This is a genomic window from Rodentibacter sp. Ppn85 (assembly GCF_001999335.1).
GTDB lineage: Bacteria > Pseudomonadota > Gammaproteobacteria > Enterobacterales > Pasteurellaceae > Rodentibacter.
Genome location: NZ_MLHS01000037.1, coordinates 1 through 51,429 on the forward strand (window position 1 = coordinate 1; position 51,429 = coordinate 51,429).

The 51,429-nt window shown below is 39.9% G+C and carries 53 protein-coding genes, 2 tRNA genes, 1 pseudogene and 1 other annotated feature; of the genes and pseudogenes, 32 read left to right on the top strand and 24 right to left on the bottom strand.

Going from position 1 to position 51,429, the window contains the following annotated elements:
- The first annotated feature begins 231 nt into the window (after window positions 1-231).
- From BKL51_RS11955 to BKL51_RS06480, 10 genes are all read left to right on the top strand, one after another.
- Window positions 232-864, top strand: coding sequence for a type IV secretion protein Rhs (locus tag BKL51_RS11955; RefSeq protein ID WP_198930115.1), 633 nt, complete (start codon window positions 232-234; stop codon window positions 862-864).
- Window positions 845-1,594 carry a hypothetical protein gene (locus tag BKL51_RS06445; RefSeq protein WP_077465910.1) on the top strand — a complete coding sequence of 250 codons (750 nt, stop codon included), beginning with the start codon at window positions 845-847 and terminating at the stop codon, window positions 1,592-1,594. The genes BKL51_RS11955 and BKL51_RS06445 overlap by 20 nt, the downstream gene beginning before the upstream one ends.
- Complete coding sequence (locus BKL51_RS12080) at window positions 1,582-2,208, top strand: hypothetical protein (RefSeq protein ID WP_233127092.1); 627 nt, start codon at window positions 1,582-1,584, stop codon at window positions 2,206-2,208. The genes BKL51_RS06445 and BKL51_RS12080 overlap by 13 nt, the downstream gene beginning before the upstream one ends.
- 86 nt (window positions 2,209-2,294) lie before the next feature.
- Window positions 2,295-2,516, top strand: a complete 222-nt coding sequence (locus tag BKL51_RS12330; RefSeq protein ID WP_198930116.1) for a contractile injection system protein, VgrG/Pvc8 family — start codon at window positions 2,295-2,297, stop codon at window positions 2,514-2,516.
- 638 nt (window positions 2,517-3,154) lie between these two features.
- Window positions 3,155-3,484, top strand: a complete 330-nt coding sequence (locus tag BKL51_RS06455; protein ID WP_077465911.1) for a YbaB/EbfC family nucleoid-associated protein — start codon at window positions 3,155-3,157, stop codon at window positions 3,482-3,484.
- A gap of 63 nt (window positions 3,485-3,547) precedes the next feature.
- Window positions 3,548-4,150, top strand: coding sequence for a recombination mediator RecR (gene recR, locus BKL51_RS06460; protein ID WP_077465912.1), 603 nt, complete (start codon window positions 3,548-3,550; stop codon window positions 4,148-4,150).
- An 8-nt stretch (window positions 4,151-4,158) separates the two neighbouring features.
- Window positions 4,159-6,084 carry a DNA topoisomerase III gene (locus BKL51_RS06465; RefSeq protein ID WP_077465913.1) on the top strand — a complete coding sequence of 642 codons (1,926 nt, stop codon included), beginning with the start codon at window positions 4,159-4,161 and terminating at the stop codon, window positions 6,082-6,084.
- 144 nt (window positions 6,085-6,228) lie between these two features.
- Window positions 6,229-6,570 carry a preprotein translocase subunit SecG gene (secG, locus tag BKL51_RS06470; RefSeq protein ID WP_077465914.1) on the top strand — a complete coding sequence of 114 codons (342 nt, stop codon included), beginning with the start codon at window positions 6,229-6,231 and terminating at the stop codon, window positions 6,568-6,570.
- 22 nt (window positions 6,571-6,592) lie between these two features.
- Window positions 6,593-6,678: transfer RNA gene (locus tag BKL51_RS06475), tRNA-Leu, on the top strand.
- 105 nt (window positions 6,679-6,783) lie between these two features.
- Window positions 6,784-8,205, top strand: a complete 1,422-nt coding sequence (locus tag BKL51_RS06480; RefSeq protein WP_077465915.1) for a sucrose-specific PTS transporter subunit IIBC — start codon at window positions 6,784-6,786, stop codon at window positions 8,203-8,205.
- Between the two features lie 45 nt (window positions 8,206-8,250).
- Here the strand turns inward: BKL51_RS06480 and mtgA are convergent, their stop codons facing one another.
- The 7 genes from mtgA to BKL51_RS06515 all read right to left on the bottom strand — a co-directional run bounded on the left by mtgA (window position 8,251) and on the right by BKL51_RS06515 (window position 13,732).
- Complete coding sequence (mtgA, locus tag BKL51_RS06485) at window positions 8,251-8,994, bottom strand: monofunctional biosynthetic peptidoglycan transglycosylase (protein WP_077465916.1); 744 nt, start codon at window positions 8,992-8,994, stop codon at window positions 8,251-8,253.
- Window positions 8,981-9,286 carry a trp operon repressor gene (trpR, locus tag BKL51_RS06490; protein ID WP_077465917.1) on the bottom strand — a complete coding sequence of 102 codons (306 nt, stop codon included), beginning with the start codon at window positions 9,284-9,286 and terminating at the stop codon, window positions 8,981-8,983. Before trpR ends, mtgA begins: the two co-directional genes overlap by 14 nt.
- A 32-nt stretch (window positions 9,287-9,318) precedes the next feature.
- Window positions 9,319-11,499 (bottom strand): transglycosylase SLT domain-containing protein, encoded by a 2,181-nt coding sequence (locus BKL51_RS06495; protein WP_077465918.1) that lies wholly within the window; start codon window positions 11,497-11,499, stop codon window positions 9,319-9,321.
- Window positions 11,500-11,631: 132 nt separating this feature from the next.
- On the bottom strand, window positions 11,632-11,928 hold the full coding sequence (locus BKL51_RS06500) for a YciI family protein (RefSeq protein ID WP_077465919.1): 297 nt from the start codon (window positions 11,926-11,928) through the stop codon (window positions 11,632-11,634).
- 11 nt (window positions 11,929-11,939) lie between these two features.
- Window positions 11,940-12,422: an acyl-CoA thioester hydrolase YciA gene (gene yciA / locus BKL51_RS06505; RefSeq protein ID WP_077465920.1), complete on the bottom strand. Its 483-nt coding sequence runs from the start codon at window positions 12,420-12,422 to the stop codon at window positions 11,940-11,942.
- Complete coding sequence (locus BKL51_RS06510) at window positions 12,422-12,982, bottom strand: septation protein A (protein ID WP_077465921.1); 561 nt, start codon at window positions 12,980-12,982, stop codon at window positions 12,422-12,424. The genes yciA and BKL51_RS06510 overlap by 1 nt, the downstream gene beginning before the upstream one ends.
- On the bottom strand, window positions 12,983-13,732 hold the full coding sequence (locus tag BKL51_RS06515) for a hypothetical protein (protein ID WP_077465922.1): 750 nt from the start codon (window positions 13,730-13,732) through the stop codon (window positions 12,983-12,985).
- Between the two features lie 279 nt (window positions 13,733-14,011).
- On the opposite strand from BKL51_RS06515, the gene BKL51_RS06520 reads away from it, so the two are divergent.
- A complete protein-coding gene (locus BKL51_RS06520) occupies window positions 14,012-14,677 on the top strand; it encodes an OmpW family protein (RefSeq protein WP_077465923.1) in 666 nt (221 codons plus the stop codon).
- Window positions 14,678-14,735: 58 nt separating this feature from the next.
- Here BKL51_RS06520 and purN read toward each other — a convergent pair whose 3' ends face one another.
- The 3 genes from purN to BKL51_RS06535 all read right to left on the bottom strand — a co-directional run bounded on the left by purN (window position 14,736) and on the right by BKL51_RS06535 (window position 16,885).
- Window positions 14,736-15,374, bottom strand: coding sequence for a phosphoribosylglycinamide formyltransferase (gene purN, locus BKL51_RS06525; protein ID WP_077465924.1), 639 nt, complete (start codon window positions 15,372-15,374; stop codon window positions 14,736-14,738).
- A 56-nt stretch (window positions 15,375-15,430) separates the two neighbouring features.
- Entirely contained in the window at window positions 15,431-16,468 is a 1,038-nt protein-coding gene (purM, locus tag BKL51_RS06530; RefSeq protein WP_077465925.1) for a phosphoribosylformylglycinamidine cyclo-ligase, read from the bottom strand.
- A gap of 129 nt (window positions 16,469-16,597) precedes the next feature.
- Window positions 16,598-16,885 carry a YfcZ/YiiS family protein gene (locus BKL51_RS06535; protein WP_077465926.1) on the bottom strand — a complete coding sequence of 96 codons (288 nt, stop codon included), beginning with the start codon at window positions 16,883-16,885 and terminating at the stop codon, window positions 16,598-16,600.
- Between the two features lie 197 nt (window positions 16,886-17,082).
- Between BKL51_RS06535 and BKL51_RS06540 the strand changes: the two genes are divergently transcribed.
- From BKL51_RS06540 to mutH, 3 genes are all read left to right on the top strand, one after another.
- On the top strand, window positions 17,083-18,372 hold the full coding sequence (locus tag BKL51_RS06540) for an outer membrane protein transport protein (protein WP_077465927.1): 1,290 nt from the start codon (window positions 17,083-17,085) through the stop codon (window positions 18,370-18,372).
- Between the two features lie 69 nt (window positions 18,373-18,441).
- On the top strand, window positions 18,442-18,981 hold the full coding sequence (locus BKL51_RS06545) for a methylated-DNA--[protein]-cysteine S-methyltransferase (protein ID WP_077465928.1): 540 nt from the start codon (window positions 18,442-18,444) through the stop codon (window positions 18,979-18,981).
- Complete coding sequence (gene mutH, locus BKL51_RS06550) at window positions 18,978-19,640, top strand: DNA mismatch repair endonuclease MutH (RefSeq protein WP_077465929.1); 663 nt, start codon at window positions 18,978-18,980, stop codon at window positions 19,638-19,640. Before BKL51_RS06545 ends, mutH begins: the two co-directional genes overlap by 4 nt.
- 65 nt (window positions 19,641-19,705) lie before the next feature.
- On the opposite strand, the gene BKL51_RS06555 is transcribed toward mutH, so the two are convergent.
- From BKL51_RS06555 to znuC, 6 genes are all read right to left on the bottom strand, one after another.
- Window positions 19,706-20,323 carry a MarC family protein gene (locus BKL51_RS06555; RefSeq protein ID WP_077465930.1) on the bottom strand — a complete coding sequence of 206 codons (618 nt, stop codon included), beginning with the start codon at window positions 20,321-20,323 and terminating at the stop codon, window positions 19,706-19,708.
- Window positions 20,324-20,407: 84 nt separating this feature from the next.
- Window positions 20,408-21,697 carry a tRNA lysidine(34) synthetase TilS gene (tilS, locus tag BKL51_RS06560; protein ID WP_077465931.1) on the bottom strand — a complete coding sequence of 430 codons (1,290 nt, stop codon included), beginning with the start codon at window positions 21,695-21,697 and terminating at the stop codon, window positions 20,408-20,410.
- The gene (pdxY, locus tag BKL51_RS06565) at window positions 21,697-22,563 is read right to left on the bottom strand and encodes a pyridoxal kinase (protein WP_077465932.1); all 867 of its coding nucleotides are present in this window, start codon (window positions 22,561-22,563) and stop codon (window positions 21,697-21,699) included. The genes tilS and pdxY overlap by 1 nt, the downstream gene beginning before the upstream one ends.
- A 183-nt stretch (window positions 22,564-22,746) precedes the next feature.
- Window positions 22,747-23,694 (bottom strand): acetyl-CoA carboxylase carboxyl transferase subunit alpha, encoded by a 948-nt coding sequence (gene accA, locus BKL51_RS06570; protein WP_077465933.1) that lies wholly within the window; start codon window positions 23,692-23,694, stop codon window positions 22,747-22,749.
- Window positions 23,695-23,784: 90 nt separating this feature from the next.
- The gene (gene znuB, locus BKL51_RS06575; protein ID WP_077465934.1) at window positions 23,785-24,570 is read right to left on the bottom strand and encodes a zinc ABC transporter permease subunit ZnuB; all 786 of its coding nucleotides are present in this window, start codon (window positions 24,568-24,570) and stop codon (window positions 23,785-23,787) included.
- Window positions 24,570-25,373, bottom strand: a complete 804-nt coding sequence (gene znuC / locus BKL51_RS06580; RefSeq protein ID WP_077465935.1) for a zinc ABC transporter ATP-binding protein ZnuC — start codon at window positions 25,371-25,373, stop codon at window positions 24,570-24,572. The genes znuB and znuC overlap by 1 nt, the downstream gene beginning before the upstream one ends.
- A 176-nt stretch (window positions 25,374-25,549) precedes the next feature.
- On the opposite strand from znuC, the gene mepM reads away from it, so the two are divergent.
- From mepM to BKL51_RS06610, 6 genes are all read left to right on the top strand, one after another.
- Window positions 25,550-26,995 (top strand): murein DD-endopeptidase MepM, encoded by a 1,446-nt coding sequence (gene mepM, locus BKL51_RS06585; protein WP_077465936.1) that lies wholly within the window; start codon window positions 25,550-25,552, stop codon window positions 26,993-26,995.
- 174 nt (window positions 26,996-27,169) lie between these two features.
- Window positions 27,170-28,123 carry an ABC transporter permease gene (locus tag BKL51_RS06590; RefSeq protein WP_077465937.1) on the top strand — a complete coding sequence of 318 codons (954 nt, stop codon included), beginning with the start codon at window positions 27,170-27,172 and terminating at the stop codon, window positions 28,121-28,123.
- Window positions 28,116-29,069, top strand: a complete 954-nt coding sequence (locus BKL51_RS06595) for an iron chelate uptake ABC transporter family permease subunit (protein WP_077465938.1) — start codon at window positions 28,116-28,118, stop codon at window positions 29,067-29,069. The genes BKL51_RS06590 and BKL51_RS06595 overlap by 8 nt, the downstream gene beginning before the upstream one ends.
- Before the next feature lie 15 nt (window positions 29,070-29,084).
- On the top strand, window positions 29,085-29,846 hold the full coding sequence (locus BKL51_RS06600) for an ABC transporter ATP-binding protein (RefSeq protein ID WP_077465939.1): 762 nt from the start codon (window positions 29,085-29,087) through the stop codon (window positions 29,844-29,846).
- 108 nt (window positions 29,847-29,954) lie between these two features.
- The gene (locus BKL51_RS06605; protein WP_077465940.1) at window positions 29,955-30,866 is read left to right on the top strand and encodes a siderophore ABC transporter substrate-binding protein; all 912 of its coding nucleotides are present in this window, start codon (window positions 29,955-29,957) and stop codon (window positions 30,864-30,866) included.
- Window positions 30,867-30,978: 112 nt separating this feature from the next.
- Complete coding sequence (locus BKL51_RS06610) at window positions 30,979-31,932, top strand: sigma 54-interacting transcriptional regulator (RefSeq protein WP_077465941.1); 954 nt, start codon at window positions 30,979-30,981, stop codon at window positions 31,930-31,932.
- 25 nt (window positions 31,933-31,957) lie between these two features.
- Here the strand turns inward: BKL51_RS06610 and hflX are convergent, their stop codons facing one another.
- The 3 genes from hflX to rluC all read right to left on the bottom strand — a co-directional run bounded on the left by hflX (window position 31,958) and on the right by rluC (window position 34,659).
- Window positions 31,958-33,313, bottom strand: a complete 1,356-nt coding sequence (gene hflX, locus BKL51_RS06615) for a ribosome rescue GTPase HflX (protein ID WP_077465942.1) — start codon at window positions 33,311-33,313, stop codon at window positions 31,958-31,960.
- A gap of 8 nt (window positions 33,314-33,321) precedes the next feature.
- On the bottom strand, window positions 33,322-33,600 hold the full coding sequence (gene hfq / locus BKL51_RS06620; RefSeq protein WP_059365662.1) for an RNA chaperone Hfq: 279 nt from the start codon (window positions 33,598-33,600) through the stop codon (window positions 33,322-33,324).
- Between the two features lie 90 nt (window positions 33,601-33,690).
- A complete protein-coding gene (rluC, locus tag BKL51_RS06625; protein WP_077465943.1) occupies window positions 33,691-34,659 on the bottom strand; it encodes a 23S rRNA pseudouridine(955/2504/2580) synthase RluC in 969 nt (322 codons plus the stop codon).
- Between the two features lie 403 nt (window positions 34,660-35,062).
- Between rluC and rne the strand changes: the two genes are divergently transcribed.
- Both rne and BKL51_RS06635 read left to right on the top strand, forming a co-directional pair.
- Window positions 35,063-37,852, top strand: coding sequence for a ribonuclease E (rne, locus tag BKL51_RS06630; protein ID WP_077465958.1), 2,790 nt, complete (start codon window positions 35,063-35,065; stop codon window positions 37,850-37,852).
- Between the two features lie 136 nt (window positions 37,853-37,988).
- Window positions 37,989-38,078: transfer RNA gene (locus tag BKL51_RS06635), tRNA-Ser, on the top strand.
- 48 nt (window positions 38,079-38,126) lie between these two features.
- Here BKL51_RS06635 and priC read toward each other — a convergent pair.
- The 4 genes from priC to gloA form a co-directional block, all read right to left on the bottom strand.
- The gene (gene priC, locus BKL51_RS06640) at window positions 38,127-38,711 is read right to left on the bottom strand and encodes a primosomal replication protein PriC (RefSeq protein WP_077465944.1); all 585 of its coding nucleotides are present in this window, start codon (window positions 38,709-38,711) and stop codon (window positions 38,127-38,129) included.
- A gap of 35 nt (window positions 38,712-38,746) precedes the next feature.
- The gene (locus BKL51_RS06645) at window positions 38,747-40,099 is read right to left on the bottom strand and encodes a Na+/H+ antiporter family protein (RefSeq protein WP_077465945.1); all 1,353 of its coding nucleotides are present in this window, start codon (window positions 40,097-40,099) and stop codon (window positions 38,747-38,749) included.
- 87 nt (window positions 40,100-40,186) lie between these two features.
- Window positions 40,187-40,308 (bottom strand) — a sequence feature (His leader region).
- 123 nt (window positions 40,309-40,431) lie between these two features.
- Entirely contained in the window at window positions 40,432-41,082 is a 651-nt protein-coding gene (gene rnt, locus BKL51_RS06650) for a ribonuclease T (RefSeq protein ID WP_077465946.1), read from the bottom strand.
- 74 nt (window positions 41,083-41,156) lie between these two features.
- On the bottom strand, window positions 41,157-41,564 hold the full coding sequence (gene gloA / locus BKL51_RS06655; RefSeq protein ID WP_077465947.1) for a lactoylglutathione lyase: 408 nt from the start codon (window positions 41,562-41,564) through the stop codon (window positions 41,157-41,159).
- Between the two features lie 272 nt (window positions 41,565-41,836).
- Between gloA and pgtP the strand changes: the two are divergent.
- Window positions 41,837-43,168, top strand: a pseudogene (gene pgtP, locus BKL51_RS06660) (phosphoglycerate transporter protein PgtP).
- Between the two features lie 67 nt (window positions 43,169-43,235).
- Here pgtP and cmoA read toward each other — a convergent pair.
- The gene (cmoA, locus tag BKL51_RS06665; protein ID WP_077465948.1) at window positions 43,236-43,961 is read right to left on the bottom strand and encodes a carboxy-S-adenosyl-L-methionine synthase CmoA; all 726 of its coding nucleotides are present in this window, start codon (window positions 43,959-43,961) and stop codon (window positions 43,236-43,238) included.
- 144 nt (window positions 43,962-44,105) lie between these two features.
- On the opposite strand from cmoA, the gene aspS reads away from it, so the two are divergent.
- The 9 genes from aspS to ruvB all read left to right on the top strand — a co-directional run bounded on the left by aspS (window position 44,106) and on the right by ruvB (window position 51,384).
- Window positions 44,106-45,875, top strand: a complete 1,770-nt coding sequence (aspS, locus tag BKL51_RS06670; RefSeq protein ID WP_077465949.1) for an aspartate--tRNA ligase — start codon at window positions 44,106-44,108, stop codon at window positions 45,873-45,875.
- Between the two features lie 61 nt (window positions 45,876-45,936).
- Window positions 45,937-46,380: a hypothetical protein gene (locus tag BKL51_RS06675; protein ID WP_077465950.1), complete on the top strand. Its 444-nt coding sequence runs from the start codon at window positions 45,937-45,939 to the stop codon at window positions 46,378-46,380.
- 253 nt (window positions 46,381-46,633) lie between these two features.
- Complete coding sequence (locus tag BKL51_RS06680; RefSeq protein WP_077465951.1) at window positions 46,634-47,194, top strand: TIGR00730 family Rossman fold protein; 561 nt, start codon at window positions 46,634-46,636, stop codon at window positions 47,192-47,194.
- Window positions 47,195-47,647, top strand: coding sequence for a dihydroneopterin triphosphate diphosphatase (gene nudB / locus BKL51_RS06685; protein WP_077465952.1), 453 nt, complete (start codon window positions 47,195-47,197; stop codon window positions 47,645-47,647). It abuts the gene before it with no gap.
- 116 nt (window positions 47,648-47,763) lie between these two features.
- Entirely contained in the window at window positions 47,764-48,504 is a 741-nt protein-coding gene (locus BKL51_RS06690; protein ID WP_077465953.1) for a YebC/PmpR family DNA-binding transcriptional regulator, read from the top strand.
- 24 nt (window positions 48,505-48,528) lie between these two features.
- Window positions 48,529-49,053, top strand: a complete 525-nt coding sequence (locus BKL51_RS06695; RefSeq protein WP_077465954.1) for a hypothetical protein — start codon at window positions 48,529-48,531, stop codon at window positions 49,051-49,053.
- A gap of 68 nt (window positions 49,054-49,121) precedes the next feature.
- Window positions 49,122-49,694, top strand: a complete 573-nt coding sequence (gene ruvC / locus BKL51_RS06700; RefSeq protein ID WP_077465955.1) for a crossover junction endodeoxyribonuclease RuvC — start codon at window positions 49,122-49,124, stop codon at window positions 49,692-49,694.
- Window positions 49,695-49,754: 60 nt separating this feature from the next.
- Window positions 49,755-50,366, top strand: a complete 612-nt coding sequence (gene ruvA / locus BKL51_RS06705) for a Holliday junction branch migration protein RuvA (protein ID WP_077465956.1) — start codon at window positions 49,755-49,757, stop codon at window positions 50,364-50,366.
- Window positions 50,367-50,376: 10 nt separating this feature from the next.
- Entirely contained in the window at window positions 50,377-51,384 is a 1,008-nt protein-coding gene (ruvB, locus tag BKL51_RS06710; RefSeq protein ID WP_077465957.1) for a Holliday junction branch migration DNA helicase RuvB, read from the top strand.
- Window positions 51,385-51,429: the final 45 nt, after the last annotated feature.

Genomic DNA, 51,429 nt, shown 5'->3' on the forward strand with positions numbered 1-51,429 from the left:
ATATGTGGATCAAAGCTGATTCAGTTTATCTAAATTAATGACTACATCAACCGCACTTTTATAAAGTGCGGTTATTTTTTTGTTCTTTTAAAACCAAAATTTATCTTTACCTATGACAACATCGACCAATTTAAAGCCAAAGCGGAAGCGGCATATAAACAAGATAAAGAAAAGAAAGGGATTCAAGATAACTTTTTATATGTTGCACGGAACAGTCAGCTTTACAGCATAATGAACGATGAGACGTTTGAACTGGAACAAACTCAAGTTGAAATGATGGTACCGCTTGCCGATGTGGAAAAGCAAAGCGTAAAAGATAAACAAAATCCAAAGCAAACAAAAACCTATTACAATGTACAGCCTTACCTCTATCAGCAAGTGGAGCACAGCAAAGATAAGGATTCGGGGATTTATGTGGATGATAGTCACCTGAGCCACGGTTTGCTTTTTCCGGGGGTGAATAGTTATCAAGACCAAACGGATGAAATCAGTATTTTTAAATATAAGATAGCGGATTACCTCGACCCGGAAAGCCCGCATTCAATGGAAGAAAAAGAGACATTGGCACCAGTGTTTAAAGATATATTGAAAGAGCTTGATTTGGCTAAAGAGGAGCAAGGCAGTCGGTTTGAGGCGGGAAAACTAAAAGGTTTGCTGCTTAGTCCAGCGGAACAACGACGTTTAACGGGAATTATCGTTCAGCATAAAAGCGAGTGGGCAAGGAGCCAATCAACCAAATTTAATGAGCTTATTACGCTGGCACGAAAATTGAATGATAACGATGCAGCGGATAGAATTCAAAAACGGGTAAATGATTTGGTGATTGAGCATACAGAAAGACTGCATGCCACTAAAAGAAGCTAAAGAAATTGCTTTAATTATTTCAGGCGCATATGAAGGGAAAGGTGGATTTGCTAGTCTATCTGGTAATTTTGATCGTATGGGGATGTCATGGGGTATTGTTCAGTTTAATTTTGGACAAAATACCTTAGGTCCGCTTTTGATTGATATGAGAAGTAAAAATAGTTCTCTATTTAATGGGTGTTTTTCTAATGATGAAGATTTGTCTAGTTTAAATAAAGCTCTAAGTAAGGGGGTTAATGAACAGATGAATTGGGCTATAAATATGCAAAATAAATATAATTCCAGATGGAAGAATATTTTTAATAAATTAGCTGAAATAAGAGAATTTCAGGAGATACAGATTGAGCACGCAGGTAAATATATTAAAGCAGCTATACATATTATCCATTGGATGAGAGGAGTTCATCCTTCTGTTATGGAAAAAATAGAATTTAAAACTTTTGCAGCCTTGGTGGACTTAGCTATTCAGCAAGGCAGTATTGATAAGGTTAAGGACATTATAAAATCCAAGAGCTTAATTTCCCCTCCTGATACACAGTATGCCTTTACTAAATTGGTGGTAGAGGAAAGAGGAAGTACTGCATCAGCTAGATGGAGGGCTGATTGTATAAGTAGAAGATTAGGTATCTTAAATAAAAAAGCGACAACTTATTCCCATAGTGGACATGTAGCAAAAAGAGATAATAGTAAGTTTTCTTTAATTAAAGAGGTATATATATGCGAGTTATAATATTTCTTATTCTTTTGTTTGCTTGGAATAGTGCTGTATACGCTCATGAGTGTGATGAAGATTATTCAAAAATAGAGATGAGCATAAATAATAATGATATAACGTGGTGTAAAAGTAGGTTCTCAATGCAAGATAACTACTTTTTCTTAAAAACAAATATTTTAACTTATAAGATAGAGCATTCATCATTTGTTACTAGTGTAGACGATTATTATTCTAGTTTGAATAATAATTCAGAATTATTCTGTTCTAAGAAAAAAATTACTTCTCTTAATAAAAATGAAACTTTATTTTTTACTTTATATCCAAGTGGAAATAATGAAACTCCATATTGTTATTCGTTGGATTTACGTTATTTTGATGGCAAAATACATCTTGCTAAATATAATTCTGATGTCAAGGTTAGTATATTAGATCTCAGATCATTAGGTGTTATAAATAAAGATAAACAATATCTTTATAGCTCCCCAAATAATATAACTAAGATGTATTTGGTAAAAGGTGATAAGGTGAATATATTAGAAGAAAAAAATGAAAAAGGTAGTGTTTGGTACTTTATCAACTATAAAGGAAAGAAATCAATATGTGGATCAAAGCTGACTCGGTTGATCTAAATGAATAAGTATATCAACCGCACTTATAAAAGTGCGGTTATTTTTTTGTTCTTTTACAACTAAAAATAGAGTGGAAAAAGTGACGTTTGAAGGCGTTACCATCAGATTGGGAGCGGGAATATTGTGTGTATCACGAAACTGATTTAGCCTTTATTGAACACTTAGTGACAGAGGAGGGTTGGTATTACTATTTCAAGTATGATGTAGGTGAGCACGAATTGTGTTTTGCGCATCAAAGTCTGGCTTTAGCAGTTTTAGGCTGCCTTATCTATATAACTGCCAGCGACCGTCCTTTTGCTTGTCTCTGACTGCGTTTAGGCATTATCGGTTAGAGATTAAACAGGTTCTTGGTGAAACAGTGAATATCATGGGTGATGATATGTGCGTAATATCGGGTTATGGCTTTCGTTTGGAAGGGAGTAGTTATTTGGTATTTTGGTAGTTCGGGTTGAACATCGGGGGGATTAAATCAACCTCTGCTTCTAATATTCCGTTCTGCCAATTATGATGTACACCTACGATGAAGCGGCCTCAATTGAAGTTACCTCGTATATGTCCAGTTAAACCGAAGCAATATCCCGGTCGTCACTTTGGACAGTGGTAAGCTCCACTTCACGTTGGACGTACTCCAAACTCTTTTGTTTGAAGCCGGTTACGATACCGTTGATATGGCAAGCTTATCGGCCTGCTGAGAATATAGCAATTTTGTTTAATTTACCACTTTTGTGAAATCTAGGTATGGTAGATAAAAGGGTTAGTAAAAATGGGGAGATACGCTAATTTTTTACTTAATCAAGTATATGAAGTATGTTTAAGTTTAGCTATCAAAGCTAGAAAGTAGGGGGGAGCGATTATCCTGACTTATTGAAAATAAGACAATATGTTTCCAAAGGCAAATTTTTTCGCTAGAATGCGCCTAATTTTTTGACTTAAAAAGGATAATATTATGTTTGGAAAAGGCGGTTTGGGCGGTTTGATGAAACAAGCGCAACAAATGCAAGAAAAAATGCAGAAAATGCAGGAAGAAATTGCACAACTTGAAGTGATCGGTGAATCCGGTGCGGGATTAGTGAAAATCACAATTAATGGTGCGCATAACTGTCGTCGCATTGATATTGACCCTTCTTTAATGGAAGACGATAAGGAAATGTTGGAAGATTTAATTGCTGCCGCATTTAATGATGCTATTCGTCGTGCGGAAGAATTGCAGAAAGAAAAAATGGCATCGGTAACTGCTGGTATGCCATTGCCGCCGGGAATGAAGTTTCCATTTTAATTCACAGGGTATGTGAATATCATCATTCACATACCATTTCACCTTTCCTTATCATTTATCATTATGCAAAGTAGTCCGCTTTTAGAACATCTCATTGAAAACCTCCGTTGTTTACCGGGGATTGGCCCGAAATCGGCGCAGCGTATGGCGTATCATCTTCTGCAACGCAATCGTAGTGGGGGAATGAACTTGGCTCGTGCACTAACGGAAGCTATGTCTAAAATTGGGCATTGTTCACAATGTCGTGATTTCACGGAAGAAGAAGTGTGCAATATTTGCAATAATCCGCGTCGTCAAAATTCGGGATTATTGTGTGTGGTGGAAATGCCGGCAGATATTCAAGCCATTGAACAAACGGGGCAATTTTCCGGTCGTTATTTTGTATTGATGGGGCATTTATCTCCACTTGACGGCATTGGTCCTCGCGAAATCGGTTTGGATTTATTACAAAAACGCTTAGCGGAAGAATCTTTCCATGAGGTCATTCTTGCCACAAATCCTACCGTAGAAGGAGATGCTACGGCAAATTATATTGCGGAAATTTGTCATCTGCATAATATCAAAGTGAGCCGTATTGCCCACGGTATCCCGGTAGGCGGTGAGCTTGAAACCGTAGACGGTACAACACTTACTCATTCCTTTTTGGGACGTCGCCAAATCGACTAGTTTTCATTATGCGTTTATTTATCGCCGAAAAACCGAGTTTAGCCCGTGCTATTGCCGATGTGTTGCCAAAGCCTCATCAGCGGGGGGACGGATTTATTAAATGTGGTGATAATGATGTCGTAACCTGGTGTATCGGGCATTTGTTAGAACAAGCCGAACCCGATGTTTATGACCCTAAATTTAAAAAATGGCGTTTAGAGCATCTACCTATCATTCCTGAGAAGTGGAAACTTTTGCCAAAAAAATCGGTGAAAAAGCAGCTATCAATCGTAGAAAAACTCATTCATCAGGCAGATGAAGTGATCAATGCGGGTGACCCGGATCGAGAAGGGCAACTTTTAGTGGATGAGATATTTAGCTATGTTAATTTAAGTTCGGAAAAACGCAATAATATCCAACGTTGTTTAATCAGTGATCTAAATCCAAGTGCGGTAGAAAAAGCCGTTAAAAAATTACAACCGAACCGTAATTTTATTCCTCTTGCCACCTCCGCTTTGGCTCGCTCTCGTGCCGATTGGCTTTATGGTATCAATATGACTCGGGCCTATACCGTTCGCGGACAGCAAGTCGGGTATAAAGGCGTACTTTCTGTCGGTCGGGTGCAAACACCGGTGTTGGGATTGATTGTACGCAGAGATCTTGAAATCGAGCATTTTCAGCCGAAAGATTTTTACGAAGTATTGGCTTGGATCAAGCCTGAAGGCAAAACTGAAAAAACACAGGAAAAATCGACCTCACTTTTTAGCGCATTATGGCAGCCGAGTAAGGCATGTGAAGATTATCAAGATGAAGACGGACGTATTCTGTCCAGAGGTTTGGCGGAAAATGTCGTAAAACGTATTACGGATCAGCCCGCTGAAGTGACGGATTATAAGGATGTACGGGAAAAAGAAGTCGCTCCTTTACCTTATTCGTTATCAGCTTTACAGATTGATGCGGCAAAACGATTCGGTATGTCTGCCCAAACGGTATTGGATACCTGTCAGCGCCTGTATGAAACTCACCGTTTGATTACTTATCCCCGTTCTGATAGCCGCTATTTACCGGAGGAGCATTTTGCCGATAGGCATAATGTGTTAAATGCAGTTTCCGTTCATTGCGAAGCATATCAAACTTTGCCAAATGTAGTGGATGTCAATCAGCGTAATCGCAGTTGGAATGATAAAAAAGTAGAGGCTCACCATGCGATTATTCCTACCGTTAAAAATCATGTGGTGAAACTGACTGATGACGAACGCAAGATTTATGGCTTAATCGCTCGTCAATATTTGATGCAATTTTGCCCCGATGCGGAATATCGTAAAAGCAAAATTACATTGAATATTGCCGGCGGTACGTTTATTGCCCAAGCACGAAACTTACAAAAAGCAGGCTGGAAAGAATTGCTCGGTAAAGAAGATGAAACGGAAAACCAAGAGCCGTTATTACCGATTGTGAAAAAAGGGCAGATTTTGCATTGTGAACGGGGTGAGATCTTAAGTAAAAAAACGCAACCGCCAAAACCCTTTACTGATGCAAGCTTACTTTCAGCCATGACGGGAATTGCACGTTTTGTGCAAGATAAAGAGTTGAAAAAAATTCTGCGTGCCACGGATGGATTAGGTACGGAAGCAACCAGAGCGGGGATTATCGAGTTACTTTTTCAACGTGGCTTTTTAATGAAAAAAGGACGAAATATTCACAGTACGGAAACGGGGAGAATTCTAATTGGTGCATTGCCGGATATAGCCACTCAACCGGATATGACAGCCCATTGGGAGGCGCAGCTCACCGACATTAGCCAAAAACAAACCACTTATCAACAATTTATGTCTGATTTAGAACGGATGTTGCCGGATTTGGTACGATTTGTTGATCTTAATGGATTGCGGCAGTTGAGCAAGATTAATCAAATGCCAAAAACGGTAGTAAAATCGCGAAAAAAGAGCGGTTAAAAATAAATAGCTTCTATATGGCGAAATCTATTGCTTAAACTTGAGCCAATTAAATTATAAATGGGAAAAATAACTTGCCAAAAAGGTGAAATGTTTATATTATTCGCCCCAGTTTTTGCGTAACCCGCAATTTAGAGTGGAAAAATGTATCAAGTTCTTTTATTTATTTATGTTGTTGTTGCGATTGCTTTGATCGGGTTTATTCTCGTGCAACAAGGCAAAGGGGCAAATGCTGGCGCTTCCTTTGGCGGTGGTGCATCTGGCACAATGTTTGGTTCGGCAGGAGCAGGTAACTTCTTAACCCGTACCAGTGCTATCCTGGCAACAGCATTTTTTGTTATCGCACTTGTATTGGGGAATTTAAATTCTCATCGTAGCAATGTAGAGAAAGGTGCATTTGATGATTTATCAAAAACAGCGGAGCAAGTTCAGCAACGACAATCTGCGCCTGTACTGGAAAATAAAAATAACGATATTCCGCAATAATTACAACAGATAAAAGTTTAATGCTCTGGTGGTGGAATTGGTAGACACGCTATCTTGAGGGGGTAGTGATCGTAGATCGTGCGAGTTCAAGTCTCGCCCAGAGCACCAAAATACTTTTCAAAGCCTTTCGTAACATCTCGAAAGGCTTTTTTACTTTAATTAATTTGGTCAGAATTTATCAGTTTTATTTTTTAACTAAATTAGGAGAAATCTATGAACTTTCCCAAAATCGCTGAACAAGTGATAGAAAAGCTGGGTGGTAAAAGTAATATTGCCACGGCGGCACATTGTGCGACCCGCTTACGTATTGTTTTAAATGATGAAAGCAAAGTTGACAAAGAAGGTATTGATAATATTGAGGGGGTAAAAGGACAGTTTTCTGTCGCCGGCCAATATCAAATTATCTTCGGTTCCGGTACAGTGAATAAAGTCCATACGGAGCTTACCAAACAACTGGGTATTGGTGATGTCAGTAAAGCGGAGGTTGCGGAGGTAGCAGCCGGTAACCAAGGTTTATTACAACGCTTGGTGAAAGGCTTGGCGGATATTTTCGTACCGATTATTCCGGCAATTGTGGCAGGCGGTTTATTGATGGGTATTCACTCAATGCTAACTTCTGTCGGTTTCTTTTGGGAAGGGCATTCAGTAGTAAGTAAATATCCTAAAGTGTCTGATTTAGTTGATTTTATTAATACGATTGCTAACGCACCGTTTGTATTTTTGCCTGTATTACTTGGTTTCTCGGCGGCCCGAAAGTTTGGCGGCAATCCGTTCTTAGGAGCGGCTTTAGGGATGCTTTTAGTTCATCCGGCTTTGGCTGATGGTTGGAATTATGCAAAAATCTTAATGGAAGATAAGATTCCGTATTGGAATGTATTTGGGCTTGAAATTGAGAAAGTCGGTTATCAAGGAACCGTGATCCCAACTATTATTTCCGCTTGGGTATTAGCGACATTAGAAAAAACATTCCGTAAATTTGTGCCTTCTTATCTGGATAATCTTGTCACACCGTTATTCTCGCTTTTTATTGCAGGTTGCTTGGCATTCACTGTAATTGGCCCGATTGGTCGTGAAGCGGGTTCATTAATTTCAATTGGTTTAACTTGGTTATATGATAAGCTTGGCTTTGTGGGCGGGGCAATTTTCGGTACTTTCTATGCGCCAATCGTGATTACCGGTATGCATCAGACCTTTATTGCGGTGGAAACCCAATTATTAGCAGAGGTTGCCCGCACAGGCGGTACATTTATCTTCCCAATTGCCGCGATGTCAAATATTGCGCAAGGTGCCGCATGTTTAGGGGTAGCGTTGGCATTAAAAGATCCGAAAGTGCGCGGTTTAGCCGTACCGTCAGGGATCTCCGCACTATTAGGGATTACGGAACCGGCAATGTTTGGTGTGAACTTACGTTATCGTCAGGCTTTCTTTGCTGCAATGATCGGTTCGGGTTTGGCAAGTGCTTTTATCGCATTCTTCAATGTGAAAGCTATTGCATTAGGGGCGGCAGGTTTTTTAGGTGTGCCGTCTATTAAACCGGACAGTTTGGCTATGTATAGCGTTGGTATGGCAATTTCCTTTATCGTAGCATTTAGCCTATCTTTTGTTATGGTAAAACGTGCGAACGTTAAAGCTTAATTTTCTACTAAAAAGTGCGGTTGAAATTGACCGCACTTTTATCTTCTAATCCAATTGTTTTAAATAATTTATTCCCAGATTTCTCATTTGTTTGACAATCCATTGCTGTTTTTTACGTACCCATGCACTCGGTTTTTTGACTTTATAAATAATGGGATTTGGCAAAACAGCTGCCAATAATGCCGCCTCGGATTGCGTCAAATTTTTTGCGGGTTTATTAAAATAAAAACGACTTGCCGCTTCAACGCCAAAGATTCCGTCACCAAATTCCGCAATATTTAAATACACTTCTAAAATCCGCTTTTTTGACCAGCCCAGTTCTAATAACATAGTAGCGGGAACTTCTAGTCCTTTACGTAACCAGCTTTGTCCATGCCAAAGCATCAAGTTTTTAGCAGTTTGTTGAGAAATGGTAGAGGCGCCACGGATTTTACGTGTGGATTTCTCGTTATATTTGAATGCTTTTTGAATTGCAGTGAAATCAAAACCGTAGTGAGAGGGGAATTTTTGATCCTCCGCTGCAATCACTGCAAGTTGCATATATGGCGAAATTTTCTCAAGACTTACCCAAGTTGATGTTACCCGATAATGGAAATCGCCTTGTAGCCAATGTCCGACTTGTTGTTGAATCATATAAGAAGAAAAAGGTATGGGAACAAAGCGAAAAAGAAGGAGAAAAACAAAAACCGCGAAAAAAAATCGGATTGCAATGCGTTGCCAATTTTTCTTCCACCATTTGAGACTGAATAACCGTAAAAGTGCGGTTAAAAGTTGTTTAGTTTTTTTCAACGCTATCAAGATGTTGTTTCACCCATTTCATGAAATCCGGATCCATCGTTTTGATCATATTTGAACCGCGTGTAATGGTGGCGGCACTGGTATTCAGATTTTGTTGAATTTCACGTTGAGATAAATTTTTATCTAATAGCTGTGAAACAATTTGTAGGCGCAAGCCCACCGCATCGCGTTCATCAGCGGTGAGAAGTAAGGTTAAGAAATCTTGTGCTTTACCTTGTTCAAACGCAGTTTGTAGCATGGCAAGAAAAGCGTTCCATTGATCTAAATTGCGACTGATATACATGAATATCATCCTATACTATTAAACTAGTGCGCTTAGTATAGCCGATCAAACTCTTCCTGGCTAAAAGTTTGTGGATTTTCTTTATGTTGTAGTAGTTGGTAGTAAAAATCATAGGCCAATACATTTTGTACATAACCACGGGTTTCAAAAAATGGAATTGAGGCGATAAATTCATCCATTGCTAATTTTCCTCCCGATCTTGCCAGCCATTTTTCCACCCTATTTGTTCCGGCATTGTATGCGGCGGCAATGAGAATGCGATTATTCGGGTATTTCATATTCAGTTCGTTTAAATGTGTCGTACCAAGTAAAATATTATTGAGCGGTTTAAATAAATCCTTTTCCGTTTGATAAGGTAATTGATTGTTATCAGCGGTTGCTTTGGCGGTGCTTGGTAAAAGCTGCATTAATCCTCGTGCATTAGCGGAAGATTGCGCCATTGGGTTCCAAGCACTTTCCTGACGGGCTATTGCCATTGCAAAGGTTTTACTTATGGCGTTATCGGCTTTTACTGCTAGGGGGGCTAAAGCAATATCAAAATAGTCTTGGTAGGCATTTGGTAGGCGTAAGGAAATGTGACTCCAGGCTTTTGCAATAATTGAGCCGTCCACACCTAAATCAAACCAACCCTGCCGATTAGCATATTCACTCAAAGCAATTTGCTTAGCTTGTTTTGATTTGGCAGAAATATTCTCAAGCAGAAAACGCCAACGCTGTTTGGCCGAGCCTAGGCGATCTAATTGTCGTAGTTCGGCAATTTCCGCTAATGCGGCTCGGTGGTGCTTTATAAGTGCAAGTTTCGTTTTTTCATCTAATGTGGATTGAGGCAATTCAATGCGATAGTCCGTACCACGATTTTGAGGGTTAAGTATGGCTTTGGCTAACATCGGATAAAAACCCCGTTTTTTGGAAAGTGCGGTTAAAATTTCTCGTGTTTTTTGTTGATCACTTTTTGCGAGCCAATAACGCCATTCTTGTTTTTCCTTTCCTTCTTTCGAAAGAGCATTTAGCCAAGGCGTAAGATCGGTTTTTTGCCAAATCGCCATACGTAGTCGGCGTTCAATAAGATTATCGGCATTTAATGCTAAGATTTCGGCATCACGCCATTGTTGAAAATGAGCTGTTTGATTATCAAAAAAACGGCTGATAAACGCGATTTTCCAATCGCGAATTTGTGTGTCGTTTAATTGCCAATTCTTCGCCCATTGCAAATAAGGGGAAAAATCGGGGTTATTCATATTTTCGGGAAGCATGCGTAAATAACGTGAAAATCCTTGTATGACTGCAAATTGGTCTCGAATTTTGCCGTTCTCAGCATCAGGTAATGTATTCGCAAGTGTTTTTAAATTTATTGGATTTTTTAGTAAATCAGCATAAAGTTGTAGTTTTTTCAGGATTGTTGAGTCTTCTTTTGTACTATTGGGATTATCTAATTCTCCCGCCAGTAATGCTAAGCCTTTCACATCATTTTTTGTGAATAAGTTTTCTGCTTTTTGATAAATTTTGTCTGTTGTTCTGCCACCCTTGGAATACCATTTTTTCCATAGTTCGGAATCGTTCGAAAGTTCGCCATTATTGAGCCAGAGTGTTTCAAAACGGTTCAAAATATCCGCTTCTTGAGTGGGGCGATTTTTATTTGATTCTGACGATTTTTGAGCGAGCTGATATTCCATATTTAGTGTGGCAATTTTCATTTCCAAATTATTTGGTTTGATCTTTTTTGCATAATCCGCTAGGTGTTCGGATCCACTGTTATTGAGCAAAGTAAGAATGCCTTGTTCTAAACGGGAGCGGAGAAAATGCAGGGGATGTTTAGCAATATAATCCTCAATATCTTTTTTTAATGCTATCACTTCAGTTGAAGGTGTATCGCGAGTAACCAATTTTATTTGGCTGTCAAAGTATGCGAACCAGGCATCGGTTTGCAACGGATAGTCTTCCAAAGAATGGATTAATGATAGAAATACCGCTCGGTTTTCAAAAACACGATTATTTTTGACCGCACTTTTCAATAGATTTTCAAATTGTAAGAAAGTTGCCCGTTGATTTAGCTGTTTTAACTCGGCACGGTGTCGGTTTTGCTGCCATTTCAACTGCTCTTTCACGAGATTAACGGTTGGTGTCTTTTCTAATTTGTCCGTATTTGTATTCGCTCTGATGGATTGTGAAAGTGCGGTTAAAATTGCAAGAGAAATAAGAGGGAGTTTTTTCATACCATTCCTGTAAAAATGAGAATTTATTCCTTGTTAGGGAGAGTTAACTTTAAGGTATAGATGTTCAAACTTATACGATTTAATTAACAAAAAAGCGAATCTTTAGATTCGCTTTTTCATATATTAGTTCCCTTAGAACACTTTTTTAAACGGTTTCACTATCACTTCACCGTAAACTCCGGCAGCTACATAAGGATCTTGCGCCGCCCAATCTTTTGCGGCGAGTAGGCTATCAAATTGAGCAATGACGGTTGAACCGCTGAATCCCGCATCTCCGGGATTTTCGTCATCAATAGCAGGATTTGGCCCGGCGGTAAGTAAGCGATCTTCGGCTTGTAACTGTTTTAAACGGGCTAAGTGCTGCTCACGAACAGCAAGGCGTTTTTCAAGGGTGCCGGGAATATCTTGGGCAAAAATAACGTAATACATGGTTTTCTCCTTTAAGTATTTTTAGTCTGTTGGCTTTCATATTCTTGAATGGAGACGAGGGCTTTTTCCAGTTCATGGTTGCCTTCGCGCGGAATACTACGTGATTTACCGTTGCTATCTACTGCGACAAAGGTAAAAACCGCATCGGTTACGCAATAGCGTTCACCGATAGGTTCACTGGCAACTTTTTTTACCCAAACTTCTACTTTAATTTGAATAGAAGAGCGTCCGATTTTTAGGCATTGACCGTAGCAGCATACCACATCACCCACTGCAATAGGCTTGATGAAATTCATTCTTTCGACAGCAACGGTAACAACCCGTCCATGGGCGATTTCTTTAGCTAAAATTGCCCCGCCTATATCCATTTGTGACATAATCCAGCCACCGAAGATATCTCCGTTTGCATTGGTGTCGGAAGGCATAGCAAGGGTGCGGAGTAGTAATACGCCTTTCGATTGGCGACCATCTTTATCAATAAAATTTGAGGACATTAATTCTCTCCATCTTTATGGTTATTTTGTTCGTCTTTTGGTAAATATTTATAAATATAAGCAGCGGAAATCAGCGTGGCAATGATCGTCATTCCAATTAAGCCGAAAGATTTAAAATCAACCCAGGCTTCTTCCGACATATTGTGGCTAATATAAATATTTACCAACATACAAATAATAAAGAAAATTGCCCAGCCTAGGTTGAGAGTATTCCAAATCTGCTCCGGTAATTTAATTTCTTTACCGAGTAATTTTTTTACCAAAGGCGTTTTGAATTGAAATTGCGCCACAAGCAAGATAATGGCAAAAAGTGCGTTTACAATAGTGACTTTCCATTGCAAATAACGCAATTCATTGAAATAAGCGGTTAAAAGTCCGAAAAAAACGACCGCACTTGCCATGATTTTTTGTTGTTTTTCAATGGTGCCGTATTTCCATTTTAAGATTACCATTTGCAAGATGGTGGCAACCACTAATACGATTGCCGCATCGCGTACACCGCTAAGTTTGTAAGTGATAAAAAATAAGATTAGCGGAATAAATTCAAGTAGTTGTTTCACTTATGACTCCTTCATAAATAAACTGTAAAAACGATAGGTCACAACCAGCATTAATATATTTAATAATGAGGCAAAGCCGCTTACTATAAGAATAAAAACCATATTGTTAGATAGAGTAGTGAGCTGAAAAACTAATGCCGGTACAACAAAGTACACTAATAGGGCGTAAATAAACAATGCGCTTTTTTGGTTTCGCCCTTGTAGCCAAATTTTTTGCAGGCTTTGCCCGATACTGTCTTGTGTTGCTAAGTAGTGGGTGGTCGATAAATTTAAACGTATAAAAAACCAGATGCCGAAGATAATCGCCACAAGTGAAATTATTGAGGGAGAGGCTTTGGTGAGTATTGCTGCACCGATTTCAAATAATCCGAGATATATAGGCATAACAACAATGAGTTCTAAGACTACGACACCGATAAAACGTGAGAGTGTTGCACTGAAAGTTTGACTTAAAGTGCGGTAATTTTGTTGGCTGATTTTATGAATTGTCAGCAATCCCCAAGCGGTCAAAAAAGTGGTTGCTAATTGTGCGATAGAAAAGGATGTTAAAAAGCCGATGACATCTGCATTTGCCACGTCAGGTAAAGTATTTGTACTGACCAAGGCTTCTTGAGAATTAATCGATGGGCTTAATAATATACTTAAAACTTGTATCATAAGTAGGATTAATACAAGTTGAAACATTATTTTTTGCTGATTACGGAAAAAATTCCAGCTATCTTGTAAAATCTGCGTAAAGTTAATTTTCATTCAATTTTCTCTTTGTCAAAAGTGAGGCAATTATACCTTGTTTATAAGGTTCTGCCATTTATCTATATAAAAATTCTATTCCTTGATAGGGAATAAATTTTGTGATTTCAAGTTTTTAGTCTAAAAATTGTACTGATTTCACCTAAATAATTTTATTAAATGTTTAAAACCTTGAATTAGATCACAGAATTGATACTCAATATGGAGTATATTACAAGCCGCAAATAGCCATAGTCTTTTTATGGTTATGAATTAAACATTATACTTAAGGAGTTCAATATGAAAAAAACAGCACTAGCATTAGGTTTAACCGCCGCATTATTTGCCGGTGTAGCAAGTGCTCACCAAGCCGGGGATGTTATTTTACGTGCCGGTGGCGTGTTTGTGTCAGCAAATTCTGAATCTACGACTAAAACAAATACGCAGGTTAATTTAGAAGTGAGTGATAACGCTCAGTTAGGTTTAACCGGTACTTATATGTTCACTGACAATATCGGTTTAGAGTTGTTAGCTGCAACGCCATTCTCACATAAAGTGAGTGCTAATGTTCCGGCATTAGGGGCTGGTTCAAATCTTGGTGATGTAGTGAAAGTAAAACAACTACCTCCGAGCTTATATCTACAATATTATTTCTTAGATAAAGATGCTGGTTCCCGTCCATATCTTGGTGCCGGTTTAAATTACACACGTTTCTTTAATGCAAAATCAACAAATCCGTTAATTACCGATGTTAACGTGAAGAAACATTCTTTTGCACCGGTTGTCAATGCGGGTATTGATATTAAATTAACCGATAATTTATATTTAAATACTGCAATGTGGTACACCCGTATTAAAACTACGGCTAAATTTAAAGTTCCGGCTGTAACAGCGGGCTATGAACACGAAGTGAAACTTAAACTTGATCCGTTTGTGTTCTTCGCAGGTTTAGCGTATCGTTTCTAATTGTAAATTGTTCCTCTAGTTATCAAAAAAGCGATGAAATCATTCATCGCTTTTCTTTTTACTCACAGGCATAACCTTGTTCAGGCAATGGCTTCCCGTCTAAATAGGCAATGCCTGCTTTTAGGCTTAAACGATCTTCAATAAACCATTTAATCACCATAGGGTAAATACGATATTCTTGCTCTCTTGTGCGTAATTCAATATCTTCTACATTATCATTTGGGAAAATAGGAACTTTTGCCTGCAAAACAATCGCACCGCCGTCCACTTCTTCATTAACAAAATGAATAGTTGTACCGTGTTCCGTATCACCCGTCTCTAAGGCACGTTGGTAGGTATTAAGTCCTGCATATTTTGGCAGTAGGGAAGGGTGAATATTTAAAATTTTTCCTTGAAAACGTTGGGTAAACTCAGGCGTAAGAATCTTCATGTAGCCGGCAAGTACAATAAGATCAACGTTAAAACTTTCCAAATAATCACCAATTGCGCGATCCATTTCTTGATTATTCATAAAATCTCGACGCAAAAAAACATTCGTAGGAATGACCACACTTTTAGCCCGTTCAAGTCCGAAAGCATCCATTTTATTACTCACAACGCATACAATTTTAGCCGGGATAAAACCTTTTTCACAAGCATCCATGATGGCTTGCAGATTACTTCCCTGTCCTGAAATCAGAACGGCAATTTTTTTCATAAATGTCCTAAATATAAAAGAAAAGGCGAATTTTTCATTCGCCTTAAAGGGAAAGATTATTGAATAACAACTTGCTCTTCGCCATCGGCTGCCTGTTCAATATGCCCAATAAGCCAAGCATTTTCGCCAGCTTGTTTTAAAATCGCTAAAGCGGTTTCCACTTGGTTTTGTGGAAGGGCAATTACCATACCGACGCCACAATTAAAGGTACGATACATTTCATAAGTGGAAATATTACCTTGTTCTTGCAACCATTTAAAAATCGGTTGCCATTCCCAACTTTTTTCATCAATGACGGCTTTGGTATTTTTCGGTAAAACACGTGGAATGTTCTCCCAAAAACCACCGCCGGTAAGATGGGCGATAGCGTGAACATCCGTTTGTTTAATAAGAGATAAAATAGATTTTACATAAATTTTAGTCGGCGCAAGCACTTGTTCGCTTAATGGTTTACCGGATAATTGTTCGGTTGTCGGATTCACACCGGAAATGTCAATCACTTTACGGATTAAAGAATAACCGTTTGAATGCGGACCGCTTGAACCTAAGGCAATTAAGGCATCACCGCTACGCACTTGACGACCGTCAATAATTTCGGATTTTTCAACTACGCCGACACAGAAGCCGGCTAAATCATAATCGCCTTCATGGTACATACCGGGCATTTCGGCCGTTTCTCCACCGACTAAGGCACAGCCCGATTGTACACAACCTTCGGCAATACCTTTCACCACATCCGCCGCTACATCGACTTCTAGTTTTCCAGTAGCGTAATAATCTAAGAAAAATAGAGGCTCTGCCCCTTGTACTACCAAATCATTTACGCACATTGCCACCAAATCCACGCCGATGGTGTCGTGTTTTTTTAAATCAATCGCTAAGCGTAATTTTGTACCGACACCGTCCGTACCGGAAACCAAAATAGGTTCTTTGTATTTACTTGGTATGGCACACAATGCACCGAATCCGCCTAAGCCGCCAATTACTTCAGGGCGAGTGGTACGTTTTACATGTGGTTTGATTCGTTCGACAAGTTCGTTACCGGCATTAATATCCACGCCGGCATCTTTGTAACTTAATGATGGTTTGCTCACAATGTTTTCCCGTATTAATTAAATGAAAAAATCAGCACGGATTGTAACAGCTTAGGCAATCGTTTGCGACAAAATTTTAAGATGAAAAAGACCGCACTTTTTGAAAGTGCGGTCAAATTTAATGGGGTTTTAACGATTTGCCAATTCAAAGATCATTGCTTCAGCTTGGCAACTAAAGGTAAAACTTGCACTTAATTGTACTCCGCCTTCAACAGAGGATATTTCACTCACGGTTTCGCAAGGCTCGCTTTCTGTTTTACGTGCTTTTTCCGTTAAACGGGCAAGGACTTGCTCTGCTTCGGCCCGGGTAGAATAGATTTGAACCATATTTACGGTACAATCCGAGCCGTCAATAATTGTGCCGACATCTATGCAGCTACAAGTTAAAGATTCTTCTGCTTTACATTTTACAGTCATATTTCGTCCTTATTTTTGAGATTTAGTAGCGTTATTTTAGCATTTTTATAAATTGATTGAAAACCGACCGCACTTAAAATAAAAGTTTCTACTGGTCGGAACTCTATGAAAATAAACAAAATGAATTTGCACTCCAATAAATAGCGTTTTAGAGTCTCGTGAATTTTATTTTTTATATGAATAACAAAGGGTTCTAAATGAAAAAATTTAATTATTCCTTATTAGCAAGTATCGCATTAATTACAGCCGGAGGTGCAAATGCTGCGGCATTCCAGTTAGCAGAAATTTCTACATCCGGTTTGGGGCGTGCTTATGCTGGTGAAGCAGCGATAGCGGATAATGCTTCTGTCGTGGCAACAAACCCGGCGTTGATGACTTTATTTAAGCGACCTGAAATTTCTTTTGGCGGTGTTTATGTTGATGCAAAAGTGGATTTGACGGGACAATTCACTTCAGATAATCCTCGTATCAATGCTGCGCTTGCCAGTAGAAATGCTAATCAAAACAATGTTGTACCTTCTGCCTTTGTTCCAAACGCTTATTTTGTTTATCCGATTAACGAGAAATTTTCTGTTGGCGGAGGAATGAACGTTCCTTTTGGATTCAAAACAGAATTTGATTCGGATTATAGTGCGGGTGTATTTGGCGGAAAAACAGATTTAACGACAATTAATTTAAATCTTAGCGGTGCTTACCGTATTTCACAGGGGTTGAGTTTTGGTTTAGGCATTAATGCGCTTTATACCAAGGCAAAATTAGAACGAACAGCCGGTGTTGGGGCTGATTTAGTGAATGCTCAATATGGTCAGAAAGTATTGGATCGAAGCGATGTGGTGACGCGTTTACAAGATAATGAATGGGGATTCGGTTGGAATGCCGGCTTAGTTTATGAATTTAATGATCGTAATCGTTTAGGGGTGGCTTATCATTCCCCAATTACTGTGAGTTATAAAGATAATACCGCTTTCAATCGTAAATTAAATCGTACAGGCACTGCAGAATTGGATCTTGATTTACCGGGCTATTGGGAAATTTCCGGTTACCATAAAGTGACGGATAAATTTGCTTTCCACTATAGCTATAAATATACGGATTGGAAACGCTTTAAAGAATTGAAAGCGAACTATAATAGCGATGGCGCAGAGGCTTTACGAAAACCTGAATATTTCCGTGGCAATTCCCGTATTGCTCTGGGGATTTCCTATGAGGCGACAGATAAGTTAACCTTACGTAGCGGGATCGCCTATGATGAAACAGCCGCAGATTCGTATCATTCTGCTTCCATCCCGGATACGGATCGGACTTGGTATAGTTTAGGTGCAACCTATAAAGTCACGCCTGATTTATCAATTGATGTTGCTTATGCTCACCTAAAAGGTAAGAAAATAACATTTAAAGAGTCGCAAGATGGTATTCCTTTTACCGTGAATTATACGAGTAAATCCAGTGCTAACCTTTACGGTTTAAATGTAAATTATAGTTTCTAATTTATTTAAAAATTTCGCATAATAAAGCGTACTTCGGTACGCTTTTTTTATATGAAAACGAGGCTAAAAATGACCGCACTTTACTACACCTATTATCCTTCCCCGGTGGGGAAACTTTTGATTCTATCTGACGGTGAACACATCACGCATATTGATTTTGAGAAAGAGCAGTTTGAACCGAATCCTAAATGGGTTGAAGAAAGTGATCTCCCCCTTTTCCAAAAAGTACAGTCGGCTTTTGATCGTTATTTTAAGGGCGAAACAGAGACATTTTCGGATATTCCTTTGAAAACTGAGGGAACAGCATTTCAGCAAGCAATTTGGCAGGCTTTACGACAAATCGGTTATGGTGAAATGTCGAGTTATGGCGAATTGGCGAAAATGATTAACAATCCAAAAGCGGTACGTGCCGTGGGCGGAGCGGTTGGCAGCAATCCGATTAGCATCATCATCCCGTGCCATCGTATTTTAGGCAAGGATAAAACCTTAACCGGTTTCGGTGGTGGCTTGGCGGCAAAACGTTTTTTACTGGAATTAGAAAAAATTTCTTACGTTGATAAAGGATCGGAACACACTCGCCCCCGTTTTTTTAAGAAGTATAACGAATGATTCCACAAACATTAACGCAACTTCTTCAACGGGCGCAATCTATCGGCGGATTAACTTTTGGTGAACTTGCCGATGAGCTTAATATCCCCGTTCCCCACAACTTGAAACGTGATAAAGGTTGGGTTGGTATGCTTTTAGAAAGTGCATTAGGGGCTAGTGCAGGCAGTAAAGCCGAACAAGATTTTGCCCATCTTGGGGTGGAACTCAAAACCTTACCGATTAATGAACAGGGTTTTCCGTTAGAGACGACATTTGTCAGCCTTGCGCCATTAATACAAAATTCCGGTGTGCAATGGGAAAATTCACACGTTTGCCATAAATTGTCTTGTGTACTTTGGATTCCCATTGAAGGTAGCCGACATATTGCTTTGCGTGAGCGCCATATTGGTACACCGATTTTATGGCAGCCTAGCCCCGAACAGGAGTGGCAATTAAAGCGAGATTGGGAGGAATTGATGGAATATATCACGATGGGAAGGCTTGATGAAATTACCGCCCGCATTGGGGAAGTGATGCAACTGCGACCAAAGGGCGCAAATAGTAAAGCGATAACAAAAGGTATTGGAAAAAATGGAGAAGTGGTGGAAACATTACCGCTAGGATTTTATTTGCGGAAGGAGTTTACGGCGAGGATCTTAAGGGATTTTTTAGGCAATTAGATTTCAAAACAGAAAACAAAAAAGGCCCCCATCACAGAATCTTAATTTTCAATCTCTAACATTTTTTACGCCACCTGAGTAAAAAAGTCCTTCAATCCTATTAATACATTATTTACCGCCACGGTCGCTAAAATTAACCCCATTACACGGCTGATAATTGCTGCGCCGGAGTTACCGATAAAATGCTGAATGCGGTTAGCGGCAAGCAATAAAATGTAAGTTATCAGTAATACGACTAGCATAATTCCTGCGGTAATAAATTGTTCGGCAAAATTAAAACGGTGGTTATCGGTTAAAAGTACAATCGCCATCATCGCACCCGGAGAGGCAATAGAAGGCACTGCAAGGGGATAAACGGCAACTTCGGTGATATTTGCCCTCATTTTCATTTCTTGTTCCGGCTTGCTTTCACCAAAAATCATAGTTAAAGCAAATAAGAAAAGTACAAGCCCGCCGGCAATTTGGAATGCCGGTAGGGGGACTTCCATTGCTTCAAATAAAACTTGCCCGCCTACAAGGAAAAAAAGTAAAATTCCGGCAGAAATAATCACTGCATTACGTGCGATTTTTCTGCGTTCTTCAAGAGAGAATCCTATGGTTTTTGAAAGGTAAACGGGAATTGAGCCGATAGGATCAATCACCGCCCAAAGTACAACGAACTGGACAACCAAAGAATCAAACATTTGCCTTCCTTTATTTATAGATTAAAAAACAACAAGTCTCAGCATTTTATCAGATAAATTGCATAAAGTGCGGTACGTTTTGCGCTATTTTGTTATATTTCTAAAAATGTGAAAAAAACCGACCGCACTTTGTAATTCATTACCATAAAAAACTAACGGTATGCGGTTGCGTTGCCAAGGCGGGACTTGTAATTCTTGCCAAATTTTTTTGATGTCTTCTTTGGGGCGTTTAGGGTGGTGTTTTATTTTTCCGGAATAACCAAAGCGAATTTGAATCGGTAAATCGGTGTGTGGTAACTCGGCAGAATATTGTTGCCAAGAAAAAATCAAATTTTCCGTTGTGCGTTGTAAATAAAGTTTACCGAGATTATCGGGAAGAACAAGACAAGAATCCTGCATCTCAAGACAAATACCGGTGAGATCGGCAAAATTATCGGTAAGATATAGACAAGATTGATAGCGACGGATAACTTTTTTGCCCAAACGAAATTGAGGATTGGCATCTTTTTTTGCCGGAATAACATCTTGTATCAACTGTTCAATTTGGCGTTTAGTCGGCATTTCACACTGATTTTGAGCAAACCACATTCTTAAAAGTGCGGTTTGTTTTGAGTATGAATATTGAAGGAAATCGTGCAGTTGGAATTCCGTTGGAATTTGACAATGTTCAAGAAAACAGTCTTGTAGTAATTCATTTATAAGTTGTTGTTGCTCAAAACAATGTTGCGCGGAACGTTGAACGGTCTGATCAAAATGCCTCCAACGTTCACGTAGTTTAGGTAAAATTTTGTTGCGTAAAAAATTGCGCTCATAACGGTTATCATCATTACTTTCATCGTGAACCCAAGTCAAATTTTCAGACTGAGCATAGTTTTCTAATTGCTCACGGGTAAAATTCAACAAGGGGCGAAAAATTCTCATGCCGAATAATTCGCTTTGAGATTGCATTGCACTCAAGCCTTGTAGCCCGCTACCCCGTTTGAGTGCGAGGAAAAAGGTTTCCGTTTGATCGCTTAAATGGTGGGCGGTTGCTAAGCATTCATTTGGCAGTATATGACGCTGAATAGCCTGATAGCGAGCCTCACGAGCTCCGGCTTCAATGCCTTTAGTTCGATCTACTTGAACATATTCGATAACTAATGGAATATGAAATCGCTCGCATAAAGATTGACAGTGTTTAACCCAGCTGTCGGCATTAGGGCTTAATCCATGGTGGATATGGATTGAGCGTAGGTTAAAGTGCGGTTGGTTTTCTCTGTATTTTTTGAATAAAGTAAGCAGTGCGGTAGAGTCTAAACCACCGCTCAAGGCAATAAGGTAGTCTTGAGCGGGATTTTTTTTGAGTTGTTGTTCAAAAATAGAGAACAGATCCATCAGGCAATTTTTTCGGCTTTGTATTGGCTTGTCGGATTTAAAATTTCAAAGCGTGCGGCAATGGTTTGTAATTCGTAAGAATTTAGTTCAAAGGTGGTTTTCATTACACCGGCAACCTCATTATTCATCGCTTCAAAAGCTTCTACATCCGATTTTCCGTTGAGTAAGTTCGCTAAGAACGTACCTGCAATTAAATCACCCACACCTACCGGTTCAAAATTGAACTGATAAAGCGGACGGTTTAAATGCCAGATCCCTTCAGGGGTTGCCATAATAATTTCAAAGGTATCGGGATCATTAATTTTTCCAACTTTACCCAAATGTTTTACCAGTACTTTTTTAACGCCTTTATCTAACAAGACACGTACTGCTTTTAATACGTCATCAAAAGAATTGATAGGGAAATCGCTAAGTTGGCGTAATTCGTTAAGGTTTGGCGTCATAATATCCGCGACAGGGATGGCTTTCTCAATGAGTGCTTCTCGAACACCATTTGCCACCACACAAATTTTCTCCGGGTTCGGCATCACGGGATCGCATAAATAAAGCGCATTAGGATTGTGTTTCTTAATTTGTTCTAAGGCATAAAGAATTTGATCCACTTGTTCCGCCGAACCTAAATAACCGGAAAGTAATGCATCGCATTCTTGTAATTTTTCGATGTTATCTAAGCCGGTAACGATCTCACGAATTTGTTCTTGCGGAATAACCATACCTGTCCACTTGCCGTATTGAGTATGGTTGGAAAATTGCACGGTATTTAATGCCCACACATCCACACCCAATAATTGCATCGGGAAGGTGGCGGATTTATTGCCGGCAAAGCCATACACCACGTGTGATTGGATGGAAAGTACGTTTTTCATAATTGTCTCCTGTTGGTTAATATTACATCCCGTTGCAAAACTCAAATAGAGCAAGCAATATTTGTTTAGGGTTAAGTTGTTTTTGGAAACGGTTTAACATCTCGACAGAATAATGTTTAAGCAAAAATAGCCTACGGTTAAGTTGAAAAGAGCGGATAAAATAACTGCTCTTTTTTTAATAAGTTAGCAATAGCCGTAAGACATCAAACGTTGATAACGTCTATTTAATAATTCTTCGCTATCCAAATTTTCAAGTTCTGCCAAATCTTCGTTTAGACGTTTTTTCAAATTGTTTGCCATCAATGTGTAGTCACGATGCGCACCGCCTAAAGGTTCAGGTACAATGTTGTCGATTAATTCAAGCTCTTTTAAACGGGTAGCCGTAAGCCCCATTACTTCAGCGGCAGTTGAAGCTTTTTCTGCGCTTTTCCACAGGATTGAGGCACAGCCTTCCGGTGAAATCACAGAATAAGTAGAATATTGCAACATATTTACTTTATCACCCACCCCGATCGCCAAAGCACCGCCCGAGCCGCCTTCGCCGATGACGGTACAGATTACCGGTACGGTTAATCGCGCCATTTCTCGTAAATTACGTGCAATGGCTTCGGCTTGTCCGTGCTCCTCCGCCCCGATTCCTGGATAAGCCCCCGGAGTGTCAATAAAAGTGATAATGGGAAGTTTAAAACGCTCAGCCATTTCCATTAAGCGTAAAGCCTTACGATAGCCTTCCGGTGCGGGCATACCAAAATTGCGTTGTACTTTCTCTTTTATCGTGCGACCTTTTTGATGACCGATTACCATCACCGGACGACCGTCCAAACGTGCTAAACCGCCAACAATTGCCTTATCATCGGCAAATGCGCGATCACCGGCAAGATCGTCAAATTCAGTGAAAATATGTTTAATATAGTCAAGCGTATAAGGACGGTTTGGGTGACGGGCCATACGTGAAATTTGCCATGCATCAAGACTGGCAAATGTTTTTTTGGTTAATTCGTCGCTTTTCTTTTGTAAGCGTTTAATTTCATCGGTTAAATCAACTTCATCATTAGAGGCAGAGCGCAATGCGCCGATTTTTGCTTCTAGCTCGGCAATCGGCAATTCAAAATCTAAATATTCCGGAGTCATTCTTCTTATCCTAAAAACACCATAAAAAATCCACCGCACTTTATCAAGAATTAACTGGCGGCGCAAATAGTTTTCGCTGGTTGGGCGAGCTTACAAATAAGCCTTTTTTAGTAATGACAGAATAAATAAAAATGTCGAGCAAATGACGACTGACGGACCGGCTGCGGTATCATAAAATGCGGAAAGCATTAATCCGCCAATAATTGAAAGCATACTGATTCCTACGGCAAACCCGACCATTGCTTCGGGGGTTTTTGCGAAACGGCGTGCCGTTGCTGCCGGAATAATTAATAGCGAGGTAATAATTAATGCGCCGACAAATTTCATACTTAGTGCAATAGTCAGCGCAGTCAAAATCATTAAAATAAAACGCATTTTTTTGATGTTGATGCCTTCCACTTGGGCGAGTTCCGGCGAAACGGTGGTGGAGAGAAGGGCTTGCCAAAAATAGAGTAACGTACCGAGTACGATTACTACACCGATACCGATATAAATTAAATCGGTGTAGTTTATTGCCAACAAGTCACCGAATAAGTAACTCATTAAATCAACCCGAACGTTTTTTAATAAACCAACGGTTACAACGCCGAGTGATAAGCAACTATGGGCAATGATACCCAGCAAGGTATCAATGGAAAACTGCGTATGATTTTCCAACCATATCATAATAATCGCCAAAATAAGGGTGAGGACGACTATCGCAATATAAGGATTGATTTGTAAGAAGATCCCCAATGCAACGCCAAGCAAAGCTGAATGAGACAGCGTATCACCAAAGTATGCCATTTTACGCCATATTACAAAGACCCCAAGCGGTGCGGTGATTAGGGACAATAAAATGCCGGTAAGCAGTGCCGGAAATAAAATTTCAAACATTAAATATCCTTATTTTGACAACGATCGGCTGTGCCGTTACAACTACAGACATCACCGTGTAAATTATGATGGTGATTGTGGTGATGAGTATAAAAGCCGACATTTTGTGAGAGCCGGTTGCCCCATAAACGTATAAATGTAGGATCATTTGACAGGGTTTCCGGTGTACCGGCACAGCAAATGTGCTGATTAATGCAAATCACTTCTTTACTGTCCGCCATCACAATATGTAAATCATGGGAAACCATCAACACCGCACAATTTAATTGTTGTTGGGTTTGATGAATGAGTTGATAAAGCTCCGCCTGACCGGTGATATCCACACCTTGAGTGGGTTCGTCCAAGACTAATAAATTCGGTTGGTTTAAAATCGCACGGGCGAGTAATACCCGTTGCATCTCGCCGCCGGAAAGTTTTTGCATATTATTTTTGCGTAAATGCGTAATGGAAAGTTGCTCAAGTGCGGTTGAAATTTCTTGTGTTTTTGCCCCTTTTTTTAAGGCAAGAAAACGTTCTACCGTGAGAGGTAAACTGTGATCTAAGTAAATTTTTTGCGGCACATAGCCAATACGAACATTTTGGCTATAAATAACTTCACCGGAGGTAGGTTGCTGTAATTTTAAGAGGGTTTTTAATAAGGTGGATTTCCCCCCGCCGTTTGGTCCGACAATGGTAATGATGGAGTGGGGATAAATATTTAAATTGATATTTTGTAATGCTGTTTTTTGTTCAAATACCACATCGATATTCTTGAGTTCAATTAATGGAGAATTTAGATCGCATTGAATGGAATGAATTTGCATAATGCCGCCTATGTCAATTTAGTGTCTAACCTTAGCTCATTTTGTCGTCTTTCTCAAGATGCTCTCTCTTTATGATGAATATTTCGACAACTTTTTTATGTGTTTTAGGGTAAAATGAACCTCTTTTATGATTTATAGTCTGAAGACGATATTATTTCCACTTTAGGTACTCACCCTTGCAACATGTTAAATTAGCCCGAGACAGACGAAAAAGAAAATCCCGCATTAAAGCTGCGATTTTTTTTGTCGCATTGGCGTTAATTTTCAGCGGCGTTATGTTGGGTTTAAAAGAGAGTTCGGAATCGGAATCTTCGGTTCAAAGTAATCTTGAGCCTGAAATGGTGGATAATGTGCAGTATCAAACCCTTCAACGTGAAGAAAATATACAGATCTCAAAGCTATCCGACCAATTGCAGACTGAGGATGCAACTTCTTATGATGATGAGTTGCAGGCTCAAGATGATGAAGTGGAAGAAGTTAAGCCTGACTTTGATGATCTTAGTGATCTTCCGCAAGATGCTCAGGATGCGTTGAGTGGTTTATTGGATGTTGCAGATCAAGCTTTACGTATTACTCATCAATTTAGCCATACTGTTGTACGTGGAGATACTTTAAAAGACGTATTGGAACTTTCAGGATTAGAAGATGATACGGCAAAAGGATTAATTGCCTCTTATCCGGAACTTAAAAATCTCCGTGTAGGGCAACAATTTTACTGGATTTTAGATAAAAGTGATCAATTGGAATATTTAAATTGGCTTGTTTCTGAAAAAGAAGAGCGAATTTATGAACGTGTCGAAGAGGGAAAATTCAAACGTCAAATCTTAGAGAAACAAAGCGTTTGGAAAAAAGAAGTATTAAAAGGAAAAGTGAGCAGCTCTTTTGCAGCAAGCTTACGTTCTCTAGGTTTGGAAGGACGCCAAATTGCACAATTAAGTTCTGCATTACAATGGCAAGTGAGTTTGAGAAAACTTAAGAAGGACACAAAATTTTCGATTTTGGTTTCCCGTGAATATTTAGGCGACAAATTGACCGGACAGGGTAATGTTGAAGCGATCCATATCCTTGCAGACGGCAAAAGTTATTATGCAATTCAAGCGGCAAACGGTCGTTATTATAATCAACAAGGTGAAACCCTAGGCAAAGGTTTTGCACGTTACCCATTGCAGCGTCAGGCTAGGGTGTCTTCGGGCTTTAACCCGAACCGCCGCCATCCTGTGACTGGACGTATACGCCCTCATAAAGGAGTAGATTTTTCTGTGCCGCAGGGGACACCGGTGATTGCACCGGCAGAAGGTTTAGTAGAAAAAGTTGCTTATCAGGCAGGAGGAGCGGGGCGTTATGTAGTGTTACGTCACGGACGTGAATATCAAACGGTATATATGCACCTAAGCCGACCGTTGGTTCGAGCCGGACAAAGGGTGAAAAAAGGTGAACGCATAGCTCTTTCCGGTAATACGGGTATTTCGACAGGTCCGCATTTACATTATGAGTTCCATATTAATGGACGGGCGGTTAATCCGCTTACCGTAAAATTGCCGGGAACAAGCAGTATGGCAACCGCAGAACGTAAGCAATTCCTGAGAAGGGCAAAAGAAGCGGAGCGAATGTTAAAACTATAATTTAGGTTTAATGGAAAAAAGTGCGATTAATTTTAACCGCACTTTTGATTTTTCTTCTACTAACTGTCTTTTTTCCTCCAAATAAATTAAATCTTTTTATTGATAAACTCTATCTTTATCCTACTGTTCTGATGTGTTATCCTTTTAAATCTAAGAATTATTATCATTTTGTTTATGAGCAAACGGCGTTATCTTATTTTTCTTCTTTTTATACTTTCATGTATTTCACTTTTTTTAGGTGTAAGCTCAGTTAGTTTGCAAGGATTGCTTGATTTTGAAGATAATCAGTGGCAGATTTTTTTGATTAGCCGTGTACCGCGTTTAATGAGCATTTTAATTGCAGGGGCAGCCTTAAGTATTTGCGGATTGGTGATGCAGCAGTTAAGCCGAAACCGCTTTGTTTCACCCACTACGGCAGGAACAATGGATAGTGCCCGCCTTGGTATTTTAATTGCAATACTATTTTTCCCTTCAGCCTCTATACTGTTGAAAACCACCGTTGCCGTGATTGTTTCATTTTTCGGTACATTGTTATTTATGATGATTCTTTCCCGTTTGAAATTTAAAGATACGATTTTTGTTCCGCTGGTAGGAATGATGTTCGGTAATATTATTAGTTCTATAACTGCATTTATTGCCTATCAGCAAGATTTATTGCAGAACCTTTCAGGTTGGTTGCAGGGGGATTTTTCACTGGTGATGGCCGGGCGGTATGAATTGCTTTATTTTAGTATCCCAGTGTTGGCTGTTGCATATTTGTTTGCGCATCGTTTTGCGATTGTGGGAATGGGGAAAGATTTTGCGATAAATTTAGGGTTGAATTATAACCAAGTACTTTATATCGGGTTATTAATCGTAGCAGTAGTATCGTCTATTATTATTGTTTCTATCGGGGTTATCCCGTTTCTTGGCTTGATTATTCCAAATATTGTCACTCTTTATTTAGGCGATAATTTGAAAAAAGTGCTTTCACACACGGCATTGTTGGGGGCCGTTTTTGTTTTGTTCTGTGATATTTTGGGAAGAGTGGTCATTTATCCTTATGAAATTTCGATTAATACTATCGTAGGTGTATTTGGCAGCGGTGTTTTCTTATTTTTATTGTTAAAGCGGTATCGAAATGCGTAAGAAATCTTTCTATCAACTCATTGCGCTTGCGATTTTAGTTTTAATATCCATTGCACTTTATTTAGGTTATGCCTTGCCGAGCCGTTGGCAGTACGCTTTGGAAAATCGTAGCCTTTCCCTTTTGGCAATTATGATTACCGGTGTTGCTGTAGCACTCGCTACGATGATTTTCCAAACAGTGGTTAATAACCGTATTTTGACCCCGAGTATTTTAGGCTTGGATTCGTTATATTTGTTGATCCAAACCGGCATTATTTTCTTGTTTGGTTCCGGTACGTTATTATCAATGAACTCCATCGCTTTATTTGCCGTTTGTAGCGGTGCCATGATATTTTTTTCCCTTTTGCTTTATCATTTTTTATTTAAAAAAGAATCGCAAAATATTTTCTTTTTACTACTCGTCGGCATTGTATTTGGTACTTTTTTCGGTAGTTTGACTACTTTTATGGAAGTGTTAATTGATCCAAATGAATTTCAAATTGCACAAGATATTGGCTTTGCCAGTTTTAACCGAATTAACACAAATATTTTGTGGGTGGCATTGGCTATTTTAATCGCTACGATTTTATTTAGTCTGCGTTATTGGCGTTATTTGGATGTTTTGGCGCTTGGGTGCGAAAATGCGATTAATTTAGGAGTGGATTATCATCAAATTACAAAAACATTATTGATTTTAGTGGCAATTTTAATTTCGGTTTCCACCGCACTTGTCGGTCCGCTTACTTTCCTTGGTTTGTTGGTGATGAATATCACCTTTGAATTTATCCGTGATTATCGCCATAAAATCTTAATTCCAGCTGCGATGCTAATTTCAATGGTTACATTGATCTTAGGGCAATTTGTAGTCACACAAATTTTTACTTTCCGAACTACGTTGAGTATCATCGTGAATTTTGTCGGTGGCGTGTATTTCATTTACCTTTTATTAAATACAAATAAAAAATAGGAAGAATAAGAAAAAATGGCAATTAAGATTAGCAATATCAGCAAAAGTTATAGTGGTAATAAAGTAGTAGATGATGTTTCATTGGTTATCCCAAAGGGAAAAATTACCTCTTTTATTGGTCCGAATGGTGCGGGGAAAAGTACGCTGCTGTCGATCATTAGTCGTTTACTTTCGGCAGATAATGGTGATGTCTATTTAAACGATGAATTGCTGAATAATAAAAAAAGTAGTGAAATTGCCAAACAGCTCGCTATTTTGAAGCAAACCAACAATATTAATTTACGTTTGACTATTGAGGAATTAGTCGCTTTTGGGCGTTTTCCTTATTCCAAAGGAAATTTAACGGAAATCGACCGTACTTTTATTGAACGGGCCATTACTTATATGGATCTTGGTGAGATTCGCCATCAATATATTGATAGTCTCAGCGGTGGGCAACGCCAGCGTGCGTACATTGCTATGACGTTGGCACAGGATACGGATTATATTTTGCTTGATGAACCGCTTAATAATTTGGATATGAAACATTCTGTACAGATTATGAAAGTATTGCGCAAATTGGTTAATGAATTAAATAAAACAGTGGTTATTGTGATTCACGATATTAATTTTGCCTCTTGTTATTCCGATTATATTATTGCAATGAAAGATGGCCGTTTAGTACAACAGGGTAATGTGAGACATATTATGCAATCCTCGGTTTTACAAGATATTTACGATATGGCGATTCCAGTTCAAGATATCGAAAATAATAAAATTGCCGTTTATTTTAAATAAAAGTGACGATTTTCCATTGATAAAAAATATGTTTTTTGAATTTTGATTTTTCCAAGGAAGAAAAAGTAAGTGAAATATTCTGATGTCATACTAAATTAAGGAGAATGTATGAAAACATTAAAAAAACTGACCGTACTTGGTTTAACATTATTCGTAACCGGTATGGCAAATGCTGCCGATATTACGGTAGAAAACTTTGCAGGTAAGCAAACCGTGCCACAAAATCCGCAAAAAGTGGTGGTGCTTGATTTTGGTGCGGCGGATACGATTCGTGCTTTAGGAGTTGCGGATAAAATCGCAGGTTTTCCTCAAAGTAGCAAAATTCCAAGTTATCTTTCTGAATTCGCCGATAAAAAATTTAAAAATGTCGGGGATTTAAAGGAACAATCTTTAGAGCAAATTAATGAAATTGCACCGGATCTTATTATTGCATCAAAACGTCAAGAAAAATCCTTGGATAAATTTAAGGAAATCGCTCCGGTTTTTTTCATTGATAGCGACTATAAAAATTACTATGAAAGTTTTCAGCAAAATGTGATTGCACTTGGTCAAATCTTCGATAAGGAAACGCTGGCAAAAGAAAAGCTGGCTGCATTAGATACGGTAGTGAGCCAAGTTGAGAATATGGCAAAGGATAAAACGGCGTTACTCGTCTTGGTGAATGAAAGCAAAATGAGTGCGTTCGGTGATGGCTCGCGTTATGGTATGGTATATCAAAAATATGGCTTTCAACCTATTGATTCCGCCATTAAATCCTCTACCCATGGGCAAAGTATCGGGTTTGAATATGTGTTAGAGAAAAATCCTGATTTTTTGCTAGTAATTGATCGTACTGCAGCAGTAACCGAAAAAGTTAATAATGCTCAAAAAGTGTTGGATAATGACATCATAAAGCAGACGAAGGCTTATAAAAACGGACATATCATTTATTTGGATTCAGTAAATTGGTATCTTGCCTTTGGTGGTTTGGAATCTATGGAAATCATCTCAAAAGAACTGAATGATGCAGTACAGAAATAAGTTTAATAAAAGCCCCTTTTGAGGGGTTTTTGTTTGTCTGTAAAATAATCTTTACAGGTTTATGTAAACAACTTATGATGGGTTTGATTTCCATTTATTAGGACTGTTTAAAATGACTTTTAAATTTAATCCTCAACATCCTTTCGCTTGCTTTGTTACCCATAGTGAAACTATGAAAAGTGCGGTAGAAAATGCCCAACGTTTTGCTATGTTTGACGTGCCGTTATTGATTCAAGGTGAAACTGGAACGGGGAAAGATTTATTGGCAAAAGCATGCCATTATCAAAGTTTACGCCGAGATAAAAAATTTATTGCAGTGAATTGCGCAGGTTTGCCTGATGAAGATGCAGAAAGCGAAATGTTTGGGCGGAAAGTGGGAAACAGTGAGACGATAGGTTTTTTTGAATATGCTAATGAAGGGACGGTATTGTTGGACGGGATTGAGGAATTATCGCTCAATCTTCAAGCCAAATTATTGCGCTTTTTAACGGACGGCTCATTCCGCAGAGTAGGGGAGGAACGGGAACATTATGCGCACGTACGCGTTATTTGTACTTCTCAAATTCCTCTCAACCATTTAGTTGAGCAAGGCAAAGTGCGTGCCGATTTATTTCATCGTTTGAATGTATTAGTTATCAATATGCCGCCATTGCGGGAACGCATAGCGGATATTCAACCCTTAGCAGAAGGCTTTTTACAAGAAATTAGTGATGAATTGAAAATAAAACTACCTACTTTTAATCAGGATTTCCTTGTTTATTTGCAGCAATATGATTGGCCGGGAAATGTTCGGGAACTTTATAACACGTTATATCGTGCCTGTTCTTTATCGAAAGACACTCAGTTGAGTGTTGAAAGTTTAAATCTCACTTTGCCGCAAAGTGCGGTTATTTCCGTTGATGAATTTGAAAATCAAACATTAGAGGACATTATCGGGCAATATGAAGCCAAGGTTTTGCAGGCTTTTTACAAAGAATATCCGAGTACCCGTAAACTGGCTCAACGCTTGGGCGTATCGCATACCGCGATTGCAAATAAGTTAAAGCAATATGGGATTGGAAAATAATATTGCCCGTATAAAAATTTGCCTACTAAATTTTTATCCGAACTAAAGTTGGAAATTGCTTACACAATTTTAGCCATTCCACCCTATTGATTTGTACATCTAGGGCAAATTCGCCTTGTTCTGTAATTTTTTCATTGCGTATTGCATCTAATTGATAAAGGGTATGACGAAGTTTCCCTTCATAAGGTTGAAGAGTAAGAACGAGCGAAAGTATTTCATTTTTTAACCGCAGCTTAATGGCTTCCGACAATAAATCAATGCCTTCCCCATTGTGTGCGGAAAGGTAAACTGCGACGGGCTTATTTTCATCATCATATTCAATATGGGGTAACACGCCGTTTAGCAAATCAATTTTGTTATAAAGCAACAAGACGGGAACCTTGTCCGCTTTAATTTCTTCCAATACTGAAGCAACCGCTTCTATATTCTCCGACATTCGAGAATCAGTTGCATCAATGATATGTAATAAAAGGTCGGCTTCGACAGTTTCTTGTAAAGTGGATTTGAATGCGGAAACTAAATCGTGTGGTAGTTGGCGTACAAAACCTACCGTATCGGCAAGAATGGTTGTGCCGACATCTTGAATGTATAAACGGCGTAAAGTGGGATCGAGTGTCGCAAAGAGCTGATCCGCCGCATAGACCTTAGCTTGTGTGATTGCATTAAAAAGAGTTGATTTCCCAGCATTGGTATAACCCACCAGTGAAATAGTAGGAATATCTGCTTTTTGTCTCGTTTGACGATTTTGATTACGTTGTTTTTCGACTTTTGCTAAACGATTTTGTAATTGACTAATACGCACTTTGATGAGACGGCGATCTGTCTCTAGCTGTGTTTCTCCCGGCCCTCTTAGCCCAACCGCTCCTTTTTGTTGATCTAAGCCGGTTTTACGGCGAACTAAACGCGTTGCTAAATGTTTTAATTGTGCTAACTCTACTTGTAATTTTCCTTCGTGAGATCTTGCCCGTTGGGCAAAAATATCTAATATGACCCCCGTTCGATCGATAACACGACAGTGACACAAATTTTCTAAATTACGTGTTTGGGCCGGTGTAAGTTGATGGTTAACCAATATCACGTCTGCATTGTACATTTTTACCGTATCGGCAATTTCCCGGGCTTTTCCTTCTCCCACAAAATATTTGGCTTGAGGCGTACTACGACTTGTTGTTATCACTTCCAAAGTATTCACATTGGCTGATTTGGCAAGCAGAAGAAATTCTTTGAGATCGTCAAGATTTTTATTTTGTGAAAAGAAAATATGTACAACGATAGCTGTGTCACATTGAGAAGCCGAGTCTTGATGAGCTTGAGGCAAAGAAAGTGCGGTTGAAATTTCAGGTAAATTTTCAACCGCACTGAGTGTTTTTTTGCAATCCATTTAATCGATTATTCTGATTGTGTCCCGGTTTCTTCCGTAGCTTCTACAGGCTGCACATTATGGTGATTATTATTGTGATGAGAAACGGAACGCGCCGGTACGACGGTAGAAATTGCATGCTTATACACCATTTGGTTTACGGTGTTTTTTAACAAAATTACAAACTGATCGAAGGATTCAATTTGCCCTTGTAATTTAATTCCGTTCACAAGATAAATTGATACGGGAATACGCTCGCGACGTAACGCATTTAAATAAGGATCTTGTAAAGATTGTCCTTTTGCCATTTTGCTATCCTTTGTGTTGTCGTTATTATGAAATCATGATAGAAACGAGTTGTCTCCGAGTCCAAATATAACAATAAATGCCAAATTTGTCTATTTGCTTTCCCGTAACTTTTTCAATACTGCTTTTATTTTTTCATCAAGCGGTGCATTAAAGCGTAAGGTTTCGCCTGTTTTGGGATGTTCAAAGCGAATAGAGAAAGCGTGTAAAAATAGGCGGTTTAAGCCAAATACTTGTATTTGTGCATCAAAATCCTTATCTCCGTATTTATTATCTAATGCAATGGGATGACCGGCATATTGAGTATGCACGCGGATTTGATGGGTTCGTCCGGTGACCGGTGAGGCTTTTATCAGGGTTGCGTTAGCATAACGTTCCTCAATAGAAAAACGTGTCTCGGAAGGTTTACCTTGTTCACTTACACGCACGATACGTTCTCCGCCGGTAAGTTCATTTTTTAGCAACGGAGCTTTTACCACTTTAACATGCGATTGCCATTGTCCTCGTACCAGTGCCAAATAATCCTTTTGCACGGTTTTAAGGCGCAGTTGTTCGTGTAGGTTGCGTAATGCCGAACGTTTCTTTGCGATTAACAAAATGCCTGAAGTATCGCGATCTAAACGATGAATGAGTTCTAAAAAACGTGCTTCGGGGCGTAATGTCCGTAAGGCTTCAATTACGCCGAAGTTTAAGCCGCTACCGCCGTGCACAGCAATGCCTGAGGGTTTATTTAATATGATTAAATGATCGTCCTCAAATAAAATTTTATGTTCAAGCTCCGCAACTTTATTTAAATTCTTAGAGACTGGCGGATTATTTTTTTCCGTTGTACGTACAGGCGGTAAGCGCACTACATCACCGCTCTGCAATTTATATTCCGGTTTAATCCGCCCTTTATTTACCCGTACTTCCCCCTTACGTACAATGCGATAAATCAAACTTTTCGGCACGCCTTTTAGTTTTGCCAACAGATAATTATCAATGCGCTGACCGGCTTCGTCTTCACTAATTGTGAGCATTTTTACAGAGGAGTTGATGATATTTTCTTTTTGTACAGTCATTTTTTCACCTTTTGAAAAGTGGGACAAATCATATCATAAAATCCTTATCTAGGGTAATTATGACCTTGCTAATTTATCGGTTTCTATGGATAATAGAGCGTCTTTTTGCGCCTAAAATATTAGGTGGGGAAATGATACATTTTGTTGGTGGAAACTCAATGCGGCATTTGGCATAAGACATTGATAATCAACATTTTCTTGAAAATAAACAAGCCGCTTGTAACGCGTGCGAAATATCGCGTTGTTTTATTAAACAATCCTTTTATCGTTTCATAACGTTATCAATGCACCCAGCAACATACAATCGTGAGATTGACTGGCGCGAGAAACACGAGGTCGATAACGAAGCAAAGTGCGGTTTATTTTTGAGGTATTTTTAAAAATTTTAAAAAGAGAATCGACAATGAAAAGAATGTTAATCAATGCGACTCAAAAAGAAGAGTTGCGTGTGGCGCTTGTTGACGGACAACGCCTTTTTGACTTGGATATTGAAAGTCCGGGACATGAACAAAAGAAAGCAAATATTTACAAAGGGAAAATTACCCGAGTAGAACCAAGCCTTGAAGCAGCTTTTGTAGATTATGGTGCGGAACGCCACGGTTTTTTACCTTTAAAAGAGATTGCACGAGAATATTTCCCGGCGGATTATGTGTTCCAAGGGCGTCCTAATATTCGTGATATTTTGAGTGAAGGACAAGAAGTTATTGTTCAAGTAAATAAAGAAGAGCGCGGTAATAAAGGCGCTGCGCTGACAACCTTTGTTTCCCTTGCCGGCAGTTATTTGGTGATTATGCCTAACAATCCGCGTGCGGGTGGGATTTCTCGTCGTATTGAAGGTGATGAACGCCTAGAATTAAAAGAAGCGCTAAGTTCATTAGATGTGCCGGAAGGGGGGGGCTTAATCGTTCGTACTGCGGGCGTAGGTAAATCGCCGGAAGAATTACAATGGGACTTAAAAGTTTTATTACATCACTGGGAAGCGATTAAACAAGCCTCGCAAAGCCGACCTGCACCGTTTTTAATTCATCAAGAAAGTGATGTGATAGTACGTGCAATTCGCGATTATTTACGTCGTGATATTGGTGAAATTTTAATTGATAGCCCGAAGATCTTTGAAAAGGCGAAAGAGCATATCAAGTTGGTTCGTCCGGATTTTGTGAACCGTGTAAAATTATATCAAGGCGAAGTTCCTCTCTTTAGTCATTATCAAATTGAATCTCAAATTGAATCCGCATTTCAACGCGAAGTACGTTTACCGTCGGGCGGTTCAATAGTGATTGATGTAACGGAAGCCTTAACTGCGATTGATATTAACTCTGCACGTTCAACCCGTGGCGGTGATATTGAAGAAACCGCACTGAATACAAACCTTGAGGCGGCGGATGAAATTGCACGCCAACTACGTTTACGCGATTTAGGCGGATTAGTGGTTATCGACTTTATTGATATGACGCCAATCCGTCATCAACGCGAAGTCGAAAACCGAATTCGTGATGCGGTACGCCAAGATCGTGCCCGTATTCAAATTAGCCGTATTTCACGTTTTGGCCTGTTGGAGATGTCTCGTCAGCGTTTGAGTCCGTCACTTGGCGAGTCTTCCCATCATATTTGCCCGCGTTGTCAAGGAACGGGCAAAGTGCGTGATAACGAATCCCTTTCTTTATCAATTTTGCGTTTAATTGAAGAAGAGGCACTGAAAGAAAACACTAAGCAGGTTCATACCATTGTGCCGGTGCAAATCGCCTCTTATCTATTAAATGAAAAACGTAAAGCAATTAGTAGCATTGAGAAACGTCATGATGTTGATGTGATTGTTGTTCCAAATGAAGCTATGGAAACGCCTAATTTTAGCGTATTCCGTATGCGTGAAGGGGAAGAGCTTAATGAGTTAAGTTATAATTTGGCAAAAATCCATTGTGCACAGGATGATGTCACTGATGAACCATCGGTTGTACGAAATACTGAAGTGACGGTTGTTTCCGAGCTACCGGCAGTAGAAAGTGCGGCCCTATCACTTTCTATTTCCGAGGCCGCACCGACACCGTTAGAGCGTAAATCGAACGAGTTGTCGTTATTGGCAAAAATTATTGCAAAAATTAAAGCGTTATTTAGCCCCGAACCTGCTGTTGAGAAAAAAACAAAACACAATCGTAATGGCAATCGTCACCAACGCCGTTCTCAAGAGCGCCGTAATGTATCGCATCGTTCTAAATCAGAGAATGCGGCAGAGAAGGAAAATGCACCTTCTACGCGTGAGCGTAATCAACGTCGTTTACGTCGTAATTCCGTTGTAAATGAAAATCTGGCTGAAAGTGCGGTCAATTCTACACTTATTTCCGATCATTCTGATAATAAAGGTGATAAAGCAGAGCAGCCGGTGCAACAACGTCGTCAACGTCGTGATTTGCAGAAACGTGTACGCATTGATGAACATGTGGGTAGCGCACCTCATGCACCTGTACCGAACATTGAAATTGTTGAGGAAACGGTAGAAGCAGCATCAACTGAAATTACCCAAGTAGTAGAGGTTGAAGAGAAACAAAATCGTCAGGAACGTCAACGTCGTACACCACGTCATTTGCGCGTCAATAATCAACGTCGTCGCCGTCAAGAGCCTAAATCGCCAATGTCGCTGTCTTTCGCTGTTTTTTCTCCTGAATTGGCAAGTGGGAAAGTGTGGGTTGATTATTCGGCATTGAATGTGACAAAAGAAAATAATTTCCTATCTGTTGATGAATTGCTTGAGCAAGAAAAAACGAAGAAAGGATTTATTACGCCGGCTACCGGTATTATGATTGAAAATACTTCAGTGGAAGTGAAACCTGCTTTGGATTTTATTACGCAACCGGCAAATGAATCGGTACAGAAAAAAGTACAGGAATCATTGGAGCGTCTTAATGCGGAAAAAGTGCAAGAGCAAGATGAAGTTATTTCGAATAAGACGGCTGAAGTCGAAAATTTGGCTAAATTTGACCGCACTTATGAATTTTCAGGTCGTTTAGGCACGATTTCTTCGGTTACTCACACGAAGGCGGAAATGACGCTTGCAAAAGCCGGTGAAGAAATAGCAGAACCTTTCCCGATTGTTGAATGGATGGAATCTCGTTATTACTTCTACGGAAAAGGAGCCGCTGGGCATCATAGTGCGATTAGTCATGTGTATTCCGAGCCAACTCATGCAAAAGCGGAATAAATAAAAATTAAATTGGTACGAAAGTACCAATTTTTTACGTTTAAATTGAGTTAAAATTAATCACTCAAGAAAAAGACGCCTTTTTATTCTTGACGAGATTGGGGAAAAAACGTATTATTCTCCCCGCTTAAATCACGGAGGAATGGTCGAGTGGTTGAAGGCACCGGTCTTGAAAACCGGCGAGGGTTTACGCCCTCCGTGAGTTCGAATCTCACTTCCTCCGCCATCAAATTCAATAAATCCCTTAATCTTTCGGTTAAGGGATTTTTCTTTGTTATTTATCTGTTTTATTGTTGCTTTTTTGTTCGTCTTTAAAGGTTAAATATTCTTCTAATAAATCAATTGCTTCTTGGCATTTTTGACGGCGACATTTATAGCTATCGGCTAGTTCTTTCATTCTTTTTTGTTCAATAGAATCATTTTTCGTGTGAGCGAGATCTCGATATTGTTGATACAAATTATTCAGTTGCTCAAGTGCTTCGTAATATTTCTCCAAACGTTCACGAGGAGGTAGTTTATGGATACCATGCCGTGTTTTTTTTACAGCCGGATTTGGTTGCCGTTTTTGCCGAGTAAATACCGTATTGTTTCGATTTAGCGTTTCGGACAATGCGTTACATTGCTTGAACAAATGTTCTGTCATAAAGCGGTAATGATTTACATCATTAGAATTAAGCGATTTTATTCTTATCAGAGTTTGGTTAATTTCAGCAAAATAAAATGACAGGGTTTGCCCGTTTTCACTGAATAAAGTGCGGTCAAATTTCGTGAATATTTTTTCTTCAAGTTGGGCTGAATGGATTTGATAAAGCTGTTTAACCTTTTGTTCCAGCTTTTCAATGAGTTGTTGAATGAGCATAAAAAAATCCCCCGATGAGGGGGGGATTATAATCGTTAAAGATACATTGCCGCAATCCAACCGAATACCAACAATGGAATATTGTAGTGAATGAATGTCGGCACAACTGAATCCCAAATGTGATCGTGTTTACCGTCTGTATTCAATCCTGAGGTCGGCCCTAAGGTGGAGTCGGAAGCGGGAGAACCTGCATCACCAAGTGCCGCAGCCACGCCCACAATTGACACGGTTGCCAACGGTGAGAAACCAAAGGAGAGACAAAGTGGTACGTATATTGAGGTGATAATCGGTACGGTAGAGAAAGAAGAGCCTATTCCCATCGTGATTAATAAACCGACAATCAACATCAGAAACGCGGCTAAGCCCTTACTTTGAATTGCGCCATTACTGAGGCTCTGCACCAAATCCGTTACGCCAGTGGTGGCATTAATTACATTTGCAAAGCCTGAGGCGGCAATCATCACAAAGCCGATCATAGCCATTAAACGCAAACCTTGTTGGAAAATATCATTACTTTCTTTGAGTTTGAAAATACCGAATAGGGCAAAGACCGTTAAACCGACTAAACCGCCAATAATTGTCGACTTGGTAACAAGTTGTGTTACAAAAGTTGCAAAAATTGCAATCAGGCTTGCTGTAATTTGTTTTGGTTTAATATTTGCAATATGTGCTTCAATTTCTTTTGTTGTTGATTCTTCAATAAGAACGTTGTATGTGCGAGGTTTGCGATAAGTGATAAATACGGCGGTTAATAAACCTAAGATCATACCGATTACCGGTAGTAACATTGCAAGAGAAACTTGCGCGATATCTGTTTGCAAACCAAGATTTGCGCCTGCTTGATTGATATTTTTTACTAAGATACTTTCAATAAAAATTTTACCAAAACCCACTGGTAGCAACATATAAGTTGCGGTTAAACCGAAAGTGAGTACGCAAGCAACAGCACGGCGATCAATGTTTAAACGATTAAAAATTGAAAGCAATGGCGGCACGACAATTGGGATAAAGGCGATGTGAACGGGTAGCAGGTTTTGGGATGAAATAGAAAACAAGGCTAACATGCCGAAAATTAAATATTTTAACCATGCAAGATTGTTACTTGTCGGTGTTCTATTTATTTTTGTGATGATTTTATAGGCGATTAAATCTGTAATACCGGATTTGGAAATCGCGATCGCGAAAGCACCGAGCATGGCGTAGTTCATTGCGACTTCGGCACCACCGCCCAACCCGCCGGTGAAGGCTTTGATGGTTTTCGTTAAATCAAGACCTCCGCATAAACCGGCTGTGAGTGCGGCAATGACTAGAGCGATAATAACATTAATACGTAGCAAGCTGAGTGTCAGCAAAACGATAATTGAGATAACAACGGGATTTGATAACATTGTGTTTTTCCTTATAAATTAATATGCAAATTGAATTGGTTAATTTTATTGAATATGTAATGTCGATGGTCAGTGCTCCTCTAATCATAAAATAACCCCCCGAAAGTTGCCTTCCGAGGGGTAAGATTTTTACTATCCTGTCTGCTCGGAAGAAATCTTCCAAGCACACCAAAAACCTGAAAGATTATTCAGTTAAATGGTGGCGATGATGGCGACGGATTACGTTCATTTTAAATCTCCAAATAAGAATTACCGTCTAAACTACTGTAAAACGGGAAGAATTGCAACTTAATTTAAAAAAATAAAGTGCGGTTATTTTTTACTTCATTTTTTCATTGTGCGGCAATATGCGGAAAACCGCCTAAATTTTTTAAATGATTTACCATATAGCAAAATAATTCTGCGGTACGTTCCGTATCATAGAGGGCGGAATGAGCTTGTTTTCCATCAAAAGGAATATTGGCGGCTTGACAGGCTTTTACTAATACCGTTTGACCAAACATTAAGCCTGCCAGACTTGCCGTATCGAACATGCCGAAAGGATGAAACGGATTGCGTTTCACACCGGTGCGTTCTGCCGCCGCCATTACGAAACTTTGATCAAAGGTTGCATTATGAGCTACGATGATAGAACGTTGGCAGTCAGCCTCTTTTTGCCCTCGGCGAACCATTTGAAACAATCTGGTAATTGCCTCTAACTCTGGTACGGCACGACGCAATGGGTTATGAACATCAATGCCGTTAAATTTCAATGATTCCGGATTGATATTTGCTCCTTCAAAAGGTTCGATATGAAAATGGCATTTTTGATCAGGGTGTAAATAGCCGTTTTCATCCATTTTTAACGTAATTGCTGCTAATTCTAATAAGGCATCTTTTTTGGCATCAAAACCTGCGGTTTCCACATCAATGATGACAGGAAAATAACCGCGAAAACGATTTTTTAATTGATTGTGATGAGGAATTTCTTGAGAGTCGGACATTATTCATCCTTAAAAAATAAAATAACGCAGGTGAACCTACATTATTAAAACATTGTAGAAAATGACCGCACTTTTTAATTACCCAGTCCGGCTTTTGCGTTTTTATTTTCAATAAATTCAATTTTGTAACCGTCGGGATCTTCTATGAAGGCAATTACGGTGTTACCCCCCTTTACCGGACCGGGTTCACGGGTTACTTTACCGCCGTTTGAACGCACGGATTCGCAGGTTGCATAAATATCATCCACACCAATCGCAATATGTCCGTATGCAGTACCAAGTTCATATTCCGTTACTCCCCAATTATAAGTCAGTTCAATAACCGAGGATTTATCTTCATCATCATAGCCCAAAAATGCTAAGGAATATTTGTATTCGGGATTTTCACTGGTACGCAATAAACGCATTCCTAATACGTCTTGATAAAACTTAATTGAGCGCTCTAAATCACTTACTCGTAACATAGTGTGTAAAATTCGCATGGGTTTAATCCTTTTTGAACGGGGAAACAAACGGGCCGATTATGTCATAAATTGAGTAATAAATCAGTAAAAGCTATTAATAAAGAATAATCTTTTTGAAATTATTAGGATGAAAAATGACATTATTTGATTTAAAACAAAATAGTTAAACAGTACAAATGTTACACTTCGCCGCCTATCTTGTACTGATGTTCATTTCAAATGTGTTAGTAACAAAACACAAATCTTTTGTTTCAATCAGTGTGTTTAAATCTTACCTATAAGGTGTTTGTATGTTTTCTTTTTTAAAAGCCTCTCCGCCGGCTCCGCGAATTGATAGTTCTAGAACCGATTCTGAATATAAAAAATTGCGTTGGCAAGTTTTTGCGGGGGTATTCATCGGTTATGCTGCGTATTATCTTATTCGCAAAAACTTTTCTCTCGCAATTCCTTATTTAATTGATGAATATGGTTTTACTAAAGCTGACCTAGGGACTGTAGGTGTTGCATTATCACTTGCTTATGGTTTTAGTAAGTTCATTATGGGAAATGTATCCGACCGGAGTAATCCAAAATATTTTATTACTATCGGTTTACTTGGTTCTGCTGTGGTGAGTTTGATTTTTGGTTTAGTGCCGGCAGTATTAGCTTCCATTCCGTTAATGATCATTTTAGCTGCCTTAAACGGTTGGTTTCAGGGAATGGGATATCCGCCGGGTGCAAAAACTATGACTAACTGGTTTTCCGTGTCTGAGCGTGGTGTTTGGTGGAGTTGGTGGAATATATCTCACAATTTGGGGGGCGGTTTAATCGGTCCGTTGGCGCTCCTGGGGTTAGCAATTTTTGGTACATGACAATCTCTATTTTATTTGCCTGCATTAATTGCCATACTGTTGGCTTTCATTATGTTTAGGCTCATGCATGACACCCCAGAATCTCAAGGTTTACCTCCGGTTGATGAATGGAAAGGTGAAAAAATCGTACAGCATGTTGAGTCTGCACATACGCTTTCTTCTAAAGATATTTTCAAAAAATATATCATCAATAATAAGTTTTTATGGTCAATTGCCATTGCGAACGTTTTTGTGTATTTCATTCGTTACGGCATTATTGATTGGGCTCCAACATACTTAAAAGAAGTGAAACATTTTTCTGTGGATAAACAGAGTTGGGCATATTTCTTATATGAATATGCGGGTATTTTCGGTATGTTAGCCAGTGGTTATTTAAGTGATAAAGTATTCAAGGGGCATCGAGCGCCACCAATGTTATTATTTTTAACCGGCGTATTAATCGCAATTATTGTTTATTGGAAAAACCCGGCAGGTAACCCGTTAGTTGATAATATTTGTCTTGTTGCAATTGGTTTCTTAATTTATGGGCCGGTGATGATGATAGGGTTACAGGCTGCGGATTTAGTACCGCGTATAGCGACAGGTACGGCTACAGGTTTAACCGGTTTGTTCGGTTATTTATTGGGATCTGCAAGCGCTGGTTATGTAATGGGTAAACTGGTTGATTTGTTTGGATGGGACGGTGGTTTTTATGCGCTGATTGTGTCTTGTTTCTTAGGATTCCTGTTTATTGCATTCACCTTATTTCATAAACCAAATGTATCGAACTAATTCTTAGTTTTTCTATAACAAGCGCTCATTTTCAAACTTATGTAAAATTGAGCGCTTTTTTATTTCACTATTTCACCGCCACCATTGAACCAAAATTAAAACATTGGAACCAAAGCTCAACTTGTGAAAACCCTACATTTTTTAACCGCACTTTGTGGGTTTCAATACTATCCGTACGCATCACATTTTCCAAGGCGGTACGCTTTTGACTCACTTCCAGTTCGCTGTAACCGTTGGCTCTCTTAAATTGGTGATGTAAATTAATCAGTAATTCATTCACCTTTTCATCTTCAAAACGGAATTTTTCTGAAAGCACTAAAACACCATTAGGATTTAAGCCGTGGTAAATTTTTGTGAGTAATGCTATGCGATCTTCGGGCGGTAGAAATTGCAGGGTGAAATTTAAAATTACCATGGAGGCATTTTTGATTTCTACGTGGCGAATATCGTCACATAAAATTTCTACAGGCACATCGCTATGATAGGCGGTAACATGTTGGCGACAGCGTTCTACCATTGGCTGGGAATTATCAATGCCAATAATTTTTACATTTGAGTGATGAATGTTACGACGTACGGAAAGGGTTGCGGCTCCTCTCGAGCAGCCGAGATCGTAAACATTGCTGTTTGCCGTCACAAAGCGTTCGGCAAGCATACCGATGGCCGTAATAATATTGGAATAACCGGGAATAGAGCGTTGGATCATATCAGGAAAGGCTTCGGCAACGCTTTCGTCAAAAGTAAAATCGCCAAGTTTTTCAATAGGAGCGGAGAAAAGGGTATCTTTTTGCATATCATTTTGAAGAGAGTTAAAAGTGCGGTTATTTTAGAGAAAGTTTTGCTAGGCGCAAATAAATTTCTGTTTCCAATTTAAAAGCAACATCAATTTCCGTATAATCAACGAGTTAATTTCAGAATATAAAAAGGAATATAAAAAATGATGCGTACACATTATTGCGGTGCGTTAAACCGCTCTCACGTTGGCGAGCAAGTCACGTTAAGTGGCTGGGTTCACCGGGTGCGTAACCTGGGCCGTTTTATTTTTATGCAAATTCGTGACCGTGAGGGGATCGTGCAAGTCTTTTTCGATGAAAAAGACGAGGCGCTGTTTAAGATTGCTAGTGGCTTGCGTGCGGAAGCCTGCGTGCAAATTCAAGGCGAAGTGATTGCCCGTGATGAATCGCAAATCAATAAAGAAATGGCAACGGGCGAAATTGAAGTGCTTGTCAAAGCGGTGTTAGTCTATAACAATGCGGAGGTGTTACCGCTCGATTTCAACCAAAATAATACCGAAGAGCAGCGTTTAAAATACCGTTATTTAGATTTACGCCGTCCGGAAATGGCGGAGCGCTTGAAAACCCGTGCCAAAATTACCAGTTTTGTGCGCCGTTTTATGGATGATAACGGCTTCCTTGATATTGAAACCCCAATGCTCACTAAAGCCACGCCGGAAGGTGCGCGGGATTATTTAGTGCCGAGCCGTGTACATAAAGGCAAATTTTATGCCCTGCCGCAATCGCCGCAGCTTTTCAAACAGCTTTTGATGATGTCGGGTTTTGACCGTTATTACCAAATCGTCAAATGTTTCCGTGATGAAGATTTACGCGCCGACCGTCAGCCGGAATTTACCCAAATCGATGTGGAAACCACCTTTATGACTGCACCAGAGGTGCGTGCGATGATGGAAAAAATGATCCGTGGTTTATGGCAGGATCGCCTGAATGTGGATTTGGGCGAGTTTCCGCAAATGACTTTTGCGGAAGCGATGAAACGTTACGGTTCAGATAAACCCGATCTACGCAACCCGTTAGAATTAGTTGATGTGGCGGATATTCTCAAAGACGTTGAATTTAAAGTATTTAAAGAGCCTGCCAACGATCCTGAAGGGCGTGTGGCGGTGCTCCGTGTGCCGAACGGGGCAGAAATCACCCGAAAACAGATCGACGAATATACCCAATTTGTCGGCATTTATGGTGCAAAAGGCTTGGCGTGGGCGAAAGTGAATGACGTAAACGCAGGGCTTGCCGGTTTACAAAGCCCGATTGCGAAGTTCTTAAATGACGAGGTGGTAAATGCCTTGTTAGCCCGTGTGAATGCCGAAAACGGCGATATTCTCTTCTTCGGCGCAGATAAAGCGAAAATTGTCACCGACGCAATGGGGGCGCTGCGCTTGAAAGTGGGACGTGATTTAAATCTGACTGATCTCACCGCTTGGAAACCGCTTTGGGTGGTGGATTTCCCAATGTTTGAAAAAGACGATGAGGGGAATTGGTCGGCAATGCACCACCCGTTCACCTCACCGAAAGATTTAACGCCGGAACAGTTAATGGCTGATCCGCAAGGGGCGGTGGCAAATGCCTACGATATGGTGATCAACGGTTATGAAGTGGGCGGCGGATCAGTGCGGATTTTCGATCCGAAAATGCAGCAAACCGTGTTCAATATCTTAGGCATTAATGAGGACGAACAAAAAGAGAAATTCGGCTTCTTATTGGATGCGCTCAAATACGGTACACCGCCGCACGCTGGCCTTGCTTTTGGCTTAGACCGCTTAACAATGCTTATTACCGGCACGGAAAATATCCGAGACGTGATCGCCTTCCCGAAAACCACCGCGGCGGCGTGTTTGATGACCGAAGCACCAAGTTTTGCGAATCCGCAGGCGTTGAGCGAGTTAGCCATTAGCGTAACGGCAAAAACAGAGTAGGCATCTAACCTGAGCTTATCCTCAATTGAGGATAAGCTCAATTTTTTAAAGGGGGTATAAAATGAAAAAATATTGGTGGGTAAACCAAAGTACTAAAAAAGGATATGCACAAAATAAAATTATATGGGCTCCAGAAAAAAATAAGCAAGGAAATAGAGTTCCACATTGGGATTCGTTATTTGATGCCAATATAGGAGATGAAGTCATTCACTATACAGATGGGTATATTGTTGGTATTAGTCAAGTTATTGGAAAAGCTAAAAAAGCAAGTAATCCTTATCCAGATAATCTTCAATGGGGCATTAATGGAAAACAACTTACTATAGAATATTACGAAATAAACCCAATTCATAAAGAAGCTATTCATCTAAACATTAGAAAAGATGATAAATCGGTATTTGATAAGAATGGACATGTTAAACAAGGGTATTTTTTCTTGATTGATGATATGTTGCAGCAAGAAATTAAGAAGCTATTAGAAAAGAATAATCACGAAGCCCTTTAAATCACGGATTTTAGGGGCTTTCTGTTAAATGCAAGCGGTGACATTCCCTTGAAATAATGCAAAAAATAAAATGACACTACAAACCGATCAACACTGGTTGGTAGAATATGATAAACGTCGGCAGTGGTATGACTATCATCCCGTTATTCGGTTGAGTTTTTTAACAGCGGAGGTCGGATAAATACCAACTTGATCTGGCGGAGATAATGCAAGACAATCAACAAAAATTGCAACGGCGTTTGGAGGAGACAGAATGAATATTACCGTTTATTGCGGTGCGAGTTTGGGCAATGATCCGGTTTATCAGGCTTCGGCGGTACGTTTGGGCAAATGGATCGCCGCCAATCGGCATACGTTAATTTACGGTGGCGGGCGAGCGGGGCTGATGGGCGTGATTGCCGACACCGTACTGGCTGAAGGCGGTAAGGTTATCGGCGTTATCCCGACTTTTTTGCAAGCGAGGGAATTGGCTCATCGCGGCTTAACCCAGTTGATCACGGTAGAGACGATGCAGGCGCGTAAGAAAAAGATGATTGAGCTGGGCGATGCGTATATCGCCTTAGCCGGCGGGCCGGGGACGCTAGAGGAAATTAGCGAAGTGATTTCGTGGGCGAGAATCGGGCAAAACCCGAACCCGTGTATTTTATTTAATCAGAATGACTATTATCAGCCGCTGAAAATGGTATTTGAACAGATGGTGAAATACGCTTTTCTCACGGAGGAGGATTATCAAAAAATCTTATTTTCCGATGATTTAGAGGAAATCGCCCGCTTTATTGCCACCTATCAAGCCCCTGAGATTAGATGTTATTAAATGAAGTATAAAAATCCCTATTCCGTGTTAGTGCTGATCTATGCCCAAAGTAGCGGGCGAGTGCTAATGCTTCAACGTCAAGATGATCCGACTTTTTGGCAATCGGTAACCGGGACGATTGAAACCGGCGAGCAGCCGTTTCAGACCGCGCGACGAGAAGTAAAAGAAGAAACGGGCATTGATATTGCCGCACAAAATTTAACGCTCGTCGATTGTCGGTTTAAGATAGAATTTGAAATTTTCCCGCAATTCCGCTATAAATACGCCCCGCATATTCGCCATTGCCAAGAGCATTGGTTTTTACTGGCGGTCAATGACGAAATTTCCCCTGTATTAAGCGAACATTTGAGTTTTCAATGGCTCTCACCGCTACAGGCGGCACAACTGACGAAATCTCCGAATAATCGTTTGGTGATTGAACGTTATTTACTCAATAAAAAGGGTGAATGCTGAAATGTTGAGGCGAAAGAGCGGTCGGTTACGGACGATTTTTTGCAATATCGGTAGGGCGAGGTGAGTGATCGCCCGTTAAATAGTCAAGAACATAAAAACATCAATAAGGAAACAAAATGGCAGGTCATAGTAAGTGGGCTAACATTAAACACCGCAAAGCGGCACAAGATGCGCAACGCGGGAAAATTTTTACCAAATTAATTCGTGAATTGGTGACTGCCGCAAAATTAGGCGGCGGCGATGTATCGGCAAACCCACGTCTGCGTGCGGCGGTGGATAAAGCCTTATCCAGCAATATGACGCGGGATACGATTAACCGTGCGATTGAACGGGGCGTCGGCGGTGGCGATGACACCAATATGGAAACAAAAGTGTACGAAGGTTACGGTCCGGGTGGAACTGCTGTGATGGTTGAGTGTCTAAGCGACAACGCAAACCGGACAATCTCTCAAGTTCGCCCAAGTTTTACCAAATGTGGCGGAAATTTAGGCACGGAAGGATCGGTCGGCTATCTCTTTAGTAAAAAAGGCTTGATTTTGATCGGGGCCGCGGATGAAGACGCTTTAACGGAAGCTGCGATTGAAGCGGGCGCAGACGATATTCAGCCGCAAGAAGACGGTAGTTTTGAGATTTATACCGCTTGGGAAGAATTAGGAACGGTGCGTGACGGTATTGAAGGGGCGGGCTTTAAAGTGGAGTCTGCCGAAGTGACAATGATCCCTTCAACAACAGTCAATCTAGACGCGGAAACCGCACCGAAATTATTAAAGCTGATCGATATGCTTGAAGAATGTGACGATGTACAAAACGTCTATCACAATGGCGAGATCAGCGATGAGGTTGCCGCATTACTTTAGTTTTTTTTACTCAAAGGAGTTCAAATGAAATTAATGAAATTTGCCCCAGCACTTGCAGCGGCGTTGGTATTATCGGCTTGTTCAACGGCGTCTGATGTGGTTTCTAGCACAACGAATGCAGTAAGTAAAACCACAGATGCCGTAGTAGATGGCGTATCGCAAGCCGCCACAACGGTAAAAGACGGCGTATCCGGTGCAGTGAAAACCGTCACCGATAAATTTGATACAACCACAAAATCCGTGGTTTACCTTTGCCAAAACAATACGTTGGTGACCGCTACCTATGGTTTTGAAGGTGAAAAAGCGAAAAGTGTGAACTTGACCGTCGGCAAAAAAATCATTAAAGGTTTAGCGGTAAATGAAAAAGCACCTAACCCGGTGACGTTTGAGTCTAAAACTCACCGTTGGAATGCGGATGAGGCTTTCTCATTGAAGACATTTGACAAATCAGAGTCGGTGATGCTGACCCAATTAGGTAAGAAAACCGATACGATTTTAGCGAAAAACTGCCGTATTGATGAGGCAGCGACCGCTAAATTGAATAAATAATCGAGTTGAACGTTTTAAGGGACACTTTGTGTGTCCCTCTTTATTTTGGGTAGGATGTTGAGCAGACAATGGCGATTATTTTAGGCATCGATCCGGGCTCAAGGGTAACGGGGTACGGCGTTATACGGCAAACAGGTCGGCAGTTAGATTATCTGGGGAGCGGTGCAATTCGCACGGCGGTAGAGGATTTACCCGGTCGTTTAAAGCGTATTTATGCCGGTGTGAGCGAAATTATTCAGCAATTTCAGCCGGATATGTTTGCGATTGAACAAGTCTTTATGGCAAAAAATGCGGATTCCGCACTGAAACTGGGGCAGGCAAGGGGCACGGCGATTGTCGCTGCGGTAAATCACGACTTGCCGGTATTTGAGTATGCGGCGAGATTAGTGAAACAAACGGTGGTCGGTATCGGATCGGCGGATAAAGTGCAGGTACAGGAAATGGTCAGCCGCATTTTGCAACTCTCGGCTAAGCCGCAAGCCGATGCGGCCGATGCGTTAGCGATTGCGATTACTCACGCCCATTCTATGAGTCATTCTTTGCATATTGCTAGTTCTGCAAAGATAGTGGAAACTCAAGAAAAAATTACCGCACTTTTAAAAACACGTTATAGCCGAGGGCGTTTTCGGTTAAAGAAATAACTGGATGTTCGTCCAGTTTTATTTTATTCTATGCAAAACCTTTATGCTTATGGATAGATTATGATTGGTCGCTTAACAGGTATTCTATTAGAAAAACAACCTCCTGAAATTTTACTTGATGTGCAAGGCGTTGGCTATGAGTTACTTTTGCCGATGACGAGCTTTTATGCTTTACCTGAACTAGGACAGGAAACAACCTTGTTTACTCATCTTGCTGTTCGTGAAGATGCACATTTACTTTTTGGATTTGCACAAAAAACTGACCGCACTTTATTTCGTGAATTAATTAAAACCAATGGCGTTGGACCAAAATTGGCACTGGCAATTTTATCAGCAATGTCTGTCGAACAATTTGCTTATGCGATTGAGCATGAAGAGCTTTCCAAACTCGTTAAAATTCCAGGCGTCGGCAAAAAAACTGCAGAGCGTCTATTGGTTGAATTAAAGGGAAAATTTAAAGGTGTGAAACAAAATGATTTCTTTGAAAGTAAACATATATCTAGCGAGCTTTCGGCTGTTTCATATCAAGAAAACTCAGAAAATGAAGCAGTTTCGGCATTGATCGCATTAGGGTATAAACCAACGGACGCTGCAAAAATGGTTAAACGCGTGGTAAAACCGGAATTGAATAGCGAACAACTGATTCGTGAAGCCTTAAAAGCGGCGTTATAAGGGCAAGCGGATGATTGAAGCAGATAGAATTATTAGTAGTCAAGCTAAACTTGATGAAGACGTGATTGACCGTGCAATTCGTCCAAAATTACTGGCGGATTATGTTGGGCAGGCACAAGTATGCGAACAAATGGATATTTTTATTAAAGCGGCAAAATTACGCAAAGATGCTTTAGATCATTTGTTGATTTTCGGTCCTCCAGGGTTGGGTAAAACAACCCTTGCCAATATAGTGGCTAATGAAATGGGGGTGAATATTCGCACAACGTCAGGTCCTGTTTTAGAAAAAGCCGGTGATTTGGCCGCAATGCTGACTAATCTTGAACCCTATGATGTGTTGTTTATTGACGAAATTCATCGTCTTTCACCGGCTATTGAAGAAGTACTTTATCCGGCGATGGAAGATTACCAACTGGATATTATGATTGGGGAAGGTCCGGCGGCACGTTCTATCAAATTAGAGTTGCCTCCTTTTACTTTAGTAGGGGCAACAACGCGTGCCGGATCTTTAACTTCACCTTTACGTGATCGTTTTGGTATCGTACAGCGTTTAGAATTTTATTCGGTGGAAGATTTAACCTCGATTGTTGCTCGAAGTGCGGTTTGTTTAAACCTTGAATTGGAACAACAGGCTGCTTTTGAAGTTGCCCGCCGTTCTCGCGGTACGCCACGTATCGCAAATCGTTTATTACGCCGTGTGCGTGATTATGCTGATGTAAGAAATGGCGGGGTGATTTCTTTGGATATAGCGAAACAAGCGCTTTCAATGTTAGATGTTGATGATGCCGGCTTTGATTATTTAGACCGAAAATTATTGAGCGCTATAGTTGAGCGTTTTGATGGAGGCCCGGTTGGATTGGATAATTTGGCTGCGGCGATAGGCGAAGAGCGTGATACTATTGAAGATGTATTAGAACCTTATTTAATTCAAAAAGGTTTTTTACAACGTACTTCGCGAGGAAGGATTGCAACAGCACAAACTTATCGTCATTTCGGTTTGCAAAAACTAGTGACTTAGACAAATAAAAAAGACTTATTGAAAGTTTTCAATAAGTCTTTTTTA

Coding starts and splice junctions, on each gene's coding strand:
- BKL51_RS11955 (WP_198930115.1), top strand. CDS start 232: ATGAACGATGAGACGTTTGAACTGGAACAAACTCAAGTTGAAATGATG.
- BKL51_RS06445 (WP_077465910.1), top strand. CDS start 845: ATGCCACTAAAAGAAGCTAAAGAAATTGCTTTAATTATTTCAGGCGCA.
- BKL51_RS12080 (WP_233127092.1), top strand. CDS start 1,582: ATGCGAGTTATAATATTTCTTATTCTTTTGTTTGCTTGGAATAGTGCT.
- BKL51_RS06455 (WP_077465911.1), top strand. CDS start 3,155: ATGTTTGGAAAAGGCGGTTTGGGCGGTTTGATGAAACAAGCGCAACAA.
- recR (WP_077465912.1), top strand. CDS start 3,548: ATGCAAAGTAGTCCGCTTTTAGAACATCTCATTGAAAACCTCCGTTGT.
- BKL51_RS06465 (WP_077465913.1), top strand. CDS start 4,159: ATGCGTTTATTTATCGCCGAAAAACCGAGTTTAGCCCGTGCTATTGCC.
- secG (WP_077465914.1), top strand. CDS start 6,229: ATGTATCAAGTTCTTTTATTTATTTATGTTGTTGTTGCGATTGCTTTG.
- BKL51_RS06480 (WP_077465915.1), top strand. CDS start 6,784: ATGAACTTTCCCAAAATCGCTGAACAAGTGATAGAAAAGCTGGGTGGT.
- trpR (WP_077465917.1), bottom strand. CDS start 9,286: ATGTATATCAGTCGCAATTTAGATCAATGGAACGCTTTTCTTGCCATG.
- BKL51_RS06495 (WP_077465918.1), bottom strand. CDS start 11,499: ATGAAAAAACTCCCTCTTATTTCTCTTGCAATTTTAACCGCACTTTCA.
- BKL51_RS06500 (WP_077465919.1), bottom strand. CDS start 11,928: ATGTATTACGTTATTTTTGCCCAAGATATTCCCGGCACCCTTGAAAAA.
- yciA (WP_077465920.1), bottom strand. CDS start 12,422: ATGTCCTCAAATTTTATTGATAAAGATGGTCGCCAATCGAAAGGCGTA.
- BKL51_RS06515 (WP_077465922.1), bottom strand. CDS start 13,732: ATGAAAATTAACTTTACGCAGATTTTACAAGATAGCTGGAATTTTTTC.
- BKL51_RS06520 (WP_077465923.1), top strand. CDS start 14,012: ATGAAAAAAACAGCACTAGCATTAGGTTTAACCGCCGCATTATTTGCC.
- purN (WP_077465924.1), bottom strand. CDS start 15,374: ATGAAAAAAATTGCCGTTCTGATTTCAGGACAGGGAAGTAATCTGCAA.
- BKL51_RS06535 (WP_077465926.1), bottom strand. CDS start 16,885: ATGACTGTAAAATGTAAAGCAGAAGAATCTTTAACTTGTAGCTGCATA.
- BKL51_RS06540 (WP_077465927.1), top strand. CDS start 17,083: ATGAAAAAATTTAATTATTCCTTATTAGCAAGTATCGCATTAATTACA.
- BKL51_RS06545 (WP_077465928.1), top strand. CDS start 18,442: ATGACCGCACTTTACTACACCTATTATCCTTCCCCGGTGGGGAAACTT.
- mutH (WP_077465929.1), top strand. CDS start 18,978: ATGATTCCACAAACATTAACGCAACTTCTTCAACGGGCGCAATCTATC.
- BKL51_RS06555 (WP_077465930.1), bottom strand. CDS start 20,323: ATGTTTGATTCTTTGGTTGTCCAGTTCGTTGTACTTTGGGCGGTGATT.
- tilS (WP_077465931.1), bottom strand. CDS start 21,697: ATGGATCTGTTCTCTATTTTTGAACAACAACTCAAAAAAAATCCCGCT.
- pdxY (WP_077465932.1), bottom strand. CDS start 22,563: ATGAAAAACGTACTTTCCATCCAATCACACGTGGTGTATGGCTTTGCC.
- accA (WP_077465933.1), bottom strand. CDS start 23,694: ATGACTCCGGAATATTTAGATTTTGAATTGCCGATTGCCGAGCTAGAA.
- znuB (WP_077465934.1), bottom strand. CDS start 24,570: ATGTTTGAAATTTTATTTCCGGCACTGCTTACCGGCATTTTATTGTCC.
- znuC (WP_077465935.1), bottom strand. CDS start 25,373: ATGCAAATTCATTCCATTCAATGCGATCTAAATTCTCCATTAATTGAA.
- BKL51_RS06590 (WP_077465937.1), top strand. CDS start 27,170: ATGAGCAAACGGCGTTATCTTATTTTTCTTCTTTTTATACTTTCATGT.
- BKL51_RS06595 (WP_077465938.1), top strand. CDS start 28,116: ATGCGTAAGAAATCTTTCTATCAACTCATTGCGCTTGCGATTTTAGTT.
- BKL51_RS06600 (WP_077465939.1), top strand. CDS start 29,085: ATGGCAATTAAGATTAGCAATATCAGCAAAAGTTATAGTGGTAATAAA.
- BKL51_RS06605 (WP_077465940.1), top strand. CDS start 29,955: ATGAAAACATTAAAAAAACTGACCGTACTTGGTTTAACATTATTCGTA.
- BKL51_RS06610 (WP_077465941.1), top strand. CDS start 30,979: ATGACTTTTAAATTTAATCCTCAACATCCTTTCGCTTGCTTTGTTACC.
- hflX (WP_077465942.1), bottom strand. CDS start 33,313: ATGGATTGCAAAAAAACACTCAGTGCGGTTGAAAATTTACCTGAAATT.
- hfq (WP_059365662.1), bottom strand. CDS start 33,600: ATGGCAAAAGGACAATCTTTACAAGATCCTTATTTAAATGCGTTACGT.
- rluC (WP_077465943.1), bottom strand. CDS start 34,659: ATGACTGTACAAAAAGAAAATATCATCAACTCCTCTGTAAAAATGCTC.
- rne (WP_077465958.1), top strand. CDS start 35,063: ATGAAAAGAATGTTAATCAATGCGACTCAAAAAGAAGAGTTGCGTGTG.
- priC (WP_077465944.1), bottom strand. CDS start 38,711: ATGCTCATTCAACAACTCATTGAAAAGCTGGAACAAAAGGTTAAACAG.
- BKL51_RS06645 (WP_077465945.1), bottom strand. CDS start 40,099: ATGTTATCAAATCCCGTTGTTATCTCAATTATCGTTTTGCTGACACTC.
- rnt (WP_077465946.1), bottom strand. CDS start 41,082: ATGTCCGACTCTCAAGAAATTCCTCATCACAATCAATTAAAAAATCGT.
- gloA (WP_077465947.1), bottom strand. CDS start 41,564: ATGCGAATTTTACACACTATGTTACGAGTAAGTGATTTAGAGCGCTCA.
- cmoA (WP_077465948.1), bottom strand. CDS start 43,961: ATGCAAAAAGATACCCTTTTCTCCGCTCCTATTGAAAAACTTGGCGAT.
- aspS (WP_077465949.1), top strand. CDS start 44,106: ATGATGCGTACACATTATTGCGGTGCGTTAAACCGCTCTCACGTTGGC.
- BKL51_RS06675 (WP_077465950.1), top strand. CDS start 45,937: ATGAAAAAATATTGGTGGGTAAACCAAAGTACTAAAAAAGGATATGCA.
- BKL51_RS06680 (WP_077465951.1), top strand. CDS start 46,634: ATGAATATTACCGTTTATTGCGGTGCGAGTTTGGGCAATGATCCGGTT.
- nudB (WP_077465952.1), top strand. CDS start 47,195: ATGAAGTATAAAAATCCCTATTCCGTGTTAGTGCTGATCTATGCCCAA.
- BKL51_RS06690 (WP_077465953.1), top strand. CDS start 47,764: ATGGCAGGTCATAGTAAGTGGGCTAACATTAAACACCGCAAAGCGGCA.
- BKL51_RS06695 (WP_077465954.1), top strand. CDS start 48,529: ATGAAATTAATGAAATTTGCCCCAGCACTTGCAGCGGCGTTGGTATTA.
- ruvC (WP_077465955.1), top strand. CDS start 49,122: ATGGCGATTATTTTAGGCATCGATCCGGGCTCAAGGGTAACGGGGTAC.
- ruvA (WP_077465956.1), top strand. CDS start 49,755: ATGATTGGTCGCTTAACAGGTATTCTATTAGAAAAACAACCTCCTGAA.
- ruvB (WP_077465957.1), top strand. CDS start 50,377: ATGATTGAAGCAGATAGAATTATTAGTAGTCAAGCTAAACTTGATGAA.